This is a genomic window from Acidovorax sp. GW835-FHT14B10, from assembly GCF_058793725.1.
In genome coordinates, this window is sequence record NZ_JBXAGC010000003.1 from 1 (window position 1) to 53513 (window position 53513).

General features: G+C 63.6%; 60 protein-coding genes and 3 pseudogenes (1 of these 63 running past the window's edge). 32 read left to right on the top strand and 31 right to left on the bottom strand.

The features are described 5' to 3' along the window. Positions 1 to 139: 139 nt before the first annotated feature. The 3 genes from AC1Q5S_RS03350 to AC1Q5S_RS03360 all read left to right on the top strand — a co-directional run bounded on the left by AC1Q5S_RS03350 (position 140) and on the right by AC1Q5S_RS03360 (position 1282). Complete coding sequence (locus AC1Q5S_RS03350; protein WP_492238338.1) at positions 140 to 439, top strand: hypothetical protein; 300 nt, start codon at positions 140 to 142, stop codon at positions 437 to 439. A 79-nt stretch (positions 440 to 518) separates the two neighbouring features. Next, the gene (locus AC1Q5S_RS03355) at positions 519 to 863 is read left to right on the top strand and encodes a hypothetical protein (RefSeq protein ID WP_303836186.1); all 345 of its coding nucleotides are present in this window, start codon (positions 519 to 521) and stop codon (positions 861 to 863) included. An 11-nt stretch (positions 864 to 874) separates the two neighbouring features. Then, on the top strand, positions 875 to 1282 hold the full coding sequence (locus AC1Q5S_RS03360; RefSeq protein ID WP_303836187.1) for a hypothetical protein: 408 nt from the start codon (positions 875 to 877) through the stop codon (positions 1280 to 1282). A gap of 30 nt (positions 1283 to 1312) precedes the next feature. On the opposite strand, the gene AC1Q5S_RS03365 is transcribed toward AC1Q5S_RS03360, so the two are convergent. The 3 genes from AC1Q5S_RS03365 to AC1Q5S_RS03375 form a co-directional block, all read right to left on the bottom strand. Continuing rightward, positions 1313 to 1732, bottom strand: a complete 420-nt coding sequence (locus tag AC1Q5S_RS03365; RefSeq protein WP_422204373.1) for a YciI family protein — start codon at positions 1730 to 1732, stop codon at positions 1313 to 1315. Between the two features lie 27 nt (positions 1733 to 1759). Next, positions 1760 to 2185 (bottom strand): VOC family protein, encoded by a 426-nt coding sequence (locus AC1Q5S_RS03370; protein ID WP_303836191.1) that lies wholly within the window; start codon positions 2183 to 2185, stop codon positions 1760 to 1762. 83 nt (positions 2186 to 2268) lie between these two features. Next, complete coding sequence (locus AC1Q5S_RS03375; RefSeq protein WP_492238339.1) at positions 2269 to 2520, bottom strand: tyrosine-protein phosphatase; 252 nt, start codon at positions 2518 to 2520, stop codon at positions 2269 to 2271. A 215-nt stretch (positions 2521 to 2735) separates the two neighbouring features. Between AC1Q5S_RS03375 and AC1Q5S_RS03380 the strand changes: the two genes are divergently transcribed. Together AC1Q5S_RS03380 and AC1Q5S_RS03385 are read left to right on the top strand one after the other, a co-directional pair. Further along, positions 2736 to 3866 carry a Fic family protein gene (locus AC1Q5S_RS03380; protein ID WP_303836193.1) on the top strand — a complete coding sequence of 377 codons (1131 nt, stop codon included), beginning with the start codon at positions 2736 to 2738 and terminating at the stop codon, positions 3864 to 3866. A gap of 167 nt (positions 3867 to 4033) precedes the next feature. After that, complete coding sequence (locus AC1Q5S_RS03385) at positions 4034 to 4090, top strand: hypothetical protein (protein WP_492238403.1); 57 nt, start codon at positions 4034 to 4036, stop codon at positions 4088 to 4090. A gap of 137 nt (positions 4091 to 4227) precedes the next feature. Here the strand turns inward: AC1Q5S_RS03385 and AC1Q5S_RS03390 are convergent. The 5 genes and pseudogenes from AC1Q5S_RS03390 to AC1Q5S_RS03410 all read right to left on the bottom strand — a co-directional run. Then, positions 4228 to 4431 (bottom strand): annotated as a pseudogene (locus AC1Q5S_RS03390) (nuclease-related domain-containing protein); the annotation flags it as partial. 235 nt (positions 4432 to 4666) lie between these two features. Further along, positions 4667 to 5443 (bottom strand): tyrosine-protein phosphatase, encoded by a 777-nt coding sequence (locus tag AC1Q5S_RS03395; protein ID WP_422204378.1) that lies wholly within the window; start codon positions 5441 to 5443, stop codon positions 4667 to 4669. 164 nt (positions 5444 to 5607) lie between these two features. After that, on the bottom strand, positions 5608 to 5946 hold the full coding sequence (locus tag AC1Q5S_RS03400; RefSeq protein WP_492238340.1) for a DUF4124 domain-containing protein: 339 nt from the start codon (positions 5944 to 5946) through the stop codon (positions 5608 to 5610). Positions 5947 to 5973: 27 nt separating this feature from the next. Further along, positions 5974 to 6207, bottom strand: a complete 234-nt coding sequence (locus tag AC1Q5S_RS03405; protein WP_303836199.1) for a hypothetical protein — start codon at positions 6205 to 6207, stop codon at positions 5974 to 5976. Then, a complete protein-coding gene (locus AC1Q5S_RS03410) occupies positions 6204 to 9113 on the bottom strand; it encodes a DNA topoisomerase III (protein ID WP_422203101.1) in 2910 nt (969 codons plus the stop codon). The genes AC1Q5S_RS03405 and AC1Q5S_RS03410 overlap by 4 nt, the downstream gene beginning before the upstream one ends. Positions 9114 to 9244: 131 nt before the next feature. Between AC1Q5S_RS03410 and AC1Q5S_RS03415 the strand changes: the two genes are divergently transcribed. Genes AC1Q5S_RS03415 through AC1Q5S_RS03425 form a run of 3 tightly spaced genes read left to right on the top strand, consistent with a single transcriptional unit; the run spans position 9245 to position 11391 of the window. Then, positions 9245 to 9847: an SET domain-containing protein gene (locus AC1Q5S_RS03415; RefSeq protein ID WP_422203099.1), complete on the top strand. Its 603-nt coding sequence runs from the start codon at positions 9245 to 9247 to the stop codon at positions 9845 to 9847. Next, entirely contained in the window at positions 9847 to 10710 is an 864-nt protein-coding gene (locus tag AC1Q5S_RS03420; RefSeq protein ID WP_303836204.1) for a biotin--[acetyl-CoA-carboxylase] ligase, read from the top strand. Before AC1Q5S_RS03415 ends, AC1Q5S_RS03420 begins: the two co-directional genes overlap by 1 nt. Before the next feature lie 12 nt (positions 10711 to 10722). Continuing rightward, positions 10723 to 11391: an SPOR domain-containing protein gene (locus AC1Q5S_RS03425; RefSeq protein ID WP_303836206.1), complete on the top strand. Its 669-nt coding sequence runs from the start codon at positions 10723 to 10725 to the stop codon at positions 11389 to 11391. A 92-nt stretch (positions 11392 to 11483) separates the two neighbouring features. Here AC1Q5S_RS03425 and AC1Q5S_RS03430 read toward each other — a convergent pair whose 3' ends face one another. The 4 genes from AC1Q5S_RS03430 to AC1Q5S_RS03445 form a co-directional block, all read right to left on the bottom strand. Continuing rightward, positions 11484 to 12944 carry a sensor histidine kinase gene (locus tag AC1Q5S_RS03430; protein WP_303836207.1) on the bottom strand — a complete coding sequence of 487 codons (1461 nt, stop codon included), beginning with the start codon at positions 12942 to 12944 and terminating at the stop codon, positions 11484 to 11486. Between the two features lie 212 nt (positions 12945 to 13156). After that, positions 13157 to 13831: a response regulator gene (locus tag AC1Q5S_RS03435; RefSeq protein ID WP_303836209.1), complete on the bottom strand. Its 675-nt coding sequence runs from the start codon at positions 13829 to 13831 to the stop codon at positions 13157 to 13159. A 137-nt stretch (positions 13832 to 13968) separates the two neighbouring features. After that, on the bottom strand, positions 13969 to 14898 hold the full coding sequence (locus AC1Q5S_RS03440; RefSeq protein WP_422203096.1) for an N-formylglutamate amidohydrolase: 930 nt from the start codon (positions 14896 to 14898) through the stop codon (positions 13969 to 13971). A gap of 116 nt (positions 14899 to 15014) precedes the next feature. Next, positions 15015 to 15980 carry a tripartite tricarboxylate transporter substrate binding protein BugE gene (locus AC1Q5S_RS03445; RefSeq protein WP_422203094.1) on the bottom strand — a complete coding sequence of 322 codons (966 nt, stop codon included), beginning with the start codon at positions 15978 to 15980 and terminating at the stop codon, positions 15015 to 15017. A 110-nt stretch (positions 15981 to 16090) separates the two neighbouring features. Between AC1Q5S_RS03445 and AC1Q5S_RS03450 the strand changes: the two genes are divergently transcribed. Beyond that, the gene (locus AC1Q5S_RS03450; protein WP_303836215.1) at positions 16091 to 17086 is read left to right on the top strand and encodes a LysR substrate-binding domain-containing protein; all 996 of its coding nucleotides are present in this window, start codon (positions 16091 to 16093) and stop codon (positions 17084 to 17086) included. 101 nt (positions 17087 to 17187) lie between these two features. Here the strand turns inward: AC1Q5S_RS03450 and AC1Q5S_RS03455 are convergent, their stop codons facing one another. Beyond that, positions 17188 to 17904, bottom strand: a complete 717-nt coding sequence (locus AC1Q5S_RS03455) for a Crp/Fnr family transcriptional regulator (RefSeq protein ID WP_303836217.1) — start codon at positions 17902 to 17904, stop codon at positions 17188 to 17190. Positions 17905 to 18126: 222 nt separating this feature from the next. Here AC1Q5S_RS03455 and AC1Q5S_RS03460 point away from each other — a divergent pair, with 222 nt between their 5' ends. From AC1Q5S_RS03460 to AC1Q5S_RS03470, 3 genes are all read left to right on the top strand, one after another. Beyond that, positions 18127 to 19791 carry an adenylate/guanylate cyclase domain-containing protein gene (locus tag AC1Q5S_RS03460; protein ID WP_422203091.1) on the top strand — a complete coding sequence of 555 codons (1665 nt, stop codon included), beginning with the start codon at positions 18127 to 18129 and terminating at the stop codon, positions 19789 to 19791. A 139-nt stretch (positions 19792 to 19930) separates the two neighbouring features. Next, positions 19931 to 20296, top strand: a complete 366-nt coding sequence (locus tag AC1Q5S_RS03465; protein WP_492238341.1) for a DUF4148 domain-containing protein — start codon at positions 19931 to 19933, stop codon at positions 20294 to 20296. 214 nt (positions 20297 to 20510) lie between these two features. Beyond that, positions 20511 to 20810, top strand: a complete 300-nt coding sequence (locus AC1Q5S_RS03470) for a hypothetical protein (RefSeq protein WP_492238342.1) — start codon at positions 20511 to 20513, stop codon at positions 20808 to 20810. On the opposite strand, the gene AC1Q5S_RS03475 is transcribed toward AC1Q5S_RS03470, so the two are convergent. Further along, a complete protein-coding gene (locus tag AC1Q5S_RS03475; protein ID WP_303836223.1) occupies positions 20798 to 21292 on the bottom strand; it encodes a MarR family winged helix-turn-helix transcriptional regulator in 495 nt (164 codons plus the stop codon). The genes AC1Q5S_RS03470 and AC1Q5S_RS03475 overlap by 13 nt on opposite strands. Before the next feature lie 140 nt (positions 21293 to 21432). On the opposite strand from AC1Q5S_RS03475, the gene recA reads away from it, so the two are divergent. Next, positions 21433 to 22530, top strand: coding sequence for a recombinase RecA (gene recA / locus AC1Q5S_RS03480; protein ID WP_303836225.1), 1098 nt, complete (start codon positions 21433 to 21435; stop codon positions 22528 to 22530). A gap of 106 nt (positions 22531 to 22636) precedes the next feature. Further along, the gene (gene recX, locus AC1Q5S_RS03485; protein WP_303836227.1) at positions 22637 to 23098 is read left to right on the top strand and encodes a recombination regulator RecX; all 462 of its coding nucleotides are present in this window, start codon (positions 22637 to 22639) and stop codon (positions 23096 to 23098) included. A 153-nt stretch (positions 23099 to 23251) separates the two neighbouring features. Here the strand turns inward: recX and argC are convergent, their stop codons facing one another. Further along, entirely contained in the window at positions 23252 to 24184 is a 933-nt protein-coding gene (argC, locus tag AC1Q5S_RS03490; RefSeq protein WP_303836228.1) for an N-acetyl-gamma-glutamyl-phosphate reductase, read from the bottom strand. Positions 24185 to 24354: 170 nt separating this feature from the next. Here argC and sucC point away from each other — a divergent pair, with 170 nt between their 5' ends. The 12 genes from sucC (at position 24355) to AC1Q5S_RS03550 (ending at position 36971) form a co-directional block, all read left to right on the top strand. Next, entirely contained in the window at positions 24355 to 25518 is a 1164-nt protein-coding gene (gene sucC, locus AC1Q5S_RS03495; protein ID WP_303836230.1) for an ADP-forming succinate--CoA ligase subunit beta, read from the top strand. Between the two features lie 66 nt (positions 25519 to 25584). Beyond that, positions 25585 to 26481 (top strand): succinate--CoA ligase subunit alpha, encoded by an 897-nt coding sequence (gene sucD / locus AC1Q5S_RS03500; protein ID WP_303836233.1) that lies wholly within the window; start codon positions 25585 to 25587, stop codon positions 26479 to 26481. A 126-nt stretch (positions 26482 to 26607) separates the two neighbouring features. Beyond that, positions 26608 to 27294 (top strand): TerC family protein, encoded by a 687-nt coding sequence (locus AC1Q5S_RS03505; RefSeq protein WP_303838388.1) that lies wholly within the window; start codon positions 26608 to 26610, stop codon positions 27292 to 27294. A gap of 410 nt (positions 27295 to 27704) precedes the next feature. Further along, positions 27705 to 28493 carry a Stp1/IreP family PP2C-type Ser/Thr phosphatase gene (locus AC1Q5S_RS03510; RefSeq protein ID WP_492238343.1) on the top strand — a complete coding sequence of 263 codons (789 nt, stop codon included), beginning with the start codon at positions 27705 to 27707 and terminating at the stop codon, positions 28491 to 28493. Positions 28494 to 28536: 43 nt separating this feature from the next. Next, positions 28537 to 29193: an FHA domain-containing protein gene (locus AC1Q5S_RS03515; RefSeq protein WP_492238344.1), complete on the top strand. Its 657-nt coding sequence runs from the start codon at positions 28537 to 28539 to the stop codon at positions 29191 to 29193. Positions 29194 to 29293: 100 nt separating this feature from the next. Beyond that, positions 29294 to 30085: an MBL fold metallo-hydrolase gene (locus tag AC1Q5S_RS03520; RefSeq protein ID WP_492238345.1), complete on the top strand. Its 792-nt coding sequence runs from the start codon at positions 29294 to 29296 to the stop codon at positions 30083 to 30085. A gap of 464 nt (positions 30086 to 30549) precedes the next feature. After that, positions 30550 to 31032: a pilin gene (locus AC1Q5S_RS03525; protein ID WP_492238346.1), complete on the top strand. Its 483-nt coding sequence runs from the start codon at positions 30550 to 30552 to the stop codon at positions 31030 to 31032. 87 nt (positions 31033 to 31119) lie between these two features. Beyond that, the gene (locus tag AC1Q5S_RS03530; RefSeq protein WP_492238347.1) at positions 31120 to 32301 is read left to right on the top strand and encodes a glycosyltransferase family 2 protein; all 1182 of its coding nucleotides are present in this window, start codon (positions 31120 to 31122) and stop codon (positions 32299 to 32301) included. Beyond that, on the top strand, positions 32298 to 33122 hold the full coding sequence (locus tag AC1Q5S_RS03535; RefSeq protein ID WP_492238348.1) for a hypothetical protein: 825 nt from the start codon (positions 32298 to 32300) through the stop codon (positions 33120 to 33122). Before AC1Q5S_RS03530 ends, AC1Q5S_RS03535 begins: the two co-directional genes overlap by 4 nt. Then, a complete protein-coding gene (locus AC1Q5S_RS03540) occupies positions 33119 to 34303 on the top strand; it encodes a hypothetical protein (RefSeq protein WP_492238349.1) in 1185 nt (394 codons plus the stop codon). The genes AC1Q5S_RS03535 and AC1Q5S_RS03540 overlap by 4 nt, the downstream gene beginning before the upstream one ends. 106 nt (positions 34304 to 34409) lie before the next feature. Next, positions 34410 to 35894, top strand: a complete 1485-nt coding sequence (locus tag AC1Q5S_RS03545) for a flippase (RefSeq protein WP_492238350.1) — start codon at positions 34410 to 34412, stop codon at positions 35892 to 35894. A 3-nt stretch (positions 35895 to 35897) separates the two neighbouring features. Continuing rightward, a complete protein-coding gene (locus tag AC1Q5S_RS03550) occupies positions 35898 to 36971 on the top strand; it encodes a class I SAM-dependent methyltransferase (protein WP_492238351.1) in 1074 nt (357 codons plus the stop codon). 161 nt (positions 36972 to 37132) lie between these two features. On the opposite strand, the gene AC1Q5S_RS03555 is transcribed toward AC1Q5S_RS03550, so the two are convergent. The 3 genes and pseudogenes from AC1Q5S_RS03555 to AC1Q5S_RS03565 form a co-directional block, all read right to left on the bottom strand. Beyond that, entirely contained in the window at positions 37133 to 38035 is a 903-nt protein-coding gene (locus AC1Q5S_RS03555) for a glycosyltransferase family 2 protein (RefSeq protein WP_492238352.1), read from the bottom strand. Between the two features lie 113 nt (positions 38036 to 38148). Then, positions 38149 to 38785, bottom strand: a pseudogene (locus AC1Q5S_RS03560) (IS3 family transposase); the annotation flags it as partial. A gap of 220 nt (positions 38786 to 39005) precedes the next feature. Further along, positions 39006 to 39275: pseudogene (locus AC1Q5S_RS03565) on the bottom strand (cyclic pyranopterin monophosphate synthase MoaC); the annotation flags it as partial. 156 nt (positions 39276 to 39431) lie between these two features. On the opposite strand from AC1Q5S_RS03565, the gene AC1Q5S_RS03570 reads away from it, so the two are divergent. Both AC1Q5S_RS03570 and AC1Q5S_RS03575 read left to right on the top strand, forming a co-directional pair. Then, complete coding sequence (locus AC1Q5S_RS03570) at positions 39432 to 39674, top strand: CopG family ribbon-helix-helix protein (protein WP_422203813.1); 243 nt, start codon at positions 39432 to 39434, stop codon at positions 39672 to 39674. Continuing rightward, the gene (locus AC1Q5S_RS03575; protein WP_422203811.1) at positions 39664 to 39948 is read left to right on the top strand and encodes a type II toxin-antitoxin system RelE/ParE family toxin; all 285 of its coding nucleotides are present in this window, start codon (positions 39664 to 39666) and stop codon (positions 39946 to 39948) included. Before AC1Q5S_RS03570 ends, AC1Q5S_RS03575 begins: the two co-directional genes overlap by 11 nt. A gap of 552 nt (positions 39949 to 40500) precedes the next feature. Here the strand turns inward: AC1Q5S_RS03575 and moaC are convergent. Further along, entirely contained in the window at positions 40501 to 40992 is a 492-nt protein-coding gene (moaC, locus tag AC1Q5S_RS03580) for a cyclic pyranopterin monophosphate synthase MoaC (RefSeq protein ID WP_492238353.1), read from the bottom strand. A 95-nt stretch (positions 40993 to 41087) separates the two neighbouring features. Between moaC and AC1Q5S_RS03585 the strand changes: the two genes are divergently transcribed. Next, entirely contained in the window at positions 41088 to 42635 is a 1548-nt protein-coding gene (locus AC1Q5S_RS03585) for a M48 family metalloprotease (RefSeq protein WP_492238404.1), read from the top strand. Here AC1Q5S_RS03585 and AC1Q5S_RS03590 read toward each other — a convergent pair. The 3 genes from AC1Q5S_RS03590 to AC1Q5S_RS03600 form a co-directional block, all read right to left on the bottom strand. Beyond that, positions 42603 to 42956, bottom strand: a complete 354-nt coding sequence (locus AC1Q5S_RS03590; RefSeq protein ID WP_303833684.1) for a phage holin family protein — start codon at positions 42954 to 42956, stop codon at positions 42603 to 42605. The genes AC1Q5S_RS03585 and AC1Q5S_RS03590 overlap by 33 nt on opposite strands. Before the next feature lie 53 nt (positions 42957 to 43009). Continuing rightward, positions 43010 to 43450, bottom strand: a complete 441-nt coding sequence (locus AC1Q5S_RS03595; RefSeq protein ID WP_422203805.1) for a hypothetical protein — start codon at positions 43448 to 43450, stop codon at positions 43010 to 43012. 98 nt (positions 43451 to 43548) lie between these two features. Continuing rightward, on the bottom strand, positions 43549 to 44277 hold the full coding sequence (locus tag AC1Q5S_RS03600; protein ID WP_303833682.1) for a TerC family protein: 729 nt from the start codon (positions 44275 to 44277) through the stop codon (positions 43549 to 43551). Positions 44278 to 44790: 513 nt separating this feature from the next. Between AC1Q5S_RS03600 and AC1Q5S_RS03605 the strand changes: the two genes are divergently transcribed. Further along, entirely contained in the window at positions 44791 to 45219 is a 429-nt protein-coding gene (locus tag AC1Q5S_RS03605; protein ID WP_422203802.1) for a DUF3717 domain-containing protein, read from the top strand. 44 nt (positions 45220 to 45263) lie between these two features. Beyond that, on the top strand, positions 45264 to 45569 hold the full coding sequence (locus AC1Q5S_RS03610) for a putative signal transducing protein (RefSeq protein WP_422203800.1): 306 nt from the start codon (positions 45264 to 45266) through the stop codon (positions 45567 to 45569). A gap of 166 nt (positions 45570 to 45735) precedes the next feature. Here AC1Q5S_RS03610 and AC1Q5S_RS03615 read toward each other — a convergent pair whose 3' ends face one another. Then, entirely contained in the window at positions 45736 to 46296 is a 561-nt protein-coding gene (locus AC1Q5S_RS03615; RefSeq protein WP_303833679.1) for a YaeQ family protein, read from the bottom strand. A 78-nt stretch (positions 46297 to 46374) separates the two neighbouring features. Further along, positions 46375 to 47754 (bottom strand): adenylosuccinate lyase, encoded by a 1380-nt coding sequence (gene purB / locus AC1Q5S_RS03620; protein ID WP_303833678.1) that lies wholly within the window; start codon positions 47752 to 47754, stop codon positions 46375 to 46377. A 102-nt stretch (positions 47755 to 47856) separates the two neighbouring features. Between purB and AC1Q5S_RS03625 the strand changes: the two genes are divergently transcribed. Continuing rightward, on the top strand, positions 47857 to 48471 hold the full coding sequence (locus tag AC1Q5S_RS03625) for a glutathione S-transferase N-terminal domain-containing protein (RefSeq protein WP_303833677.1): 615 nt from the start codon (positions 47857 to 47859) through the stop codon (positions 48469 to 48471). Between the two features lie 78 nt (positions 48472 to 48549). Here AC1Q5S_RS03625 and AC1Q5S_RS03630 read toward each other — a convergent pair whose 3' ends face one another. The 7 genes in view from AC1Q5S_RS03630 to AC1Q5S_RS03660 are tightly spaced (at most 50 nt apart) and all read right to left on the bottom strand, a layout consistent with a single transcriptional unit that may run on beyond the window. Beyond that, complete coding sequence (locus tag AC1Q5S_RS03630; RefSeq protein WP_422203797.1) at positions 48550 to 49005, bottom strand: nuclear transport factor 2 family protein; 456 nt, start codon at positions 49003 to 49005, stop codon at positions 48550 to 48552. Between the two features lie 6 nt (positions 49006 to 49011). Continuing rightward, positions 49012 to 49794 carry an SDR family NAD(P)-dependent oxidoreductase gene (locus AC1Q5S_RS03635; RefSeq protein WP_422203795.1) on the bottom strand — a complete coding sequence of 261 codons (783 nt, stop codon included), beginning with the start codon at positions 49792 to 49794 and terminating at the stop codon, positions 49012 to 49014. Further along, positions 49791 to 50333 (bottom strand): DUF3833 domain-containing protein, encoded by a 543-nt coding sequence (locus AC1Q5S_RS03640; protein ID WP_422203793.1) that lies wholly within the window; start codon positions 50331 to 50333, stop codon positions 49791 to 49793. The genes AC1Q5S_RS03635 and AC1Q5S_RS03640 overlap by 4 nt, the downstream gene beginning before the upstream one ends. A 20-nt stretch (positions 50334 to 50353) precedes the next feature. Continuing rightward, positions 50354 to 51634: an MFS transporter gene (locus tag AC1Q5S_RS03645; RefSeq protein ID WP_303833672.1), complete on the bottom strand. Its 1281-nt coding sequence runs from the start codon at positions 51632 to 51634 to the stop codon at positions 50354 to 50356. Beyond that, positions 51631 to 52164: a chalcone isomerase family protein gene (locus AC1Q5S_RS03650; protein WP_422203791.1), complete on the bottom strand. Its 534-nt coding sequence runs from the start codon at positions 52162 to 52164 to the stop codon at positions 51631 to 51633. Before AC1Q5S_RS03650 ends, AC1Q5S_RS03645 begins: the two co-directional genes overlap by 4 nt. 50 nt (positions 52165 to 52214) lie before the next feature. Then, positions 52215 to 53450, bottom strand: coding sequence for a class I SAM-dependent methyltransferase (locus AC1Q5S_RS03655; RefSeq protein WP_422203789.1), 1236 nt, complete (start codon positions 53448 to 53450; stop codon positions 52215 to 52217). 26 nt (positions 53451 to 53476) lie between these two features. Next, a protein-coding gene (locus tag AC1Q5S_RS03660) for a DUF1365 domain-containing protein (RefSeq protein ID WP_303833669.1) crosses the window boundary here: on the bottom strand, positions 53477 to 53513 show its end. It continues 743 nt past the right edge of the window; the window shows 37 of its 780 coding nt (coding positions 744-780); the start codon falls outside the window, past its right edge; its stop codon occupies positions 53477 to 53479.

Below are 53513 nucleotides of genomic sequence, written 5' to 3' on the forward strand. Positions count from 1 at the left end.
CCTTGGCCATCTGTCTGTCCTGCGCCGAGTGAAGGTCGGCTCAGGTTTGGAGTTTACTTAATTTACGGATAAATCCTAAGTTGATTGCGCCATTGTGGTGGAACGGGTGACTGGCTGAGCTCGCGAGGTTGGAAACTAAGTGGGTGTCCATTGGTTCTGCGAAGCCACCCAGCGCGGCACGCTGGACGTACCACCGTGGCTCGACTGGGTTCTGGCCTTCCTGCTGCGCGCCGTGCTGGGGCGTGTCAGCGAGGTCTGTAGGGAGTTTTTGAGTGAAATGGGCCTCAAGCGCTTTGTGTATCAGCGCTGCGTGCTCCGAAATCAGGATTGCTCGATCTCTGGCTGTTGTGAGATTCCGCGCCATGGCGGCATTCTTCGAATGGTTACTCCTTGGCCCGTGTTTTGCGCTTGCAATGGCTTGCTGTATAGAGTGAAGTGATTCCTGCCTGCAAGTGCAGGAATCCAGTGATGAGGGAGGGCGTTCGCTTCGGCATTCGGTTTAACCCCAGGAGGTCGCCATGCGTTATTCATCTCTTTCTCCTATCCTCGGCGCCGCGCTGCTGGCCTGTGCACAGTTGGGTCTGGCCCAGGAGGGATCCATCACCATCACCCAACCCATGGAAGGGGCCAAGCTCGATGGGATGGCCCAGAACAAGGTCGTCTATCAGGTCATGCCCGGGCCTCGGGGAGACCATGTCCATCTTTACGTGGACGCGAAGGAGGCCGCCATCCTGCGCCAGCTCAAGGGCGAGTACACGCTGAAGAACCTGGCCTCTGGCCCGCATGACATCTGTATCAAGGTCGTGGACAAGGGCCATACGCCGATTGGCGTTGAGCAGTGCGTCAAGGTGTCGGTCAATTAGCCGATAAGCCCATGGACTGGCAGAACCTGGCCTATGCGGTCATTCAGGTGGCGCACAACTTTGGCGCTGTCGCCGTGGTCGGCGGTGCCATGGGGGCATTGTGGCTGGGGCCGCAAGGCACGCGCAGACCCCTGGCCTGGACCGTGCTGGCGGGATGGGCCGCGCAAGCAGGCAGCGGCGGCGCGTTCGGTGCCGTGAGCTGGCTTTATTACGGACAGTTCCCGGACATTCACGGCATTGCCGTGGCCGCGTTGCTGGTCAAGATGGCCTGTGCCGCCTCAGGTTTTGTGCTCGTTGCCTTGTATCTTTATCGGGGCACACGCTGGATCGCGCCTGTGCAGCAAACGGTGTGGCGCGCCCTGGCGCTGCTGGCCGTGACGGCACTGACGGCGGCCGCGTTTCTGCGCTGGTTTTCCTGAACGCTGAACCGGCCGCAAAAAAAGCCGCAATCAGGGCTTCGGCGACAGGGTCTGCATCTCGGTAAAGCCTGCCGCCGCTTTTTGGATGTCGGGCGGAAAGTCTTCCAGCTCCTGCACGCGGCGCACTTCGATCACTTCGTTGGCGGCGGCGGGGCAGCGCCGGGCCCAGGCGATGGCTTCGTCTTGCGAGGCCACGTCGATCATCCAGAAGCCACCCAATGTTTCACGCGTTTCGGCAAAGGGGCCTTGGCGCACCTGCGGCTGGCCGCCGGCAAACGACACGCGCGCGCCGGTGGCGGGCGGGTGCAGGCCTTCGGTCGAGAGCAGCACACCGGCTTTTTGCAGCTCGATGTTGTAGGCCATCATGGCGGCGACCTGCTCGGTGAGGGGCACGACGCCCGGTTGGGCAGACTCGTAGCCGCCCGGAATCATCAGCATCATGAAGCGCATGGAAGGTTCCTGCGATGGTGGCGGGGCTCAGGGTTCTTCGGGCAGCGGCACGACGACCATCCACGGTACGCCGAAGCGGTCGGCCAGCATGCCGAATGACGAGGCAAAGAAGGTGGGGCCCAGCGGCATTTGCACCTGGCCGCCGTCGGACAGGGCTTTGAACAGGCGCTCGGCCTCGGCATCGGTGGGCGGGGCGAGCGAGAGGGCAAAGCCCTTGAAGGCGCCCTCGCCCGGCGCAACGCCGTCAGAGGCCATGATTTGCGCCGTGCCGATCTGCAGGTTGGAGTGCATGATTTTGTCGCCGGGCGGGGGCGTGCAACCCGGGGCCGATGCGGACGGGGGCGCGTCCTTGAAGCGCATCAGTGCGGTGACCCGGGCGCCCAGCGCGGTGCAGTAGAAGTTGAGCGCCTCTTCGCAGCGGCCGTCAAAAAACAGGTAGGGCTGGACTTGCATGGTGCGTCTCCTGCGGTGGGGTGTGCTGGTATACACCTTTTGGCGGCGGCTGTCCTGCCCGGTGGGGAGCGGGTCACCGTTGTTTACAGCGCTTGCAGATAGCGCTGTACCAGTTCCTTTTGCGCAGCAGCATCCACCCCCAGCACGTCCACCAGGTACGCCTGTACGCCACCAAAGTCGTTGTCCACCATGTGCAGGGCGGCATTCAGAAACTCTTCCTGCACGCGCCACAGCACGGCCAGCACTTCGGGCGCCACCACTGTGGCTGCAAGCGCTTCTTGCTCACCCGCAATGGCACCGGCCGCTAGTTGTGGGCGTGTTTCCTCTGTGGCCACCAAAGCTCGAGCATCGTGGGCACCGTGATGGAGCACCCCCATCTGCGGCGGTGGTTTCTGGCCATGCACCTGCCAAATCTGCCTCAAGCGCAATAAGAATAAGCGCAAGCAGCTATCAAAAGCGCAGCAATACTGGCCCTCGGCATCCGCGTTTGAGCCGTATTGCGGCGGCATTCACCGCACAGAAAGCGGCGAATAGTCTGCATAATCGCCGCATGCGCCACCACCGCCCCACCCGCACGCCCCGCTACATCTGGCAGTTGCCCGATTGGCCGCACCTTGTTTTTGACGCTGCCGCCCTGGCCGCGCCATTAGCGCAGGTGCACCGCGCACAGGGCATGCTGGCCGGGCGCATGGGAGAGCTGGGCCTGCCGCAGCGCGACCAGGCCACCCTGCAGGTGCTGACGCAAGAAGTCATCACCACCAGCGCCATCGAAGGCGAGCGGCTGGACCTGGAAGCCGTGCGCTCCTCCGTGGCCCGCAAGCTGGGCCTCGATATTGGAGCCCTGGCCCCCAGCGACCGGCATGTGGACGGCGTGGTGGACGTGGTGCTGGACGCCACCCGCAACTTTGGCCAGCCCCTGACCCCCGAGCGCCTGTTTGGCTGGCATGCGGCACTGTTCCCCACCGGCTACAGCGGGCGCATGCGCATCACCGTGGCCGCGTGGCGCACCGATGCCAGCGGCCCCATGCAAGTGGTGTCTGGCCCCGTGAGCAGAGAGAAAGTGCACTTTGAAGCCCCGCCCGCCGCCACCCTGCCCGCGCAAACCCAGGCTTTTTTTGACTGGTTTGAAGCCGCCACGGTGGGCGACGCCATCATCAAAGCAGGCCTGGCCCACCTGTGGCTGGTCACCCTGCACCCTTTTGACGATGGCAACGGCCGCCTGAGCCGTGCCGTGGGCGACATGGCGCTGGCCAGGGCCGAAGGAACGCATCAACGCTTCTACAGTTTCAGCGCCCAGATACAACGCGAGCGCAAAGACTATTACGACCAGCTAGAGGCCACCCAAAAAGGCCCGCTGGATGTCACCCCGTGGCTGCACTGGTTTCTGGGCTGCCTGCTGCGCGCCGTGCAGGGCGCAGACGCCACACTGGCAGGCGTGCTGGACAAGGCCCAGTTCTGGCAACGCTGGGCAGGCACGCCCATGAACGCGCGGCAAACCCTGGTGCTGAACCGCGTGCTGGACGGCATGGAAGGCAAGCTGACCAATGCCAAGTGGGCGGCGATGGGCAAATGCTCTGCGGACACGGCGCTGCGGGACATCAATGACCTGTTGGAGCGCGGCGTGCTGCGCAGGCTGGAGGGCGGGGGGCGTAGTACGGGGTACGAGTTGTGTGCAGAATAGGCCACCATTCTTTGTGGAATAAGCGCAAACAGCTATCAATACATGAGCAACACGGCACACCACACCTTTGAAACGCCAGAGCAACTCCACGCGTGGCTGCATGCCAACCACGCCAGCGAGACTGAAGTGTGGGTGCGCATCTTAAAAAGGCCACCGGCCAGCCCAGCGTGACATGGGACGACTGCGTGGTGGCCGCCATCGCCTGGGGCTGGATAGACAGTTAACCGCGTAAGTCATTGATCCATATAGTGCCGCATCCAAAACGCTCTACTACAAAAGGGTCAATTGGGTGTTCAGGCTTGGTTTTTTGATCGTCAGCGCGGCAAGAATCTCGGCCTGCTCTTGGCTGATCGAGGAGAGTCCTGCAATCCTTGGTCTCCAGCACCAGCAAGCCCCTGCGGGCGTGCAGCACCACAAAGTCGGGGTGGGTTTGCTTGGGGCTGATGGGCACGTTGTGCCACAACAAGTAGTCGGCATCGAGCTTTTGCTCTAGCCGCTCGGCCAGGCGACGCTCGCCCGTGGAATCAAATGCGGACGAGCCTATCGCCGGTATCAATGTCGCCATGCCACCTGTTGCCTCCCCTTGCCAGCTTCTTTGTGATCATCTGTAAACAATGTAGAGGCTGTGGCGGTATGAAGCAACCGTCAAACTTCAAGGATGCGAAAAAGCCTGTTTGGAACGCCGATGCTGTGGTGCTTGGGGGGCAAACCCAAGCCGCATCAGCCATAAGCGCTTGTGCAATAAAGGCGATGCGCTATGCAATTGATTGCATACAAAACGACCATCCGCTGGGACACTGTCACACCGCCTGCAGATACCGCCCCGCCAGCTCCTTCTGCGCAGTGGCATCCACCCCCAGCACGTCCACCAGATAAGCCTGCACGCCGCCGAAGTCGTTGTCCACCATGTGCAGGGCGGCATTCAGAAACTCTTCCTGCACGCGCCACAGCACGCGCAGCACTTCCTCCGGCGCGTGGCTGCCCATGCCGGGCGGGCGCTGGTAAAGCGCGTTGGTGAGCAGGTAGTCGTGCATGACCACATCGCGCGGCACGCCCAGGGCCAGCAGGATGAGGGCGGCGGCAAAGCCGGTGCGGTCTTTGCCCGCGGTGCAATGGAAGACGGTGGGCGTGTCGCTGGCCAGCAGCAGGTTGAACAATGCGGCAAAACGCGGCGCGTTGTCATGCACAAAGCCCCGGTAGGTGTCCTGCATCAGGCCCACGGCGTCTTGGGCGGTGAGCTGGCGGCCAGTGCGCTGCAGCTCCAGTGCGCGCTGCACCACGGTGGGTTCGATGTGCAGCGGGTGGTAGGCCACGCCGGGCAGTGCATAGGCATAGGCGGCGCTTTCGGCCTGGCCCCGAAAGTCCACCGCACGGGCCACGCCCAGGTCGGCCAGCAGGGCCTGGTCTTCGGGCGTCAGGCCCGCCAGGTGGTCGGAGCGGAAGATGCGCCGCCATTTCACGGCCCGCCCGCCATGGCCCACGTAGCCTCCCAGGTCGCGGAAGTTGGTGGCGCCAGCCAGGGGCAGAGAGCGGCTGGGGGCTGGAGCGGTGCTGGTGGACGACGGGATGGATGGCATGGCAGAAGAGCGGCGTGACAAAGCGAGGAAGATCGCCGCAGCTTAGCCCAGGCGTGTGTCAGGCCGTGTCACGCGCGTGCGGGGCCGGGTGTGGCGCGAAGGCGGTGGGCGCGGGCAGACTGCGCGAGACGGTGCCTGCGATCGGCGCGGCGCCCGAGAGCCCGTCAGCGCGGCAAGGACGTGACGGCGCCATCCACCGGCAGCTCCTGGCTGCCGCGTGGGCAGGGTTGGTCGGTGTAAGTGGTGCGGCCGTCTTTCACGCACTTGCGCGGCTCTGGCGCGGCGGGCTCGGAGGCACCGCTGCGCGCGGGCTGCGCCTGGGCGGGCCGCTTGCCGGGCGGCAAGGTGTCGGGGCCGGGGCGGGTGATCTTTTTCCAGGCCTGCTCGGACCAGGGCCCCGCGTGGGGCAGCCAGGCATCGCGCGTCCACCACGCGGCAGCCGCCGCCGCCATCAGCACCACCGCGACAGCGGTGAAGACGGTACGTTCGGTGCGGCTGCGCATGCTGCGAGAGTGCCCGCAAAGGGCGCGTCAGCGCGTGCGCTCGCGTGTCACGCTCACGTCGATGTCGCCAAACACGGTCACGCCGCTGGCACCCCGGGGCTGCTGCTGGCTGGCCGGGTCGCTGGAGCGCGCAGAGCCTGCGGTGCTGCTGCACCCGACCAGCGCCCCGGCAACCGCCAAGGCCACCAGCGCGGTGCGCCAGAAGCCCTGCGCGACCGATGCGGACGACGGGGTGGCTTCCGTGCCGGGCGGTTGCATCATTCGCCGCCCAGGTGGTTGCCCAGAATGCCCGCCAGCTCGAACATGCCTGCGCTGTCCTTGCCGAACACGGCGCGCAGCTTGTCGTCGGCGACGATGGTGCGCTTGTCCTTGGGGTCCTGCAGGTTGTGGGCCTTGATGTATTCCCACATCTTCTTCACGGCCTCGGGCCGGGCCACGGGTTCGTTGCCAATGACGGCAGCCAGGGCGGCGCTGGGGGCCTTGCCTGCGGCGGCCTTGCGCGGTGCTTTGGCGGCGGTGGTTTTGGCTGCGGCCTTCTTGGTCGGGGCTTTTTTGGCAGTAGCGCTGGTCTTGCCTGCCTTGGCAGCTACTGTTTTTGCAGCAGCGCCTGGGCGTGGCGGGAACTTGCTGGGCGCAAACTCGAAGTTGACCTTGCCCGCCTCCTTGTCCCACGCCAGGTGGGCCTTGAAGGCACGGCGGGTGCGCATGCTGACGAACTTGTCGAGCAAGTCCGTCTTGCCGGTCTCCAGCAGCTTGGTCATCTGCTCGCGTTCCACGGGCTGCTGCAGGATGATCTTGCCGCTCTTGAAGGTGCAGCTGGGCGTGGGCTGGGCAGCGGTAGGCACGGCCTTGCTGCACACGTAGTTGCTGCCGTGCTCGTGCACTTCGGATCCGCAGATGGGGCAAGGGCCGAGGGCGGCGTCTTCAAACTCTACGATCTCACCGGACTCTTCGCCCTTCTTGTCGTCGCCAAAGTCGAATTCGAGCTTGTAGTTGTGCGCCTCGTCGTCGTACTTGATGACGATCTCGGACGTGAAGGGCCAGCCGGCCTTGGAGCGGAAACCCTCCAGCGGACCGATCTTCCTGTCGCGCAGCAGGGCGTTGGCCTCGGCGGTTTCAAAGGTGCGGCCGGCGGGCGACTTGCCGAAGCTGAACCCGCAAGGCTCTGCGCCCGGCTTGCCCACGCAGGCAAAGCGGCGGTAGTTCTCCTTGACCACACCGCCGCAGTTGGGGCAGGGCGATTCGAGCGTGGCGTAGTCACCGGGGATGGTGTCGCGGTCGTATTCCTTGGCCTTCTTGACCATGCGCTCGGTCATGGCGGCGATCTCGGCCATGAAGGCTTCACGGCTGAGCTGGCCCTTTTCCATCTGCGAGAGCTTGTACTCCCACTCACCGGTCAGGTCGGCGCGGCAGAGTTCTTCCACCTCCAGCCCGCGCAGCAGTGTCATGAGCTGGAAGGCCTTGGCCGTGGGGATGATCTCGCGGCCTTCGCGCAGCATGTATTTTTCGGTCAGCAGCCCTTCGATGATGGCCGCGCGCGTGGCCGGCGTGCCCAGGCCTTTTTCCTGCATGGCGCTGCGCAGTTCTTCGTCGTCGATCTGCTTGCCGGCACTTTCCATGGCGCCCAGCAGCGTGGCTTCGGAGTAGCGTGCGGGTGGCTTGGTCTTGAGGCCCTTGGGGTCGGCGGCCAAGGTGTTGACCATTTCGCCGGGCTTCACCGGCACCAGGTTCTGGCCCTTGTCGCCATCCTTGCCGCCTTCGACTTCGTCAGCCGCTTCCTTGCCATAAATGGCCAGCCAGCCCGGCTTGACCAGCACCTTGCCTTCGGTCTTGAAGCTATGGGGCGCCACTGTGGAAATGCGGGTGGTGACGGTGTATTCGGCGCTGGGGAAGAACACCGCCATGAAGCGGCGCACCACCAGGTCGTACAGCTTCTGCTCGGCTTCGCTCAGACCGCTCGGTGCCTGCAGCGTGGGGATGATGGCAAAGTGATCGCTCACCTTGCTGTTGTCGAAGATGCGCCTGGACGGGCGCACGTAGTTGTTGTTCAGCGCCGTGAGCGCGTGGGGTGCGAGATGCCGCATGCCGCTGTCGGCCAGCATCTCGAAGGTCTGCTTGGCCACCGGCAGGTAGTCCTCGGGCAGCGCGCGCGAGTCGGTACGCGGGTAGGTCAGGGCCTTGTGGCGCTCGTACAGGCTTTGCGCCAGGGCCAGCGTGGTCTTGGCACTGAAGCCGAACTTGCCGTTGGCCTCGCGCTGCAGGCTGGTCAGGTCGAACAGCAGGGGCGATGCCTGGGTGGTGGGCTTGCTCTCTTCGGTGACCGTGGCCTGCTTGCCGCGCACGGCGTTGGCGATGGATTGGGCTTCGGCGGCGGACCACACGCGGTCGGCGCGGGCTTCCACATCCTCGCCCTTCTTCCACTTCGGGTCGAACCACTTGGCAGGGTACTCGCCCGCCTCGGCGCCGAAGGTGGCGTGGATTTCCCAGTAGTCTCGGCTCACGAACTTGCGGATCTTTTCTTCGCGCTCCACCACCAGCGACAGCGTGGGTGTCTGGACCCGGCCCACGGTGGTCAGGAAGAAACCACCATCGCGCGAGTTGAACGCCGTCATGGCGCGGGTGCCGTTGATGCCGACCAGCCAGTCGGCCTCGGAGCGGCTGCGCGCGGCGCTGGCCAGGCCGGCCATCTGCTGCTCGGTGCGCAGGGCCTCGAAGCCGTCGCGAATGGCCTGGGGCGTCATGCTCTGCAGCCACAGGCGCTTCACGGGCTTGCCCAGCGGTTTGCTGCCGCCCGCGTACTGCTCGATCAAACGGAAGATCAGCTCCCCTTCGCGGCCCGCGTCACAGGCGTTGATGAGTTCGGTCACGTCCTTGCGCTTGGCCTGCTTGACCACCGCGTTCAGGCGGCTCTTGGTCTTGTCCACGGGCTTGAGGTCAAAGTACGGCGGAATCACGGGCAGGTGCGCAAAGCTCCACTTGCCGCGCTTCACGTCGAACTCCTCGGGCGCCTGGATCTCCACCAGGTGGCCCACGGCGCTGGTGACTACATAGCGGTCGTTCTCGAAGTGGTCTTCATGCTTGTCGAACTTGCCGGCCACGGGCGTAAGGGCGCGCACGATGTCCTGCGCGACGGAGGGTTTTTCTGCAATTACCAGGGTCTTGGTCATTTGGGGGCTCTCGCCTGTCATTTGGCTTGCCCGGGTTGCGGGCGCTTCTACAATTCGGCTCTCACGCGCATGCACACGCATACACGCGCACGCACACCTGTGTGCACCCTCAAGTTAACAGAGTTTTTGCCATGCCCCGCTCCGCATCGCCTGCCGTCCCCCCCATTGCCCCGGGCCGCCGCATCCAGACCCGGCGCTCGGGTGTGCACGGCAAGGGCGTGTTTGCCGTGCAGGACATTGCCGAGGGCGAGGTGCTGGTGGAGTACACCGGCGAAGTGATCGGCTGGCAGGAGGCGCAGGACCGCCACCCGCACGACCCCCTGCAACCCAACCACACGTTCTACTTCCATGTGGATGAAGACCATGTGATCGACGCCAAGTTCTGCGGCAACTCCTCGCGCTGGATCAACCACAGCTGCAACCCCAACTGCTACGCCGACGAGCGCGACGGCCGCATTTTCATCACGGCGCTGCGCAATATCAAGGCCGGCGAAGAGCTGAACTACGACTACGGCCTGATCATCGAAGAGCGCTATACGAAGAAGCTCAAGGCCGAATACCCGTGCTGGTGCGGCAGCAAGAACTGCCGGGGCACGCTGCTGGCGCCCAAGCGCGGCTGGGCGCCGCCGGTGCCGCTGCCGCCGTCCCCCCCCCCAAAGGCAGCGCCTCCAAAGACCCAAGCCGCCCAGCAAGCCAAGGCGGCCCCCAAACCCCGCCGCAGCCCCCCGCAGTGATGCAGCAGCAACCCATGCGCTGGCCCGCCGAGGCCATCTGGGAGGCAGTGGCGCCCCTGCTGCCCGGTTTCACGGTCGAGGTCCTGCCCAGCATCGACTCCACCAACACCGAGTTGATGCGCCGCGCGCGCGCCGGCCAGTGCGAGCCCACCCTGCTGGTGGCCGAGCAACAGACGGCAGGGCGCGGGCGGCTGGGGCGGGTGTGGCAAAGCGACGTGGGGGCTTCCCTCATGATGTCCCTGGGGCTCCCGCTGGCACCGGCCGACTGGTCGGGCCTGTCGCTGGCCGTGGGGGTGAGCGTGGCCGAAAGCCTGCAGCCCCTGCCGCCCCCCCTGGGGGTGGAGCAACCGGCACGCGTGGGCCTCAAGTGGCCCAACGACCTGTGGCTGGGGGGTGGCAGTGGTACGGCGGGCGACCGCAAGCTCGGCGGCATCCTGGTGGAGACGGCAAGTTTCGTCGTACCCCAGGCGGCTGCAGCAGCCCGCCCCGCCAGCGCCCGCTATGTGGTGGTGGGCATCGGCATCAACGTGCTGCCGCGCAGCCCCGAGGGCCTGAGCATGGCGCCCGGCAGCCTGCAGGATGTGGAGCCGGGGCTGGATGCACCCACCGCGCTGCTGCGCATCGTGCCCCCACTGGTGGCCATGCTGCAGTCGTTCGAAGGCTATGGCTTCGCGCCCATGCAGGCCCGGTTTGCCACCCGCGACGTGCTGCAGGGCCGCGCAGTGACGCTCAGCGACGGGCAGGCCGGAATGGCCCATGGTGTGGCCGAAGATGGCGCGCTGCTGGTGCACACTGCGCAGGGCATGCAGGCCATCACCAGCTCTGAAATCAGCGTGCGGCCCGCTGCCGCGCGCCCCGCCTGAAAGATCTGCCCCATGCTGCGCCTCGCCGTCATCGCCCTGCTGCTGGCCAATGCCGGCTATTACGCCTGGTCGCAGGGCTGGCTGCGCACCTGGGGACTGGCGCCGGTCGAACAGTCCGAGCCCCACCGCCTGGCGCAGCAGATCCGCCCCGAGACGTTGCGCATACTGCCGGCCCGCGACACCGCCCCGGTGGCGGCCCCCGTGGCCAGCGAGGCCCCTGCCGAGGCCGCCACGGTGTGCCTGCAGGCCGGTGTGCTGAACACGCGCCAGGCCGACGCCGTGCGCAGCGCCGCCGCCGGCCTGCCGCAAGACAGCTGGAGTCTCGAAGCCACCACCATTGCCGGGCGCTGGATGGTGTACATGGGCCGCTTTGCCGACGACGAGGCGCTGGAAAAGAAGCGCGCCGAGCTGCGCGCCCGCAAGCTGCCCTTTGACCGCCCCGGCAACCCTGCCCTGGAGCCGGGCCTGTCGCTGGGCCGCTTTGGCACCGAAGAAGCCGCCCAGCGGGCGCTGGCCACACTCAACGGCCAGGGCGTGCGCACCGCCAAAGTGGTGGTGGAACGGGCCGAGGCCCAGGGCTTCACGCTGCGCCTGCCCGCCCTGGACAGCGCCACGCGCGCACAGGCCGAAACGCAGCTGCGCCAGGCCCTGGGCGACAAGGCCCTGCGCGCCTGCCCCTGAGGAAATTGGAAGAAAAACGGCTGCAGCGCTCGATAGCAAAGCGCTGCATGCTTCCATTTCAACAGCAAACCACCGCCTGTACCCGGGCAGGCTCAACCCTGCGGAGCATCGGCGTCTGGCGAGCGCGCGGCAAAGCGCACCGTGAACCGCGCGCCCGGCGGTTGCTGGCCCGGGTGGGCATTTTCCAGCAGCACCTCGGCCGCATGCTGGCGCGCGATCTCCAGCACGATGGGCAGGCCCAGGCCCGAGCCGTCGGCCTCGCTGCCCAGCGCCCGGTAAAAGGGCTGGAAGACCAGCTCGCGCTCGGACTCGGGCACGCCAGGGCCCGAGTCTTCCACCTGCAGCAGCAGCACATGGCCAAAGGTGTCGGCCAGCACGCGGGCAGTGACCACGCCGGGCTTGTCGGGGGTGGAGGGGGTGTAGTTGATGGCGTTGTCCACCAGGTTGCGCACCAGCTCCTTGAGCAAGGTGGGGTTGCCGTCCACCCAGACGCCGGGGGCGCCCGGCTGGGCGCCGTCGTAGCCCAGGTCGATCTGCTTGTCGAGCGCGCGCGGCACCGAGTCGCGCACCACCTCGATGGTCAGGCGGGCCAGGTCACAGGGCACGCGGGCAATGCCCGCGCCGCTGCCCTCGGCGCGCGCCAGCGCCAGCAGCTGGTTGACGGTGTGCGTGGCGCGGATGCTGGAGCGGCCAATCTGCTGCAGCGAGCGCTTGAGCTCTTCGGTGCTGGTGCCCTCGCGCTGGGCCAGGTCGGCCTGCATGCGCAACCCCGCCAGCGGTGTCTTGAGCTGGTGGGCCGCGTCGGCCAGAAAGCGCTTTTGCGTGGCCAGCGAGTCGCCCAGGCGCGTGAGCAGGTCGTTGACGGAGGACACCAACGGCGCCACCTCCAGCGGCACGGTGCGGTCGTCCAGCGGCGAGAGGTCGTCGGGGCTGCGCTCACGGATGCGCTGCTCCAGCTGGTTCAGCGGCTGGATGCCACGCGCCAGCGCCAGCCACACCAGCAGCACCGCCAGCGGCAGGATGACGAACTGCGGCAGCATCACGCCCTTGATGATTTCGGTGGCCAGCACGCTGCGCTTTTCGCGCGTTTCGGCCACCTGCACCAGGGCCAGCGGCGCATCGGGCAGCGGCAGGCGCACCCAGATGTAGGCCACGCGGATCTCCACGCCGCGCAATTCGGCGTCGCGCAGGCGCACGTCGCCCGGTGCCGGGCGGTCGTCGTCATCGGGTTGCGGCAGGTCGCGTTCGCCCGAGAGCAATTTGCGCCCGGGGCCCATCACCTGGTAGTAGACGATGTCGGAGTCGTCGGCGCGCAGGATCTCGCTGGCCGGCTGGGGCAGGTTGAACTGCACCTTGCTGTGCTGCACCGTCACCAGCTGCGCCAGCGCATGGACGTTGTATTCCAGGGCGCGGTCAAACGGCTTGTTGGCCAGGCCCTGCGCCACCAGCCAGGTCAGCGCCAGGCTCACGGGCCACAGCAGCAGCAGCGGCGTGAGCATCCAGTCGAGGATTTCGCCGAACAGGGAGCGCTGCTCGCGCTGGAAGATTTTCAAGGTTTCAAGCCTTTTTGGCCTCTAGCGCTTATCCAATAAGCGCCAGAAGCTATTATTTTTGCCTCAAACTTGGACACCGCACTCACCCACAGCCGATGCAACTGGCACGGCCCAGGCCAGTGCACCCGTGGAACTGGCTTTGCCAGGCCACCGGGTACGTCCCCCTCCCGAAAGAGAGGGGGAAGGCGCGAAGCGACTCAGGGGGTGCATCCTCAACCGGGAATCTTTTCCAGGCAGTAACCCAGCCCGCGCACCGTGGCAATGCGGATCGGGCCTTTCTCGATCTTCTTGCGCAGGCGGTGGATGTAGACCTCGATGGCGTTGTTGCTCACCTCTTCGCCCCACTCGCACAGACGCTCCACCAGTTGCTCCTTGCTCACCAGGCGGCCGGCACGCTGCAGCAGCACTTCGAGCAGGCCCAGCTCGCGCGCCGACAGCTCGACCATCTTGCCGTCGATGGTGGCCACGCGGCCGGCCTGGTCGTACACCAGGGGCCCGTGCTTGATGGCGCTGCTGGTGCCGCCCATGCCCCGGCGCGTGAGGGCGCGCACGCGGGCTTCGAGCTCTTGCAGGCTGAACGGCTTGGCCATGTAGTCGTCGGCGCCGTAGTCCAGTCCCTTCACGCGCTCGTCCACGCTGTCGGCGGCGGTGAGGATGAGCACCGGCAGGGCCGAACCCCGGCTGCGCAGCTTTTTGAGCACCTCCAGCCCATGCATCTTGGGCAGACCCAGATCCAGGATGAGCAGGTCGAACTCGTTGTTGGTCATGAGCGCGGCATCGGCCTCGCCGCCGCTGGCCACATGGTCCACCACGGCGCCCGATCCGCGCAGCGTGCGCAGCAGGCCATCGGCCAGCACCTGGTCGTCTTCGGCAATGAGGATGCGCATGCGGGGTCTCCTGGTGGGGGGGCAGCGGTCTGGCGCCGCGCCTGTGCCACGATTTTAGGCGGCGCAGCCCCGCCAATGCTGCGCCCTTTGCCGGGAGAACGCGGCGGTGGCGCGCCGCCCCCGGCCACCGCTGCCTTTCAGAGCGGATCGGTGGCCAGCAGCTTGTGCACCAGGGCCTGCAGGTCGGCCTGCAGGCGCGCCATGCCTTCGGGGTGCGGCGCCAGCGTGTGCTCGTCCATGTAGAGCTTGCGGTTGATCTCGACCTGGATGCTGTGGCGGTGCTGCGCCGGGTTGCCGTAGCGGCGCACCAGCTCCACGCCCTTGTAGGGGTGGTTGTAGTCCACGCTGTAGCCGCAGCCGCGCAGGTGCTCGCAGATCAGGGCCGACAGCGCCGGGCTGGCCGTGCTGCCGTCGCGGTCGCCCACCACGAAGTCGGCATGCACGAGGCCGGGGAATTCCGTGGCAAAACGCCCGGCCACTGCGGGCATGGAGTGGCAGTTGAGGTGGATGCTGTAGCCGTGGCGCGCATGGGCGGCATCGATGGCCTGCGCCACGGCGGCATGGTAGGGGCGCCAGCAGCGGTCGATGCGTGCGCGCACCTCGGCCACGGACAGCAGGCGCTGGTAGATGGGCTCGCCGTCGTCGGTGAACTTCCAGACCAGGCCCTTGCCCAGGCGCACCTTGCTGAGCACCTGGGGGTCGGTGGAGAGGGCGTCGGTCCATTCACCATCGAGCAGCGTGGTGTCGAGCTCGGTGGTGTCGCGGTTGGCATCGAGGTAGATGCGGGGGAAATGGGCCTCGACCCAGGCCACGCCGAGCGCGGGGGCAAAGGCGTAGATCTTCTCGACGTGGGTGTCTTCCGCACGGCGCAGCGTGGCCAGGTCGAGTGCGGCGCCAAAGTCGGCGGGGTACTGGGTGCCGCTGTGCGGGGAGTCGAGCACCAGCGGCGTGGTGCCGGGCTGGTGCGAAACCATGCGCGCGGGCGGCGTTGCGCCACCGGGCGAACCCGTGGCACCGGGCTGGGCTTGCTGGAAGCGGTGGTTGATCAGTTTCAAGGCTGCATGCATAGGCAGAGTGTGCTTAAGGGGGGGCGGCCGGCCTCGCCGCCCGGACCCGACAGACCCCATGGTTATTCCTGTGCCTGTCCGGCTGTGGCCGTCGGGCCCGCAGGCCCGTGCTGCGATCAGTCGAGGCTGACCTTGGCGAATGCCGCCACGCTCTTCATCTTGTCGATTTCGCGGGCGATCTGGGCCGTGAAGGCCTTGGGCGTCGTGCCCGAGGGGTACAGGCCCTGTGCGGCCAGCCGCTCACGCACGGCGGGCTCCTGAAGGGCCTGGGTCACGGCCTGCTGGATGCGATCCACCGCCGCCGGCGGCGTGCCGGCCGGCGCTACCAGGCCAAACCACGACGGATCGTTGTTGGCGGCATGGCCCAGTTCGCCGTAGGTAGGCACATCGGGCAGCACATCCAGCCGCTGGGGCCACGAAACGGCCAGCGCCTTGACCTTGCCGGCCTTGACGTGCGGCAGCGACGAAGCCACCTGGTCAAAGTACACCGCCACCTGGCCCGCCAGCACGTCGTTGATGGCCGGGCCCGCGCCACGGTAGGGGATGTGCACCATCGAGGTGCCCGTGCTGCTCTTGAACAGCTCGCCCCACATGTGGCCGATGGTGCCGTTGCCCGGCGTGGCATACGACACCTTGCCAGGGTTGGCCTTGAGGTATTTCACCAGGTCGGCAAAGTCCTTGACGGGCAGCGCCTTGGGGTTGACCACGATGACACCCGGGGCCTTGACGATCTCGGTCACGCCGACGAAATCCCTGGTGGGGTGGTAGGGCAGCTTGCTGTACACGGCGGGGTTCACGCCATGGGTGGACAGCGTGGCCACGCCGATGGTGAGGCCGTCTGCCGGGGCGCGGGCCACTTCCGCCATGCCGATGGAACCGCCCGCACCACCGCGGTTTTCCAGCACCACGGGCTGCTTGAGGATGCGGGCCATGGCGTCCTGCAGCGTGCGTGCCGTGATGTCGGTGGCGCCCCCGGGCGGGAAGGGAACGATCATGCGCAATGGCTTGCCCTCCTGGGCAAAAGACATTCCAGGCGCTAAAGATACGGCTGCCAATGTGGCCAGCAGGTGACGGCGTTGCATAGCTTTTTTCTCCTTTGAGATGCACCGAGGTTAACGAAAGGGACACCATTGACCAAGCAATGGATATGCCTGATAACATTCCAATCTGGAATGTTTTAAGTACCCCTACCATGTCGCTGCGCCGCCTCGCGCCCCCGCTGCACCTGCTGCGCGCGTTCTCCACCGTGGCGCGGTTCGGCGGCGTCTCGCGCGCCGCCGAGGCGCTGCACCTCACGCAGAGCGCCGTCAGCAAGCAGGTCAAGGACCTGGAGACTTGGGTGGGCGTGCCGCTGTTCGAGCGCACCCGCAAGCGCCTGGCCCTCACCCCTGCCGGCGAACGCTACGAGAAGGCCGTGCAGGCCGTGCTGCTGCAACTCGAAGCCGCCACGCTGGAGCTCATCACCAGCGACGACGGCGGCGGCGCGCTGCACCTGTCCAGCCTGCCCACCTTTGGCGCCAAGTGGCTCATTCCACGGCTGCCGCAGTTCCAGCAGCTACACCCGCAGGTCACGCTGCACTTCGTGCCGTATGTGCACAGCTACGACTTCACCCGGCCCGAGCTGGACTGCGCCATCCTGTTCGGCGACGGCCACTGGCCCGGCGCCCATGCGCACTACATCACGGGCCATGATGTGGCGCTCATCGCCCCACGCACCAAGGTGGCCGACTGGCCCCTCCACACGCCGCGCGATGTGGCCAGGCAGACCTTGCTGCGCCATGTGACCGTGCCCGAGGCCTGGCTGCGCTGGAGCGAAACCCACAACGTGGTGGGCCTGATCGACCCGCTGGGCGGACCGCAGTTCGACCAGTTCCAGACCATGATCCGCGCCGTGATGGCTGGCATGGGCCTGGCCCTGGTGCCGCGCTGTCTGGTGCAGGACGAAATCACCGCTGGCCTGGTGCGCGAGCCGCTGGCCGACGCCCCGCTGCGCGGCGGCTACCAGAGCGACGTGGGCTATTGGTTTTGTTACCCCGAAGGGCGCACGCAGCTGCACGCGCTGCGGTGTTTTCGGCAATGGCTGCTGCAAGGCGCCGGGCAGGCAGCGCTGCCTGCAGACGGCAGTGGCGCGGCGGACCCGGCCGCCGTTGTGGCCCCTGGCAATCATTTGGGAAAAAATGGCCCATAGCGCTTATCCATAAAGCGCTAAAAGCTATCAATAGAAAAGCAAACTGTGTCTGATGGTGCTTCGGATGGAGGTGGTGCACCGGCGTACCACGCTGCTGCCGCTCAGTCGCCGCGCACCTGCGCCACCAGGTTGGCCAGCCCGGCAACATCGGCCACCACCAGCACATGCGGGCCCTCTTTGCGCAACAGGCCGCGTTTGGTCAGGGCGCTGATCTCGCGGGTGACTTGCTCGCGATTGGTGCTGATCTTGCTGGCCAGCACGGCGTGGGCCGGGGCGGGGTCGATGCGGGCGGTGTTGTCGCCTTGCCCCCCGCCCGCACGGGCCAGGCGCAGCAGCTCGGCGTGCAGGCGGGTTTGCACGCCCAGGGTGCTCAGGTCAATCACGCGCTCGGTCAGGCGCCGCACCAGGGTTGTGAGGTTCCTCATCATGCGCATGGCGACGATGGGCTCGCGCTCCAGCATCGCAATGAAGGCGGGGCCCGACAGGCTGGCCAGCACGCTGGGTTCCAGTGCCTCCACGTCGGCCGAGCGGGGCTGCCCGTCGATGGCCGACAGGTCGCCAAAATGCTCGCCCGCCTCGCAGTCCCGAAACGTGACCTCGCGCCCGCTGGCTGCGTAGGTGGTGATGCGCACGCGCCCGGCGCACAAAAAGTACACCTCGCCGCCCGGCGATGCGCGGGTGAACAGGGGCGTGCGGGCCTCTATCGTGCGCCAGTCGCACTCGGCGGCAATGCGGTCCAGGCAGGCCTCGCCCAGGCCTTCAAAAAGGGCTATGCGGCGCAGGGCCAGGGTGGAGCGGGGGGATTGCGGTGCGTTCATGGAACCAAAGGGATGGGCGCAGCCTCCCAGGCAGTCGCCGTCGGGATTCTGGGAAGTGGGCGGATTATGCTCACAAGCTTCAAAATCCAGCACTGTGCTGACCTTCTGCGGTGGCGGTCGTGTCGTCGGTGGTGCTGTCTGTGTGTCCCTTCCTGGTGGGGGCTCGCCCCCTCATTGCATCTTGGTGTCCTGTATTTTGATTTTCTCCATCGCCTCCCTTCCATGTCCTTTGCCCTGATCCGCTCGCGCCTGCCTGCCCTTCGCCAAGTGCGCTGGGGCAGTGGCCTGGTGCTGTGGTGCTACGTGGCCCTGCACCTGGGCAACCACGCCACGGGGCTGGTGTCGCTGCAGGTGGCCGATGCGCTGCTGGATGGGATCAGCAGCGGGTGGCATTCGGTGCCTGGCACGGTGCTGCTGTATGGCGCGCTGCTCACGCACCTGGCGCTGGCAGGCGTGGCCCTGTGGCAGCGGCGCAGCCTACGCATGCCGTGGGTGGAGGGTGTGCGGCTGGCACTGGGCCTGTGCCTGCCGCTGCTGCTGGCCGGGCACTTTGTGGCCACGCGCTGGGCGTTTGAATCCATGGGCGCATCGCTCCCCTACGGGCGCATGGTGAACGGCCTGGCCCGGCCCGAAAACCTGGCGGTGCAGTCGCTGTTGCTCATCACTGCGTGGTGGCATGGCTGCCTGGGACTGCACATGGCAATGCGGGGTCGGCCGGGGTGGCGGCGTTGGCAGCCGGTGTTGCTCACGGGGGCCGTGCTGCTGCCCGTGCTGGCGGCGCTGGGCTTGTTGTCGATGGCGCGCGAGATTGCGTGGGAGGTGAGTGCGCTGCCCCCGCCGCCCTCGGGCCGCACCGCGCAGGCGGTGGCTGTGTCGGCTGGGTTGGAGGATGCCTTGCGCTGGGGCTGGGTGGCCGCCGTGGCCGCCCTATTGGCATTGCGCTGGGCGTGGCGCACCTTGCGCCGCTGCCGTGGGGGCGGGCCCATCACCCTGCACTACCCCGACCGGGCCGTGCAGGTGCCGCGCGGCTTTACGGTGCTGGAGGCCAGCCGCAGCCACGGCATTGCCCACCTGGCGCTGTGCGGCGGGCGGGCGCGCTGCTCTACCTGCCGCGTGCGGGTGGATGGGCCTGCTGCCCATGTGCCCGAGCCTGGCCGCGATGAGCGCATTACGCTGGCCCGCGTACAGGCCCCTGCGGGCGTGCGCCTGGCTTGCCAGCTGCGGCCTGCGGGCGATGTGCGGGTCACGCCGCTGTTCCAGCCCGGTCAGGCCGCGCTGCCGGGGCGCCTGGGGCAAGAACTGCAGGTGGCCATCTTGTTTGTGGACCTGCGCCGCTGGTCGGGCATGGCCGAGCGGCAGTGGCCGTTTGACCTGGCCTGGATGCTGGACCAGTACTTCGCCCGCGTGGGCGCGGCCGTGCAAGACAGTGGCGGCATGGCCAACCAGTTCATTGGCGACAGCGTGATGGCCATCTTTGGGCTGGAGACCGATTTGCCCACCGCCTGTCGCCAGGCCGTGCAGGCCGCTGCGTTGATCGAGCAGCGCATGGACGCCTGGAGCGAGACCTTTCGCACCCAGTTTGGCCAGTCGCTGGACTTTGGCATGGGCCTGCACGCAGGCCGTGTGGCGCTCGGGCAAGTGGGCTACGCAGACACGACCACCTTCAGCGCCGTGGGCGAGGTGGTGAACACCGCCAGCCGCCTGCAAGACCACTCCAAAGTGGTGGGTGCGCGGCTGGTGCTGTCGCAAGAGGCTGCCCGCCTGGCCGGTGTGGCAGACGCCTTGGGCACACCTGAAGAGGTGCAGGTGCGCGGGCGCTCGCAGCCGTTGCAGGTGCTGCATGTGAAGCGGCCGTCGCAGCTGTGGGGGCCGGCTTCGGGGGGGTGAGCACAGCGGCCTGGGCGGGGCGGCGACCTCGCAAAACCTGTGCGTTTACGCACATACGCCAAGGCGCCAAAAACGGAAACTTCTTCCCATGCAGAACGCAATCACGCACTGCAGGAATCACTCCAAAGGAAGAACTGCCATGACCAACGCCAAGACTACCGCCAAGACCCTGATCGCCATCGCCACTGTGGCTGCTGCCGCCTTTGCCGGTGCTGCTTCTGCCGCCACACCGATCAACGAACAATGGGGTGGCGATGAGCCCGTCGCCCAAGGCCCCGGACTGAGCCGCGCTGAAGTGCAAGCCGACCTGAATCTGTGGAACCGCGCTGGCCTGGGCCAAGCCAACTCAGGCGACCGCACCCCCGACGCCGATCCCGCCTACGAAGCCCGCCTGGCCGAGTACCGCCGCCTGCGCAGCGGCCCCGAGTTTGTGGCCGAAGTGCGCCGCCTCGGTGGCGATGTGAGCCGCCTTGCGGCCCAACAAGCTCAGCGCAACACCCACTGAACATGACCGGGGGCCACAGAGTGGCTTGACCGGGGGCTTCTTTGAAAGGGGCCCTCGCTGTCCGTTCATCCCATGCGCACTGCACAGCTGTTGCAGGGCGCATTTTGGTTTTTGAGAAGGTTGTTGGCGCGATGGTTTCACCACCCCCAGCGGCTGTAGCGGACCAGCGTTTGGGGTCGGGTGTCCTGGGCCCCTGGCGGTGGACGGCACCCATGTGATTGACCTCAAAGGCGACAGCCCCGGGGGCATCGAGCAGACGATCGACCCGGTGGCAGGCCGCACGTACCGCGTGAGTTTTTCGGCGTCCAGGCACTTGCTGATGGGCTCGGACGCAGACCTGACGGTGTCTGCGTTGTCCTCCGGGGGCAGTGCCGCACTGGCCACGCTGAACGCGAATGTGCCTGTTTCCGTTAGCACCAACCCCGCCTCGACCACCTTGTGGGCCGCCTACAGCCTTGTGCTCACTGCGACAGGACCAGCTTCGACATTGCGATGGGTGTCCTATTGCGCGTAAGCCTCCAAACCCAGGCACACCACGGTGGCCACGTCATCGCCCACCTCGGCGCGAAATTCGGCTTCAGCCTGCGTCACTGCATCGCGAAACCCCTGCAGCCAGGTCAGCCCGGTGGGCGTAAAGCACACCCGGCGTGCCCGCGCGTCGTGCGGGTCACTCTCGCGGCTCACCAATCCCCAGGCTTCACACTGGTCCACCAGCTGCGCCATCGACTGCTTGGTCATGCCTGCGCGCTGGGCCAGGTCGGTCAGGCGGTCACCCCCCAGCGCCAGGTGGCGCGTGAGGTGGATGTGCGCGGCCCCTACCTGGTCGCGGGCGGCCAGGTTCGACAGGGCCAGGGGCACCTCCACGTTGCGCGCCATGAGTTGCAGCACCCGGGCATCAAAGCGGCGCAGCGCGCTGCCCATGAGGCGGCCCAGGTGGGTTTGCCGCCAACGGTCGTCCAGCGTCGCGGGGGGCGTGACGGGTGAAAAATCAGCCATGCCACATTGTCAGGCAAACTGACTAAAAATTGCTTTATGCCGACCGCATTGCTCACATAAACTACTGTTCAAGCATCCAGCCTGTGATTAACCGCAGAGCGATGCACGCATCCAACCTGTTGTTTTTCAAGGAGTTTCCCATGGACGTCGCAGTCAAAGGCACCAATCCCGCATTGCCCGTGAACACCGAAAAGGCCAAGGCCCTGGCCGCCGCGCTCGCCCAGATCGAGAAGCAATTTGGCAAGGGCACCATCATGCGCCTGGGCGAGGGCGAGGTGATCGAGGACATCCAGGTGGTCTCCACCGGCTCTCTGGGCCTGGACATTGCCCTGGGCGTGGGCGGCCTGCCGCGCGGCCGCGTGGTCGAGATCTACGGCCCGGAATCATCGGGCAAGACCACGCTCACGCTGCAGGTCATTGCCGAGATGCAAAAGCAGGGCGGCACCTGCGCCTTCGTCGACGCCGAGCACGCCCTCGATGTGCAATACGCCCAGAAGCTGGGTGTGCAGCTGTCCGACCTGCTGATCAGCCAGCCCGACACCGGCGAGCAGGCGCTCGAAATCGTGGACAGCCTGGTGCGCTCGGGCGCCGTGGACCTGATCGTGGTGGACTCGGTCGCCGCCCTCACCCCCAAGGCCGAAATCGAAGGCGAAATGGGCGACAGCCTGCCCGGCCTGCAGGCCCGCCTGATGAGCCAGGCGCTGCGCAAGCTGACCTCCACCATCAAGAAGACCAACTGCATGGTCATCTTCATCAACCAGATCCGCATGAAGATCGGCGTGATGTTCGGCTCGCCCGAAACCACCACCGGCGGCAATGCGCTCAAGTTCTACGCTTCGGTGCGCCTGGATATCCGCCGCACCGGCACCATCAAGAAGGGCGACGACGCCATCGGCAACGAAACCAAGGTGAAGGTGGTCAAGAACAAGGTGAGCCCGCCCTTCAAGACGGCCGAGTTCGACATCCTGTTCGGCGAAGGCATCAGCCGCGAAGGCGAGATCATCGACATGGGCGTGAACGCCAAGATCGTCGAGAAAGCCGGCGCCTGGTATGCCTACAACGGCGAAAAGATCGGCCAGGGCCGCGACAACGCCCGCGAGTTCCTGCGCGAGAACCCCGACCTGGCCCGCGAGATCGAGAACAAGGTGCGCGAGAGCCTGGGCATCGCCCTGCTGCCTGCCGCCCTGCAAGCCGCACCCGCCGGCAAGCCCGCCAAGGGTGAGAAGGAAGACAAGTAAGCAAGGCAAGCAGCGGGCGCCTGCTGCACCCTTGTTAGATGTGAATCAGGCCGCTGGCGCTTGTCCGATAAGCGCCAGCAGCCATCCATAGCAGAGCATCACCACCATGGGCTTTGGCACCCTTTCCCTCAAGGGCCGCGCACTGCGGCTGCTGGCCCAGCGCGAGCATTCGCGCGCCGAGCTGGCGACCAAGCTGGCGCGCCATGTGCAAGAGGGCGATGACCTGAACGCCGTACTCGACGAGTTGCAGGCCAAGGATTTCATCAACGCCACGCGCGTGGCCGAATCGCTGGTGCACCGCCGCGCCGCGCGGCTGGGCACGCAGCGCCTGGTACAGGAACTGCGCGGCAAGGGGCTCGACGATGATCTGGTGCGCGCCACGGCCGAACGCCTGCGCGCCACCGAACAGGAGCGCGCCCAGGCCGTCTGGCGCCAGCGCTTTGGCCGCGTGGCCACCGATGCGCAGGAGCGGGCGCGGCAGATGCGCTTTCTGGCCGCGCGCGGTTTTGCGGGAGATGTGGTGCGCCGCGTGGTGCAGGGCGGCAGCCCGGACCAAGAAGCGGAGTGAAAGCGCGGGAGGGGTTGCGGCAATCCTCCGTGGCCGGCTTCACTGCAGAATTGAAACCAGAAAAGCCGAAAGCGCCTTGCCGATAAGCGCCGCCAGCTCTTCAATAATGAGCAAATCCGTCACCGAATCTGCTCATCCGCGGGGCCTGCCCGCTCACAGACCCAGCATCAACTGCAGGTTTTGCACCGCCGCACCGCTGGCGCCCTTGCCCAGGTTGTCGAGGCGGGCCACCAGCACCGCGTGGCGGTAGGTTTCGTTGGCGAACACGCGCAGCTCCAACTGGTTGGTGTCGTTGAGTGCGGTGGGCTCCAGCTTGCCGTCTTCGGTGGGCGGCAGCACGCTCACCCATTGCGCGGGCGTATTGCTTTGCGCGTAGTGCGCTGCCAGGGCATCGTGCAGATCGGCCGCCTTGGGCTGGCCCGGCAGCAGATCCAGGTGCAGGGGCAGTTGCACCAGCATGCCCTGGCGGAAGTTGCCAACAGCGGGCACAAAGATGGGCCGGCGCGTGAGCCCGGTGTATTTCAGAATCTCCGGCAGGTGCTTGTGCGACAGGCCCAGCGCATACAGCTCGAACGGCGCCGCCTGACCTTGCTCATACGCTTCGATCATGGTGCGGCCGCCGCCCGAATAGCCGCTGACCGAGGGCAGCGCGAGCGGGAAATCGTTGGGCACCAGGCCTGCATCGACCAATGGCCGCAGCAGCGCAATGGCACCGGTGGCATAGCAGCCGGGGTTGGAGACGCGCAGCGCCTCGCGCACGGCCTGCGCCTGGCCCGCGGCCAGCTCGGGGAAACCAAACACCCAACCGGGCGCGGTGCGGTGCGCGGTGCTGGCGTCGATCACCTTGACCTGGCGGCCGGTGGTCTTTTCGATGCCATCGACCATGGCCACGGTTTCGCGTGCGGCATCGTCGTGCAGGCACAGCACCACCAGATCGACACCCGCAATCAGGTCGCGCTTGGCCGCGGGATCCTTGCGCAATGCGGGGGCAATGCTCACCAGCTCGACCTGCGGCATGGCCTGCAGGCGCTCGCGGATCTGCAGGCCCGTGGTGCCGGCTTCGCCATCGATAAAGATTCTGGACATCGGAAAGCTCCTGCAAGGGGGTGATTGCGCGCTGGCCCACCCCTGTAAGCTTGGCACAAGGGATGGTGCATTGCAGCATGATACAGTCGCCGGCTGCCATGTCCCCGCCCGCGGCCAGACAATAGTCCATGGTAAACGGGTAAATACCACCCTTCCCTGAGAGAGACCTCATGAAGATTCACGAATACCAAGGCAAGGAAATCTTGCGCAATTTTGGTGTGCCCGTTCCGCGTGGCATTCCCGCATTCACGGTGCAAGAAGCCGTTGAAGCAGCCCAAAAACTCGGCGGCCCCGTGTGGGTGGTCAAGGCCCAGATCCACGCCGGTGGCCGTGGCAAGGGTGGCGGCGTGAAGGTTGCCAAGACCATCGACGACGTCAAGCGCCTCGCTGGCGACATCCTGGGCATGCAGCTCAAGACGCACCAGACTGGCCCCGAAGGCCAGAAGGTCCGCCGCCTGTACATCGAAGACGGCGCCGACATCAAGAACGAACTGTATGTGTCGCTGGTGACCGACCGCGCCACGCAGAAGGTGGCCCTGATCGCTTCGAGCGAAGGCGGCATGGACATCGAGGAAGTGGCCCACTCCACGCCCGAGAAGATCATCACCGAGATGATCGATCCACTGGTCGGCATCACCGCCGCACAAAGCAAGAAGGTGGCCGCAGCCATCGGCCTGACCGGTGCCTCCATCGACCAGGCCGTGGACATCTTCGCCAAGATCTACAAGTGCTACATGGACACCGACGCGTCGCTGGTGGAAATCAACCCGCTGAACTGCGACTCCAAGGGCAACCTGATGGCCCTGGACGCCAAGTTCAACTTTGACGCCAACGCCCTGTTCCGCCACCCCGAAATCGTGGCCTTCCGCGATCTGGACGAAGAAGATCCGGCCGAAGTAGAAGCCTCCAAGTTCGACCTGGCCTACATCAGCCTCGATGGCAACATCGGCTGCCTGGTGAACGGCGCCGGCCTGGCCATGGCCACCATGGACACCATCAAGCTGTTCGGCGGCGAGCCGGCCAACTTCCTGGACGTGGGCGGCGGCGCCACCCCCGAGAAGGTCACCGAAGCCTTCAAGATCATGCTCAAGAACCCCAAGGTCGAAGGCATCCTGGTCAACATCTTCGGCGGCATCATGAAGTGCGACACCATCGCCACCGGCGTGATCACCGCCTGCAAGGCCGTGAACCTGAACGTGCCACTCGTCGTGCGCATGAAGGGCACGAACGAAGAGCTGGGCAAGAAGATGCTGGCCGAAAGCGGTCTGCCCATCATTGCCGCTGACACCATGGCCGAAGCTGCGACAAAGATCGTTGCGGCAGTGTCCAAATAATTTTGCGGGACAGACCGCAGGCCGCACAGCGGACAAGCTCTGTCCCCAACTGAATAGGTAACTTTCATGTCGATCTACATCAACAAAGACACCAAGGTCATCACCCAGGGCATCACGGGCAAGACCGGCCAGTTCCACACCGAAAAGTGCCAGGAATACGCGAACGGCAAGAACGCCTTCGTGGCGGGCGTGAACCCCAAGAAGGCCGGCGAATCGATCTTCAACATCCCGATCTACGCCTCCGTCAAGGAAGCCGCCCAGCAGACCGGCGCCACCGTGTCGGTGATCTACGTGCCACCCGCAGGCGCTGCCGATGCCATCTGGGAAGCTGTCGAAGCCGACCTGGACATGGCCATCTGCATTACCGAAGGCATTCCGGTCAAGGACATGCTGATGGTGCGCAACAAGATGAAGGCCAAGGAAGCCGCTGGCGGCAAGAAGACCCTGCTGCTGGGCCCCAACTGCCCCGGCCTGATCACGCCCGACGAGATCAAGATCGGCATCATGCCCGGCCACATCCACCGCAAGGGCCGCATCGGCGTGGTGTCCCGTTCGGGCACGCTGACGTACGAAGCCGTGGCCATGCTGACCGAAGTGGGCCTGGGCCAGTCGAGCGCCGTGGGCATTGGTGGCGACCCCATCAATGGCTTGAAGCACATCGACGTGATGCAGGCTTTCAACGACGATCCGGACACCGATGCCGTCATCATGATCGGCGAGATCGGCGGTCCCGATGAAGCCGAAGCCGCCCAGTGGTGCAAGGCCAACATGAAGAAGCCCATCGTGGGCTTCATCGCCGGCGTGACCGCGCCTCCCGGCAAGCGCATGGGCCATGCCGGCGCGCTGATCTCTGGCGGCGCCGACACGGCCGATGCCAAGCTGGCCATCATGGAAGAATCGGGTTTCATCATCACCCGCAACCCGTCGGAACTGGGCAAGCTGCTCAAGGCCCAGCTGAAGTAATTCGTAAGCAGAATTACGGACGACCCGGGCGCCCCCCGCCCGATACACTGGCTCCTCCAAAAAAACAGAAGCGCCCGAAACCAAGGTTTCGGGCGCTTCTTGCATTCATAACAATGGAGTGAAGTCATGGATTTTTTGCACAATGCCGATTTCTGGATCGGTCTCATCAAGATCGTCTGGATCAACATCATCCTGTCCGGTGACAACGCGGTTGTCATTGCACTGGCAGCGCGCTCCCTGCCTCCGCACCAACAGCGCAAGGCGGTTTTCTGGGGCTCCGGCGCGGCCGTGGTGCTGCGCATCGTGCTGACGGTGGTGGCTGCCAAGCTGCTGGAGCTGTCGTTCCTGCAGATCGTGGGCGGCTGCCTGCTGCTGTGGATCGGCCTGCAACTGCTCAGCGACGACGGCGACGAGGAGGGCGAATCCAAGTCCTACGGCAACCTCATGGCCGCCGTACGCACCATCCTGATTGCCGACCTGGTGATGAGCCTGGACAACGTGATCGCCGTGGCCGCCGCTGCCCATGGCAACCTGGTGCTGCTGGTGCTGGGCCTGGCTATCAGCATTCCGCTGGTGATCTTTGGCAGCACGCTGATGATCAAGCTGATGGAGCGCTTTCCGGTCATCGTGGTCCTGGGTGCGGCCCTGATCGGCTGGGTGGGCGGCGAAACCATTGTCAGCGATGCCTCATTGCACGACTTTGCACTGGCACACCCGGCCCTGCACTACGTGGCCGCCGCGCTGGGCGCCACGCTCGTGGTGGGCATCGGGAAGTTCTGGCCGCGTGCCCGGCGTGCCGCATCTCCGCAGTAACCAAGACGGCATGGAGTGTGACAAAAATGACACCCCCATGACACCCTGCTCCCCGCCCCGGCGGAAAAAAAGGACGGCATGGAGCGCCGCCCCCTGCCAACAAGGTCCAATTGCCCCTTGGCGATGCCCAGGCCGACACGGGCGCAGAAATTGCTTTTAGCTCCGTGCACCACCGCACGACCGAGAGCCGTTTTTGACCATGCAAAGCCATCGCCATCCATGTACCCAGGCATGGTCCCTGCTCTTGCCACCATGGCACTGCCAGACGAAACACTCGTCTATGATGCGGGGCGCGATGCAAATGGGCCAGACATGGCGGCTTTCCAGACACCGGTGATGGAACTTGCCCCTGTCCGGAATTCGGTGCTCCCACCGGATTCGGCTGCCTGACGACGCACGCGGCAACCTCCATGACCTATGAATTTTTTGCCCGCACCGACTGCGGACGGGTGCGCAACAACAACGAAGATGCAGTGGCCTTCGACCGCGATGCGCGCCTCGCAATTCTGGCGGACGGCATGGGCGGCTACAACGCGGGTGAAGTGGCCAGCGCCATGGCCACCACGTTCATTCGCACCGAAATGGCGCGCTGGCTGGCTCAGGCCGGCAAGAATGCACCGGTTGCCGATGTACGAAGGGCGCTTGAAATCTGCGTCGAGAACGCCAACCATGCCGTGTTGGGCGCCTCCCTTTCCAACCCCCTGTATGCCGGCATGGGCACCACGCTGGTCGTGGGCATTTTTCGGGATACCCGGCTCATCCTGGGGCACATCGGCGACTCGCGCTGTTACCGCCTGCGCGGCGGCGTGTTGCAGCAAATCACGCGCGACCACTCGTGGCTGCAGGAACAGGTGGACGCCGGCTTTCTCACGCCCCAGCAGGCCGCCGCATCCGGCAGCCGCAACCTCGTCACGCGAGCGCTGGGCGTAGAGCCCCATGTGCAGATGGAAGTGAACGAGTTCCAGGTGGCCCCGGACGATTTGTTCCTCATGTGCTCGGACGGCCTGACCGACATGGTTTCCGATGCCGATCTGGCAGAAATGGTGCGCACCCCCCTGCCACTCGCAGAAAAAGCCACGCTGCTCATTGACACCGCCAATGCCTATGGAGGGCGCGACAACATCAGCGTGCTGCTTGCACACATGGCGGCGGGCGGCAAGAAACGCGGCTTCATGTCCCGATTGATCCGGGCCGCATGATGCCGCTCGACCCCACAACAACCCAACACCGCAGGAGTGGATCATGCCCAGAATGATCGTTTCGATCGACAGCGTCGTCATCAAGGAAGTCGAATTGACCAAGGAGCAGACCACGCTGGGTCGGCGCCCGTACAACGACATCGTGATCGACAACCTGGCCGTCAGCGGCGAGCACGCCGTCATCCACATGACCGATGGCGGTGTGGAAATCGAAGACCTGGGCAGCACCAACGGCACCTATGTCAATGCCAAGGCCGTCAAGCGCCAGGAACTGCGCAACGGTGACGTCATTGAAGTCGGCAAATACAGGATCCGCTTGCTTCAGGAGGTCGAGGGCGAAAATTTCGAAAAAACCATGCTCTTCAAGCCAGGCATGGCACCCGCGCTGGGTGCCGTTCCCCGCCCCGCAGTTGCGCCCACCCCGGCGGCGGCCACGCAGCCCTCGGCGGTCATTCGCGTGATGTCGGGCGCGGCTGCCGGGCGCGAGGTGGTCCTGCAGAAAGTGGTCACCACCATCGGCAAACCTGGCGTGGCCGTGGCCTCCATTACCAAGCGCCACCAGGGCCATGTGCTGGCGCATGTCGAAGGCCCCGACATGCCCCTGGTCAACGGTACCGCCATCGGCGCCAACCCCCTGTCCCTCAAGCATGGCGACCGGATCACACTCGCAGGCACCGAGATGCAGTTCGAGCTGGCGTGAGGCTTCGGGCGTGTGGCTGGCTTTCCAGCTCTGCGCCCATATTTGCGTGGAACGCAGACTGGGCGGCTCAGCCCATTGCAACCCAGAGTAAGGCGGTGGCATGAAGGTTCGCGTGTTGGGCTGCTCGGGCGCCATTGCCCAAGGTTGTCGTACCACCTCGTTTTTGATCGACGGGCGCATTCTCATTGATGCGGGCACCGGCGTGGGCGACCTCACCCTGGAAGAAATGCGTCAGATCGACCATGTACTGCTCACGCATGCGCACCTCGACCATGTGGCCGCCCTGCCCCTGATGCTGGACGCCGTGTCGTCCCTGCGCAGCACGCCGGTGCGGGTGCACGCCCTGTCCGCCACCATCGCCGCACTGCAGGCCCACATTTTCAACAACACCATCTGGCCCGATTTCAGCCGCATACCCAACGCAGCCAATCCTTTTCTTGCGTACCAGGCGCTGCACACCGGACAGATGCTGCAGATCGCCGGCCTCGATATCGAGGTACTGCCCGCCATCCACACCGTTCCCGCCGTGGGCTACGCCGTGCGCGGCCGCACCGGCTGGTGGGCGTTCAGCGGCGACACCGGCCCCAACCCGGCCTTCTGGCAGCGCATCAACCAGCTGCCCGTGGCCATGCTGGTCATAGAAACCGCGTTCAGCAACACCGAAAGCGCCCTGGCGCAGCGCAGTCTGCACCTGGCACCCCACACCCTGGCGCAAGAACTGGCGCAACTGCAGCCCGGCAAACCGTGCCCCATCTACATCACGCACACCAAGCCGTCGGAAACGCGATTGATCGTCGAAGAGCTCCGCCACTTCGACGCCATCACGCAGCCCGGCGGCCAGGCCCCGCATGACATTGCGTGGCTACAGGCGGGGCAGGAGTTTGAGGTGTAAGCGGCACCGATTTTGATGACTGCTAGCGCCTGCTGCATAAGGGCTTGAGGCCTATTTGTGTACAGATAAGCGTTTACTCCCCCAGCATTGCACAAAGGGCCGGCGCCCATGCGGGCAACGTCGGGCCATGGGTGCAGATTGGGTGGGCCCCTCGCTAAAAAAGAACTAGCCCCGGCGCTTGGGTTCTCCAGCGCAAGCGAGACATTTTTGGCAAAGGCCCAAGCGACGACTTAATGTGTAAGACAAAGACGCACTTTGCGACACATTCGATGCGACAAAATTGTCACAATCACTCCGCTCAAGCGGGGGTGGCTGGGCAAACCTTGGAGAATGCACTCGCAACGTGCCAAACTGTGACACGTCTTGTTGCAACCAACGTCTGGCACGAAAGCTGCTCCTAAAACCGTGAACCTGGAGAATTCTTCTGCAGGTTTTTCATTGCGTTTGACCTCCAAGGAGTTTTTATGAAGCGTTCCATGCATATGGCACAAAAGGGTTTTACCCTGATCGAATTGATGATCGTGGTTGCGATCATCGGTATCTTGGCTGCTGTGGCTCTGCCTGCTTACCAGGACTACACCAAGCGCGCCAAGCTGTCTGAAGTGGTTTTGGCCGCTTCCGCCTGCCGCACAACCATTTCCGAGGTATACCAGACTGGTTCACTAACGACTGTGGCGGGAAATTCTTGGGGTTGTGAATCCACGTCTGCGACTTCCAAGTACGTAGCGTCTATCGAGACAAACGGGGTAGGAAAAATCACCGTGAAAGCGCAGGGTTTCGGTGATGCTAATATTGATGGGAAGACTCTTGATTTGACACCCACCGACGCTACAGGCGCGGCCATCACTACCTATACGCAAGGCACAGTGGTTGGTGGTTGGAAGTGTGGCCCAGGTGCCACCAATCCAATTCTGGCCAAGTTCCTGCCGGGCTCCTGCCGCGGTTAATACTGCATAGACTGAAAAACGAGCGGCTTAGGCCGCTCGTTTTTCTTTGACTTTCCTTTTTTCAAAGCTTTACTGCACGCCCTTGAAATGACCGAGTCACTGCTTGAATTGACGGTGCTAATGCCTTGCCTGAATGAGGCAAAAACTGTGGCTGCCTGCGTCAAGGCTGCCCATGCTTATATGGAAGAAAGCGGCATTCAGGGAGAAGTGCTGGTGGCCGATAATGGCTCGATCGACGGTTCAGTTGACATCGCTGAAACGGCAGGTGCCCGGGTAGTTCGCGTGCCTACCAGAGGTTACGGCGCCGCCTTGATGGTTGGTATCGAAGCTGCGCGTGGCCGTTACGTCATCATGGGCGACGCGGATTGCAGCTACGATTTCTCCCGTTTGGACGGCTATATTGAGCGGCTGCGTGCAGGCGCCGATCTCGTTATGGGCAACCGATTTCAAGGTGGCATTGAACCTGGCGCCATGCCGGCACTGCACCGCTACCTTGGCAACCCTGTACTGAGCTTCATCGGCCGTTTGTTTTTCCGTACAAAAATAGGTGACTTTCATTGCGGCCTGCGCGGCTTTTCGCGTGAGTCCATTTTGCGTTTGGGTCTGGTTACCCCGGGCATGGAGTTCGCCAGTGAGATGATCGCCAAGGCAGCGCTGGCGGGCTTGCGCATTGAAGAAGTGCCCACCACCTTGCGCCCCGATGGGCGCGACCGCCCCCCCCACCTGCGCACCTGGCGCGATGGCTGGCGTCATCTGCGGTTCTTGCTGTTGTTTTGCCCACGCTGGCTTTTTTTGTACCCTGGCCTGACATTGCTGGCATGTGGTGCGTTCGGTTTCGTGCTGTTGCAACACGGTCCGTTGAACCTGAAATTGATAGGCCTTGATATCCATTCGCTCTTGTACATGGCCGCAGCCACCGTGCTCGGAGCCCAGATGGTGCAACTCGCGGTACTGACCAAATGGATGGGAATTTTGTCTGGCGTTGTGCCACCTCAGCGCTGGTTGCAACGACTTGACCCCTACCTCAAGCTGGAAACCGGCCTGATTTTAGGCTTGCTCTTGGTCTTTGTCGGTTTGGCATGGTCGGTTTCACTGGTGCTGGACTGGCGGTCTCAGGGATTTGGCGTCATGGACCCCGGAGCGACGATGCGAAGTGCGATTCCGGCGGTCACGCTCATGATTCTGGGGGCGCAGGTTGCCACCTCAACCTTGTTTGCCGGGGCTCTGCATTCCTGTTGGTTATCGCCTAACCGCCAGGTAAGCCAATGACGTTCACCGAGCGCGAGATGCCTTCCCGTCTGTTGCGTTGGGAATTGCCCTTCGTAGGAGTTTTGGCATGGATGGCTTTCATATCCATACCGCTATTTTTGGGTGAAATCGGTATCAGCTGGGATGCCTTGAATCACCATATTTATTTAGGCTGGACGGCCGGGCACCCTCGATTTGACCTTGATTTTCTGGCGGCTTCCTACCAGTCCTACCAGTTTCCTTACTTGTATTGGCCGGTCTACAAGCTGTCGGCAAGTGGGTTGTCGGGGGCGTGGTCTGGCGTGGTGCTGGCCACTTTGAGCTGGCTGGCTGTACCACCAGTATGGATGATCGCCCGCACATGCATGCCGGGGTATCAGTGGTTCGACGCCTTTATGCGTATGCTGGCGGTGGTGTTGGCCTTCATGTCGGTATTGGTGTTGTCACTGTTTGACTCCACTTCCAACGACTTGCTGGCCGCCATTCCATTTGTGTGGGCCTTCGCTTGGGCCTTGGAGACGCTGGACAGTGACCGGTCACGAAAACTTTCAGCTCGTAACGCGGTGCTTTTTTCGGGTCTTTTCGCTGGAATATCTGTGGCTTGCAAGTTGAGTAATGGCCCTCTGGCAATCCTTCTGCCTGGGCTCTGGATGCTTTCAGCGCCCACTTTCAAGACGAAGGTATTGAATACAGTTCTGGGTGGCGTCGCGACGGTAGCCGGATTTTTGCTTGCATATGGCTATTGGGGTTGGCAGCTTTGGATTCATTTTGGCAACCCGGTCTACCCGTTTTATGACCCCTGGTTTGCCCCTTTGCGTGTCTTGCTGGGCTGGCAACCATGATCCGTTTTTTGCCTGACACATGGCGTGATGCCATCTTGCGCCCAATCGCGATGGCAGCCCCCGATGCGGGTGTTTATGTCGAGATCATGGCCCCGGACATACGATTTGCCGTCATCGCCACACTGATTTTGATCTGGATCGCCCTTGCCTGGCGTGTAAAGTGGCGTCTTTCCCCGGTGATGGTAATGACGGCATTTTTATCGGCTGCTTTTGTTATGTGGTTGGCGACAACGGGCAATGGTCGCTACTTCATCCCCATGCTGCTGGCGGCAGGACCCTTGTGTATCGCACTTATATATCGACTGCCGGCAACGCGTGGATTCAGGGTGGTGATTGCAGTCGGTGTGGTTGGACTCCAAGCCCTGGTTGTTTACCAAAACAACCCATGGCACTGGTGGGGACTTGCTCCTTGGAATAGCTCCCCATTCTTTCACATTACGCTTGACGAAGCGGCCTTGTCGAAGCCATCAACTTATGTCACGGTAACGTCAATTTCATATTCCTTGATTGCTCCAAAGTTCCCGGCGACCTCGCGCTGGATCAATATTTCCAGCGGGCCAGATGCTGAGAAAACTGCAGAAGGTCGAAAAGTGCAGGCAATGCTTGCTGCTTCCAATTCCTTGACGCTGTTGATTCCCTCAATGCCTGACTATATGACGTCCAACGGCCATCCTAATGAGGCGATCAAAAAGATAATCAATGACATGCTCGGGGTACAGCGTCTTTGGTTAAAAGAGCCAGATGATTGCCGGCTGCTGCCTTCCAGGGGACTAGCCAGCCAAGCATTTCGAAACCTTGACTCAATCAGGACTGAGACGCTCGGAAAATTTGGATTTTGGGCTTGCCCTCTTCAATATCCCGTCACGCCTCCTGGATTCGCAATCAATGCCGGCAGCTTAAAAGCCAATAGAATATTTGAAGCTATCGAAAAAGCATGTCCACGCTTCTTTCAACCTGGAGAGGCATTAACTTCAAAAATTGATGGCGGGTTCATGAGGGGCTACAGCTCGGCAGACATGAAGCTTTATGTACTTGACGATGGATCGGTTCTTTACAAATATTGGAAAGCGCTTAACCCAGTGTTGATCGGGAATGCCGATGCGGTACTGGCCGAAGGGTTCACAATGGACTGCAACACCATTCGCGGTCGATCAGGATTGCCTTGGGAACGAGATATATAGATTAATCATTGCACCTGCTAGCGGGAGGTTTTTTCATGCATAAAAGGTTAAAAGAATAGCGTGATACGGCGTTAGTATTTATATGTGAAATATCCCGAAAATATCCGTGATAACACGTAAAAATTTCCTATTCAATGCCGCGGGAATAGTACTTCCTCTTGTTATGGCATTGATCTCAATTCCATTATTGATTAGCAATATTGGGTTACCAAGATTTGGTGTGCTTTCTCTAATGCTCGCGGCTATTGGCTATGTCAGCTTGCTTGACATGGGGCTTGGATCCGCAGTGACCTATAAGCTTTCTTCATTAATCCCAGAAAAAGGATCTTGCGAATCCGCACTCTTAATCATTAAATCTTCACTGACTGCCGTTTTGGCCATTGGAGCAATTTTCTCGGTTATTATTTTTTATGCTGCTGAATTAGTGGCAAATAAAATGAGTGGACCCTTATTTTATCTCACTGAGGAGATAGTCTGGAGCTTGAGAGTTTTTGCATTTTCTATTCCTGCCATCTTTGCCACATCACTGTTAACTGGAGTTCTTTCTGCATACGGAAGGTTTGATGAAATTAATAAAGTTAAAATTCCTGTGGGTATTTTTTCTTATCTTGGACCGGCCGTTGTAAGTATATGGATGCCAAATCTAACATCCGCAATAGTTATTCTATTAGTTGTGCGGGTGAGTGCTGCCTTGGTCCACACATATCAATGCAGCCGCCTTCTTCCAACGTTGTTCAGTGCATTCCCTGTGTTTTCTCTCTCTGTGCTGAGGCCGCTTTTCCATTTTGGCGGTTGGTTGACACTATCCAACATTATCGGCCCCGTCATGGTATATATGGATCGTTTTTATATTGGTGCGATTAGATCTGTTGAAGATGTTGCACGCTATGTAACACCCTATGAAGTTGCAACAAAACTATCACTTATACCTGCCGCAGTACTCCCTGTACTTTTTCCCGTGTTTGTATCGAACTGGGCAAAACCGAAAGAAAACAGTGGCCACCTCACGGTGGTGGTAGCCACATGGGCCGCAATTGGCTGTGCGTTTCCGGCAGCCCTGCTTGCTATTTTTGCACCGCAACTTTTACAGATGTGGCTTGGTAGCACTTTTCCAAGTGAGAGTGCAATAGTTTTGCAGATACTTGCGGGGGGAGTTTTTGCCAACTGTGTCGCGTTAGTGTTTTTTGTTCAGGTTCAATCATTTGGACGGACTGACATTATCGCAAAAATCCACTTGAGCGAATTATTCTGCTATTTATTCATTTTGTGGTTTTTGACCCAGCGGTTTGGGATTATTGGTGCAGCCCTCGCGTGGACCATCCGTGTGCTAATCGACGGGGGCCTGTTCTGCTGGGTGGCTTGTGCGCGACTAACCGAAAGTCAACGAAGAATCTGCTGGGTGATTTACACTGGATCAGTGGCATTTGCCATTGCCTTGGGAGCGCTCAGCCTCCTTGATTCTTGGATGCAACGAACGATAGTTCTGGTTTTTCCGATGGTGCTGGCATGGTTTTACAGGGCCAACTTCGTTCTTTTATTAGCTGGCAAGTCTCTTGAGCAGATTTTGATCACGGATGAGCAAACGAGTTGAAAAATGAATACTGAAAGCGAGACGGCCGTTGGCACTTTATTGGAATGGCCGATTGACGGCTTGCAAGTGCTCGGGTGTTGCCCGCTATGCCAAGATACCAAGCGGACGCTGCTGCATGAAGGTCTTGAGGACAGGTTATTTCATTGCGCACCGGGAAAATGGACGATGTTCGGATGTGGGGGGTGTGGCCTTGCATATCTCGACCCTCGACCAAACCGAGCAACCATAGGAATTGCCTACAAAAGTTATTTCACCCATCACGATAGGGTAGACGATGATCCTGCCAACCGTGGGGCTGGACTATTGCGGAGGCTAAAGCAATTGGTAACGCGACAATACATCCGAATGAAATTTGGAAATCAGCAGCAAAGGTTGTTTTGGATGTTCGGATGTCTTCTGTATCTGCGTCCTAGGCAGCGAGCGGCATTTGATGGCGCAATGCGCCATTTACCGAGACCTGAATTTGGTCAGAAGCTGCTAGACATTGGTTGCGGAAACGGACGATTCATGGCTTGGGCGCGAGTCGCCGGATGGGTATGTACGGGAACAGAGATTGACCCTAGTGCCGCTAATCGGGCGCGCGCACGTGGATTTAGGGTCCATACTGGCGAATTGGAGGAGCTTGTAGCGACCGGAGAACTTTTTCACGCCATCACAATAAGCCATGTTATCGAGCATGTGCACGATCCGCGTGCGTTGCTATTGGCGGCCAGACAACTTCTAGCCCCGGGCGGTGTTCTTTGGATTGAAACTCCCAATATAAAATCGCATGGATATAAGAGGTTTGGCTCTGCTTGGCGAGGCGTAGAGCCGCCACGCCATTTGCAACTGTTCAACCATGACCTGCTGAATAAACTTCTTTTACAAGCTGGTTTTTGTGATGTCAGGCATGCCCCGTGGCAGCCTGATTGGGAAGTGACATTTCCCGAGAGTCTTCGGCTTGCGACACTCCAAGGACAGATGGTCGGGCAACGACATAAATTTTCTTTGAAGGAAGAGGTGGTCGGCCGACAACGGCCAGAACAAAGGGAATTTATTACATTTCTTGCGAGTCCCTCAGTGGTATTGTCAAACTGATTGCTGCAATGATGGCTCGGTATCGGGTTCTTGTGGTTGTGCTGACCTACGAATCCAATGCTGATCCCATTAATTTTCTGCAAGTGCACTATGCTCACCGATATCGAATAGTTTCTGCTGCACCGCTTCGGTTCAAATTTTTTAGCAGGGTTCGGCCCGACTTACTTTGGCAGCAGTCCGCGTCCGCTTAGAAGATCTAGTGCAAGGATGCCTCGAAACAAAATATCGCTGAGCAATGTTTGTCGAACACGTTTTGGCGTACAGAGCAAGCGGGCGATGGCTTTCGAATCATGAGGATTGAACATCCTGTCCAGCAATATTTTGTGGTCAAGCGGAAGGTGCGGGCCATGTATGGCGCGAAGGTTTTCGATCTGGTTGAACATGATATGCACCCAGTTGCGTTTACGTAAGAATCGCAGGATAGCCAAATAGCGTGCCATACCGGCGCCCATACCTATAGCGTTGCCACCATGCTGACGGTAGAGGATGGTCGGTTCTGGGTCAAAAATAACCTGACCAAAGGCAGCTACTACCAAGTAAAGCCACCAGTCATGAAAGTAGATTTTCTCAGCATTGCCGTACCTCTTGGCCAGCTGCAAGGCTGCAGGATTTAGTGCCGCAGTGCATCCGGTCACGATGTTCTCTGTGAGGGCATTCTGGAATGAGGGGGGTCTCGGCCATGCAGGCGAAAGACCGAGTGGCTTTAAATCCAAATCGACCAGTTGAAGACGGGAGCAGTACAGAGTGGGGACAGCATCCTTGCCATTGATTGCATGCCACGCGCGTTGGATTTTGTTCGGTAGCCAGACATCATCCTGGTCAGCCAACATGATCATTTCTGCGTCAGTAGGGGCCACTTCGAGCAGTTTTAAAAAACTTTGGACAAATCCAATGTTGCTCCCACATACTAGTGAAATTCGAGGATCGTGGTGTATTTTTATACGGAGCACGGTCTGATCTGTCGATCCATCATCACGAATCATAAGTTGACCGTCTTCCGGTAGCTGTGACAGGATCGAAATAATCTGCTCTTCAATGAACCGTTCGCCTTGGTAGGTGGACATGAGAACAACAACGCGCATAGATTTCCTTAAAAATAATTGGGCGTATCCGAATTTTTGTGTAAACGGGTCGGACTTCAGTTGACAGAGATGCGGGCTGAATCGCCCCGGCTTATCTAGACACTTTTGAGCCGTTGGGAATGTCGCTGTTCGAACTCTACAGGTGATAGTCCTGCCGCCGATGAATGACGGCGCTGTGAGTTGTAGAACATTTCGATGTAATTGAAGATATCCGCTCGCGCATCGTCGCGAGTTGTATATACCCGCCTGCGGATGCGTTCGCGCTTGAGCAACTGGAAGAAGCTCTCGGCCACAGCGTTGTCGTGGCAGTTGCCACGCCGGCTCATGCTGCTGACCAGATTATGGTCGCGCAGGAAGGTCTGCCACTCGTGGCCAGTGAACTGGCAGCCTTGATCGGAATGAACCATGACAGGCGCATGCGGCTGGCGGCTGGCGGCTGGCGGCTGGCGGCTGGCGGCGCCACAGTGCCATCAGCAGTGCATCGAGGACCAGGCTCGTGTCAATGCGGCTGCCCATGGACCAGCCCACTACTTGGCGTGAGAACAGATCGACCACAACCGCCAGGTACAGCCAGCCTTCGTGAGTTCGGATGTAGGTGATGTCGGTGACCCAGGACTGATTGGGCTCAGCCACCTTGAACTGGCGCTGCAGGTGGTTTGGCGCGACCACTGCAGGCTTGCCACCTCGCATCCCAGGTCTGCGGCCGTAACCCGTCTGCGAACGCAGGCCTTCACGCGTCTTGATTTCGATAGGAAAGCCGTGGCGGCGCACACGCACCTGCCAACTGCTTCCGTGCTTTCTGATGGATGCCATCGTTTCTCCCGAGTGGAGCAAACGAGGAGCAAGAAGTGATTTTTTGCAAGAAGGGAGTTTGCGAACGCCCGAGGTCAGTACCAAAACCCTGACTGGGTATCCATTACGAATTTCAGAAAATCATATACAAATCAATGGCTTACTCAACAGCCACAAAACTCCCCGACTTCCCCCCGTGCTTTTCCACCACGCGCACGTCGTGGATGGACATGCCCCGGTCCACGGCCTTGCACATGTCATAGATGGTGAGCAGGGCGATCTGCACGGCGGTGAGGGCTTCCATCTCTACGCCGGTGGGGCCTACGGTTTCCACGGTGGCCGCGCAAAATATGCCCGTAGCGTCCGGTTGGCGTGTGCTGGCCGCTTCAAATTCAAGATCAACGCGGGTGAGCGCGAGCGGATGGCACAGTACACAATTAGGGTCAGATTCCAATTTTCTACTGTTTCGATGAATTCCAAGCGGTGAACTGCCACAACCGACAAGCCGTCAAAGCAGCGGCATGTGCTTATTCGTGCTTTGATGTGTACACTGTATGCTACTCAGATGCCCCCAAGGATAATATCCATGTCCACCACGATGACCATCCGACTGGAACCCGACATTAAAGGACGTCTCGATGTTCTGGCCGACGCCACGCATCGCAGTAAATCCTGGCTGGCGGCTGAAGCGATCCGTGAATACGTCGAGCTCAACGAGTGGCAGATTCACGAAATTCGCGCGGCACTGATTGAGGCCGACGCAGGCGCATTCGCCAGCGATGCTGAGGTTCAAGCGTTGACGGAGAAGTGGGTGCCGCGTGCAGGTTAAGTGGCTTGCTGTGGCGCTGCGCAACCTGGACCATGAAGCCGAATTCATTGCCGCCGACGACCCGCAGGCGGCGCGCCAGGTGGTGAGCCGGGTGCTCGACGCCGTGGCGGTACTTGCATTGCAACCGGGTATCGGCCGGCCAGGCCGAGTACCGGGCACGCGTGAACTGGTGGTGAGCAAAACCCGCTATCTGGTACCTTACCGCGTGCGTGGCGAGGTGGTGGAAGTGCTGCGCGTGTTCCACACGTCACGTCGGCCGCCCAAACGCTGGTAGGAATTACTGATCCGGCCTTTTGACGTATCAACTTCCGTTCAGACTGCGCCCTTGGACCACGCTCAGGACAGGCTTGTCGAAGCCCTTCGACAAGATCAGGGCGAACGGTTCAAACTTCGCCGGGCCGAATCAATAATTGGGGCCGCAATAATTGGGGTCGGATTCCAATCAATTACCGGCTGGTGCCGTAGGCAATGCGCCCGACTGGGGCACGACAGTGCCCACGCGCGCATCCTCATACAGCCGCTCCATCGGGACGCTCAGCCCCACGCTGGCAAACTCCACAGCGTCTCCCGCTTCGGACGGATACACTCTGCCTCAGCTTTGCTGGAAAACGTCTTGATTTCGATAGGAAAGCCGTGGCGGCGCACACGCACCTGCCAACTTTTTCCGTGCTTTCTGATGGATGCCATCGTTTCTCCCGAGTGGAGCAAACGAGGAGCAAGAAGTGATTTTTTGCAAGAAAGGAGTTTGCGGACGCCCGAGGTCAGTCCCAAAACCCTGACTGGGTATCCACTACGAATTTCAGAAAATCATATACAAATCAATGGCTTACGCCCCCGCCACAAAACTCCCCGACTTCCCCCCATGCTTCTCCACCACGCGCACATCGTGGATGGACATGCCCCGGTCCACGGCCTTGCACATGTCATAGATGGTGAGCAGGGCGATCTGCACGGCGGTGAGGGCTTCCATCTCTACGCCGGTGGGGCCTACAGTTTCCACGGTGGCCGCGCAAAATATGCCTATAGCGTCCGGTTGGCGTGTGCTGGCCGCTTCAAATTCAAGAGCAACGCGGGTGAGCGCGAGCGGATGGCACAGGGGAATGAGGTCGCTGGTTTTCTTGGCGGCCATGATGCCGGCGATGCGGGCAATGCCGAGCACGTCGCCCTTTTTGGCGTTGCCGGCCTCGATGAGGGCCAGGGTGGTGGGCAGCATTTCGATGCGGCCGCTGGCGATGGCGATGCGGTGCGTGGCGGCCTTGGCGGCCACGTCGACCATGTGGGCCTGGCCCTGGGCGTCGAAATGGGTGAGTGCGGACATGGCGAGGTAACCGAATGAAGTAGGTGGGAAACTTTGCGAGGACGGGGCATCATACGTTCATGTGGAATCGCAAGCGCACCCCCTCGCCCCCCATGATGGCCACGGCCTCCGCTCGGTTGAGAAAATGGCCCAAACTACCTCAAGCGCTTGCCAAAAATGCGCTAACGGCTTCTTTATTGGTAGCATTTTCTGCTTTGATGCCGTTGTCCGCCAAGGCCCAGCCCAGCCTGCCCACGCTGGGCGACGGCAGCGCGCTCACCACGGGTGAAGAGCGCCGCCTGGGCGACCGCATCATCCGCGAGCTGTACCGCGACCCCGACTACATCGATGACCCGGTGCTGGTGGAATATGTGCAGGGGCTGTGGCAGGCGCTGCTGGCGGCGGCTCGCGCGCGCGGCGAGCTCTCGCCCGAGCTCGAGGAGCGCTTTGCCTGGGAGGTGCTGCTGGGACGCGACCGCACCGTCAATGCCTTTGCGCTGCCGGGTGGCTACCTGGGCGTGCATCTGGGGCTGATTGGCGTGGTGGCCACGCGCGACGAGCTGGCCTCGGTGCTGGCGCACGAGTTGAGCCATGTCACGCAACGGCATATCTCGCGCCTGATGGCACAGCAAAGCAAGCAGACGCCCTTGCTGCTGGGGGCGATGGTGCTGGCCGCGCTGGCCGCCAGCAAGAACCCGGGGGCCGCCCAGGCCATGATGGTGGGCGGTCAGGCGGTGGCCATGCAGAATCAGCTCAATTTCTCGCGCGACATGGAGCGCGAGGCCGACCGCATCGGCTACGGGCTGATGGAGCCTTCGGGGTTTGCGCCCCAGGGTTTCGTGAGCATGTTCGACAAGCTGCAGCAAGCCAACCGCCTCAACGACAACGGCTCATGGCCTTATCTGCGCAGCCACCCGCTGACCACCCAGCGCATGGCCGACATGCACTCACGCCTGCCGCCCGGCGGCGCGGCGCCGCCACCGCAGCCTGGCCTGGAGCACGCCCTGGTGGCGGCCCGGGCCCGCGTGCTGTCGAACCCCGGCGTGGATGCGCTGCGGCTATGGATCAGCGAACCGCAAAACAGCGGCTTTGCCAGCCAGCCCGCGCCGCGCCGCGCCGCTGCGCTGTACACCGCAGCGCTGGCCAGCAACCAATTGCGCGATTTTGCAGCCGCGCGCACGGCCCAGGCGCGGCTGGATGAGGTGGTGCGTGGCGATGCTGCCGCCCAGCGGCAATCGCAGCGGCTGGCGGCCGAGATCGCGTTGGCGGCAGGTCTGCCCGAAGCGGCGCTGCAGCGGTTGCCGGCAGAAACGGGCCGGCCCGAGCTGGTGCTGCGCACCCAGGCCCTGCTGCGCCTGGGACGCGCCGCCGAGGTGACGGGCGCCCTGCAGACCTGGGTGACCACCCACCCGCACGATGCCACGGTGTGGCAGTTGCTGGCGAGCACCTGGCAGGCGCAGGGGCAGCCGCTGCGTGCCGTGCGTGCCGAGGCCGAATCGCACGCCGCCCGCTACGACTATGCCGCCGCGGTGGACCGCTTCAAGGCCGGGCAGGATCTGGCGCGCAAAAGCAGCAGCGCTGCCGATTACATCGAGGCGTCCATCATCGACACGCGCCTGCGTGCGATGGAGTCACTTCTGAAGGAACAGGCCGCCGAGCGCTGATTCGATCAGCAGCCCCAGCAGCGAATAGATCAGCGAGCCCAGCAAGGCGGCGCCAAAGCCGGTCACGTGAAAGCCGTCCAGCACACCCGCGGCAGCCCAGAACATGAGGGCATTGATCACGAACAGAAACAGGCCCACGGTGACCAGGGTCACCGGCAGCGTCAGCACCACCAGCACGGGGCGCAACACGGCATTGAACAGGCCGATGACGAAGGCGGCAATCAGCGCCGACGCAAAGCTTTGCACTTGCACGCCGCTGTAGAGGTAGGCCACCAGCAGCAGCGCCGCAGCGCTGAGCAGCCATTTGAGGAGGAGTTTCATGCGCGCAGGATAGCACCGCGCCTGCCTTGGCAGACGGCCCTGCGCGCGCTGGATTACGCCAGGTCCAGCGCCAGCAGGGCGCCCAATCCGGTCAGCAGGCTGGGCAAGGTGCCAGGGAACGACAGGCGCGCAGGAACGGGTTCGGCGGCGGCATCGTGCCTGGGCCGGCGGGCATCGACCACGCGGGCGGCGCCCAGCTCGGCCTGCAGTTGCGCGACCAGCTCCGGCAAGGGGCCTTTGGCCAGCACGGTGGTCACGCTGCTGCCACCCGACGGCAGCCAAGGCAGCAGTTGCGCAAACAGCTTCTCGGCCCATTTGTCGCGCCAGTTCTCGCGGGTGCGATGGCTCACCCATTTGCTGATGCGGTGCGTCATGCGCGGTGCGCAGGCCACCAGCACCCAATGCGTCTCGGCAGCGATCTCCGTTGCCAGCAAGGGCGCCAGGATCTGCTGCGCCTGGGCGGCGTCGTCCACGTACACAATGACTTTGTCCATACCACCTCCGAAAAAAGCGGGCCATGACAAAGGGGGCATGCAGCCCCCTTTGCGTCAGCCGGTTGCCAGCGCGCACGCTGGCACGTGCAAAGGCACCCTCAGCCCTCGGCAGGCGCAGCGGTGGCGCGGCGCGCCAGGATCACCTTGCCAGCCGCCAGCACCAGCAGCGCGCCGGCCACGCTGGCTGCATAGCGGATGGTGTCGGTTTGCGCGATCTTCAGCATCCACTGCCACTTGTCGGGGTTCGCAAAGACCGGGTCGGTCACCAGCATGCCGCCCGCGATCCAGCCCAGCAGCATGCCGCCGAGCGTGATGATGAAGGGGAAGCGCTCCATGAGCTTGATGACCAGCTGGCTGCCCCAGACGATGATGGGGATCGAGATCAACAGGCCCAGCACCACCAGCAGGAACTGGTGCTCACCCGCGTTCTGCGCGGCGCCGGCAATGGCGATCACGTTGTCCACGCTCATCACCAGGTCGGCCACGATGATGGTCTTGATGGCGGCCAGCAGCTTGTCGCTGGTCTGGATGTCGCCATGGCCGTCTTCATCGGGGGCCAGCAGCTTGACGCCAATCCACACCAGCAGCAGCGCACCCACGAACTTGAGGAACGGCAGCGCCAGCAGCGTCATGGCAAACGCGATCAGGATCACGCGCAGCACGATGGCACCCGCCGTGCCCCAGATGATGCCCTTGGTGCGCTGGGCGGGTGGCAGTTTGCGGCAGGCCAGCGCAATGACCACTGCGTTGTCGCCACCCAGCAGGATGTCGATGATGATGATCTGGCCGAGTGCGAGCCAGAATTCGGGCGATGCCAGAAAGTCCATAAATTCCTCAATATCAATGGGTGAAAGGACGACCTGGCTGCCACTGTAGCGCCGAGCCGTTCCCGGGAATAGAGGGTCTGCAACGGGCGGATCAGGGGCCTGCCGCAGGGGGCAGAGCGTGCGAGGGGACGGCCTTGATCAGCCCACAGCGGGCCCATCAAAGGTCTTGCTCGGTTCAGCACTCTGGCGTGCGCTGAACCCGGACCGCCGGAAGCGATGCTTCGTATTGACGACGGTTCCGATGCCATGCGTCCGGTGGCCAACAGGTGGCGCGGCCGAAGCACATGTCGGGAGCTACTCCCCTTCGAAGCGGCGATTGGAACACATGCCGCGCCGGGCGTGCAAGAATCCGCCCCGGCACCACGGACATTCGGTCCAGAAAAAATGGCCTGCAGCACTTTGCAGATAAGCGCTTACAGCTATGGAAACAGGAGCTTTTCGCCCTGACCAGCCACCGCGCGGCTATGATCCACGCCCGGTTGCCCTCCCGTCCCTGCTGCAACAACCGCCACCATGGCCGCCATCCACATCACCGACATCGAAGCCGCCATCAACCACTGGCGGGCGCGCGCGCCCGCCAGCGCCGGCGCTGCGCTGGCGCCAGAGATCAGCGCGCTCGGCGAGGTGTATGCGCGCATGGTGTTCCGCCACCAGGACGAGGCCGACGAACACAGCCTGTCGGCCGCAGCGCGGGCCGCCTGGCTGGCCTGGTACGACACCACGCCCGACACGCCGTGCATTGCCATCTGCTCCACCAGCCAGGGCGACGACTGGTGCAAGGGCTGCGGGCGCAGCTTTGACGAGGTGCAGTTCTGGCCGGCCATGGGCCCCGCCGAAAAGCGCGCCGTGTGGCGCCGCATCACACTGGAGCACACCGCCTGGCGCTTCAACCGCTACGCCGAACGCGCGGCCGAGGGGGCCGGCGGCACCGCGCCGCCCTGACCGCGCCCCTGTACGCCCCGGCCGCAAAGCGCTATGGTGGGGCCATGCTGCGTCTCACCCAGGCCCCGAACATCGCCATTGCCACGCTGTGGGCCGACCTGCTGTGCGAGGCGGGCATGGCGGCATCGGTGCAGCGGCAATACCTGGGGGCCGCGGCCGGGCACCTGCCACCCGACCAGTGCCTGCCCGAGATCTGGCTCGACTACGACGAACACGCCACCCGCGCCCGGGCCTTGCTGCAGGAGCTGCAGGACTTGCCACAGCGCCACTGGCGCTGCCGCTGCGGCGAGACGGTGGAAGGCGGTTTCGAACAGTGCTGGCAGTGCGGCGCGCTGATGCCGCGGGGATAAGGAGCCCCCCTGAGCGGCTTTGCCGCTTCCCCCCGCTCTCGCAGCGCTGCGCGCTGCGGGCAGGGGGACGCAGCCCTCGCTGCGGGGCGGCCCTTGCTCGGCTGCCCTGGCCTGGGCCGCGCCAGTTTCGTGGATGGATGGCTGCGCTAAGGACCGTGCTGTGGAGTCATTTCCAGCGCACCGGCTCCACATGCACGCTTCCCTGCGTGCTGCTGAGGGTGATGGCGCCTTCCTGCACCGTGGCCTGCAGCTGCATGCTGCGCTCGGCCAGCTGCGCCAGCGCCTGCGAGGCCTCGGTGGGAATGCGCCACACCTGCAATTTTTCGAGCCGCGAGAGCTTGGATTCGATGCCCCTCCACCAGACTTCGGCGGCGTGGTTGAAGCAGTACACGATCACCGAATCGGCCTTGCTGCAGGCCTTGGTGAGCGGCTTGTCCTCGGGCTGGCCCACCTCGATCCACACACGCTTGCGGCCGGTGAAGTCGGTCAGCGAGGCATCGGGGTCGTCCGGGTCGGACAGGCCCGCGCCAAAGGCCAGGGTGGCGTCGCCGTTGCACAGGTCATTGAGCTGGTGCGCCTGAATGGCCAGCGCCGCCAGCCGCACCATCATGCGCTCGTCGGTCTCGCTGGGGTGGCGGGCCAGCGTGAGCGCGTGGTCGGCGTAGTAGCCGTGGTCGATGTCGGCGATCGCAAGGTTCGCCTTGAAGATGGTGGATTTGATGGCCATGCAGCCTCACTATGAAATAGATAGCTGCTGGCGCTTGACACACAAACGCCAGAGGCCAAAACGGCTAAAAACCAGTGGTCAGACGCGCCGCGCCAGTTCGGTGGCCTTGCCGGTGTAGCTGCCGGGCGTCATGGCCAGCAGGCGGTCCTTGTCGGCCTGCGGAATCTCCAGCCCGTTGATCAGCGCGTGCAGCGCCTCGGCCGTCACGGTCTTGCCACGGGTCACTTCCTTGAGCTTTTCGTAGGCACCCTGCACGCCATAGCGGCGCATCACGGTCTGGATGGGCTCGGCCAGCACTTCCCAGGCGGCGTCCAGGTCTTCGGCCAGGGCTTCCTCGTTCAGCTCCAGCTTGTTCAGGCCCGTGAGCAGCGAGGCGTAAGCCAGCGCGGCATAGCCCAGGGCCACGCCCATGTTGCGCAGCACGGTGCTGTCGGTCAGGTCGCGCTGCCAGCGGCTGATGGGCAGTTTTTCGGACAGGTGGCGCAGCAGCGCGTTGGCCAGGCCCAGGTTGCCTTCGGCGTTCTCGAAGTCGATGGGGTTGACCTTGTGCGGCATGGTGCTGGAGCCGATCTCGCCGGCCTTCAGGCGCTGCTTGAAGTAGCCCAGGCTCACATAGCCCCAGATGTCGCGCGAGAGGTCCACCAAAATGGTGTTGGCGCGCGCCACGGCGTCGAACAGCTCGGCCATGTAATCGTGCGGCTCGATCTGGATGGAATAGGGCTGGAAGGTGAGGCCCAGGCCCAGTGGCTCGGGGGTTTCGATGACCTTCTTGCTGAAGGCTTCCCAGTCGAAATCGGGCCAGGCCGACAGGTGGGCGTTGTAGTTGCCCACGGCGCCGTTCATCTTGCCCAGGATCTTGATGGCCGCAATGCGTTCGCTGGCGGCCTGCAGGCGCATGAGCACGTTGGCCATTTCCTTGCCCACCGTGGTGGGGCTGGCTGTCTGGCCGTGGGTGCGGCTGAGCATGGGCACGTCGGCAAAGGCGTGGGCCATCTCGCGCAGCTTGAGGATGATGCGGTCCAGGCCCGGCAGCACCACCTGGTCGCGGCCCGCGCGCAGTTGCAGCGCGTGGCTGGTGTTGTTGATGTCTTCGCTGGTGCAGGCGAAATGCACGAATTCCGAGGCTTTTTCCAGCTCGGGACGGGCTTCGAACTTGGATTTGATCCAGTACTCGACGGCCTTCACGTCGTGGTTGGTGGTTTTCTCGATCTCCTTGATGGCGGCCGAGTCGGCCTCGGAGAAATTCTTGACCAGGCCCAGCAGGTAGGCGCGGGCGCCGGTGGTCAGCGGCTTGAATTCGGCGAATCCGGCATCGGACAACGCGATGAACCAGGCCACTTCCACCTGCACACGGCGTTGCATGTAGCCGTGTTCACTCATGATGGGCCGCAGGGCGGCAAGTTTGCTGGCATAACGGCCGTCAAGCGGCGACAGGGCGGTAATGGTGGACAGGCTCATGGCGCGAGATTGTAGGCGTGCGCACCCGGTCGGCGCCCCGCGGGCCGCTGCCGATAGAATCGCCAGCGTATGGAACAGACAACCCCGCGCAATGGAAGAAACATGAAACTGATCGGTTCCAACGCCAGTCCTTACGTCCGCAAGGTACGCATCGTGATGGCAGAAAAAAAGCTCGACTACCAGTTCGTGCAGGAAAACGTCTGGGCCGATGACACCGCCATTGCCCAATCCAACCCGCTGGGCAAGGTGCCCTGCCTGGTGATGGAGGGCGGCGAGGCGGTGTTCGACTCGCGCGTGATCGTGGAATACCTCGATACGCTCTCGCCCGTGGGCAAGCTCATCCCCGCGCAGGGACGCGAGCGCGCCGAGGTCAAGACCTGGGAGGCGCTGGCCGACGGCCTGGTCGATGCGGCCATCCTCGCGCGGCTGGAGGCCACCTGGGCGGGCCGCCAGGACGGTGAACGCAGCCAGGCCTGGATCGACCGCCAGCTGCACAAGGTGAACGACTGCCTCAAGTCCATGAGCCAGGGCCTGGGCGACAAGCCGTTTTGCAGCGGCATCCACCTGAGCCTGTCGGACATCGCCGTGGGCTGCGCCCTGGGCTGGCTGGCGTTTCGCTTCCCCCAGATCGACTGGCGCAGCGAGTACCCCAACCTGGGCAAGCTGCTCGACAAGCTGATGCTGCGCCCGAGCTTTGCCGACACCAGGCCGCTCTGACCGCCCGCGCGGGCCTGGGCGCCACACCGCGAATGCCGGCGCCAGCCGCCATTTGCGTTGGTGGCCCGACGCAAAGCGTTACCGGGCGGCGCGCCGCCGCAGCCAGCGCATCAGTGCGCCCACCGCAGGCAGTTTTTCGTACAGCTCTTCGGCGGCGTCCCAGTAGTCGCGGTGCAGCGCCACCTGGCCCTGATTGTTCAGCACCAGGTGCGAGGCGCCGCGCACGGTCTGGGGCACGCCCCGGTGGAAGTTCTTGAATGCGAACCGGAAATCCCAGGTCAGAAAACACTGCGACCCCTGCACCACGCGGCCGGTGACCACGAAACGGGGCTCCTCCAGCGCCTCGAACATGTGGGCAAAGATGGCTTGAATAGCGGGCACGCCCTGCACTTCGTTGAACGGGTCCTTGAAGCGCGCATCGGGCGCGTACAACTGGCCGATGGCGGCGATATCGGTCGGCGTGAGGTGTTCAAAGAAGGCCACCACGCGGGTGACGGCCTGCTCGGTGGACGCGGTGATTTCTGGTGGCTGCATGAAAACTCAAAGACCGGTGAACTGGCGGACTGCCGGAAAGTACCACCGGTACGGCAGCACGCGCAGCAGTTTCATCACCCGCGTGAAGCGCTTGGGAAAGTGGATGTCGAAATGCCCGCGCTCCCAGCCCTGCACGATGGCCGCCGCCGCCGCCTCGGGCGAGATCAGCGCGGGCATGGTGAAGTCGTTGCCCGCCGTGAGCGGTGTGGCCACGAAGCCGGGGTTGATCACGCTCACGCCCATGCCCAGGTCATGCAGATCCAGGTACAGCGCCTCGGCCAGGTGGATGAGCGCGGCCTTGGTGGGCCCATAAGCCAGGCTCTTGGGCAGGCCCCGGAACCCTGCCACGCTGCTGATCAGGCTCACATGGCCCGGGCGCCCGGCCTGCGCCGCCGCCAGCATGGCGGGCAGCACGGCGGCCAGCACATGCAGCACGCCGTTGTAGTTGATCTGCGCGTGGCGCAGCATCACGGCCAGGTCGAAATCGGTGGCGCGCATGTCGCGGTAATAGCCCGCGCAGTAGCACACCAGGTCGGGCGCGCCGCCGGCCAGCACCTGGGCGGCGGCGGCCTGCACCTGTTCCGGCTCTGCCGTGTCTACGGCCAGGGCCGCGCTGCCGGGGTGCTGGACGACAAACGCATCGAGCGCCTCGCCGTTGCGCGCCGACACGATGACCCGCGCCCCCCGCGCATGCAGCGCCGCCGCCGTGGCCCGGCCAATGCCGCTGCTGGCGCCGATCAGCCAGGCACGGCGGCCATGCCAGTCGCGCAGGGGGGGGTTGAGGCTCATGGCAGCCGCTTGGTGAAGGACAGCGTGATCTCGCCCAGGCGCACGCCCAGCTTGCGCATGGTGGCGCGGTTGAGCATCACCCGGTCGTCGATGAGGTACATCCAGTCGTCCAGATCCACGTGGTAGACCTTGCCGTCCACCGGCAGGGCCAGCGTGTAGTTCCAGCGAAAGGCGTTGCCGCGCGTCTGGCCGTTGGCCGTGCCCACCACATCGTCGGCGGTGCCGGTATAGCGGCCGTCGGCATGTTGGGTCAGGCGCCAGATGCGGCGCTGGGTGGTGCCGTCCGAATAGGTGAAGGCTTCATCGAGCACGCCCTCATTGCCTTTCCAGGCGCAGTCCATGACCACGGTGAAGCGTTTGACGATCTGGCCGCTGCGGTCCTGGAAGATGCCGTAGGCGTCGATCTTGCCGTTGAAATACCGGGCCAGGTCCAGCACCGGTTTTTCGCCGGCGTAGACGTCCAGGTTCTGGCTGGCGCAGCCGGACAGGACCCCGGGCGCCGCCACTGCGGCGGAGAGGAGGAGGCGTCGTTGCATCATGGACTTCACCTGGGGTCGGATCAGGTTCGGGGGGGTCGCAGGACCAGGGCAACCAGCGCGCCCGCCGCCAGCAGCTTGAGCACGCAAGGCAGCACGGCATAGGCCAGGCCCAGGGTTTGCAGGCCGTCGTCGCTGCGCGTGCCGGGGGTGTAGCCCAGCCAGCCCAGCAGCGGCAGCGCCAGGCCTGCGGCCAGCGCGAGGTTGAGCTTGGTGGCAAAGTTCCACCAGCCAAAATACGCACCCTCGTGCTGGCCGCTGTCGCCCTCGGCCGCGATCACGCCGGCCAGCAAGGCGCTGGGCAAGGCCAGATCGGTGCCCAACGCCACGCCCGAGAGCGCGCAGACCCCGAGGAACGGCATCCCATCGCCTGCGCCCAGAAAGGCAGTCCAGACAAAAACGGCGATCGCCAGCAGCATGCCCGCCAGCCAGGTGCGCGCCAGGCCAAACCGCGCCACGGCGCGCAGCCACAGCGGGATCGACAGCGCGGCACAGACGAAATAGGTGCCCAGGAACATCGGCTCTTGCGCGGGCGGCGCCTGGAGGCGGTCCTGGATGAAAAACAGCACCAGCGTGGCCGGGATGGCGCTGGCAATGCCGTTGAGCATGAACACGGCCAGCAGGCGGCGGAACGCGGGGCGCCCCCAGGGCCGCCAGAGGCTAGCGCGTTGTGGCGGGCGGTACACCCCTGCCACGGCACCGGCGTGGCCTGTGGGACGCGGGGCCCGCGTCCAGGCCCACCAGCCCAGCAGCAGGCCGATGGCAAACACACTCAGCATGACCGGCAGCCCCAGCAGCGCCGGCAGCACCGAAGCCAGCACCACGCCCACCAGCGCGGCGCCCTCGCGCCAGGCCACGATGCGGCCGCGCTGCAGCTCGTCGCCACCCAGGCGCGCGCCCCAGGACTGGTGCGCAATGCCCAGCTGGCTGTAGGCGGTGCAGGTGATGAGCAGCGCGATGAGCGCCCAGGCGACGAGCGCATCGGCGCCGCGCACCACCGGGAAAAACAGGCTGGTCAGCCCCAGCGCCAGCACCATGGCCGACACCGCGCCCACGCCCAGCACGGCGCGCACCGAGCAGCCGAACAGGTGGTCGGAGAGGCGGCCCAGCAGCGGGTCGGACAGCGCATCGAACAAGCGCGCCGCCAGCAACACCGCGCCCAGCGTGGCCAGCGGCATGCCGAACTCGCGCGCATAGTGGTTGGGCAGCAGCACATACAGCGGCAGCGCCACAAATGCCAGCGGCAGGCCCAGCAGCCCATAGGCCAGGCCTTGGCCGGCGCGGATGGGCGTGGGAGCGGTCATTGCGGGCCTTGGCCTGGGGTGCGGGTGGCAGCGATCAGCTCTTGCCGCAACCCCGGCTCGGAGGTCTGGGGCGAGAGCCAGATGCCGAAGAACAGGCGCGAGAAGTCGGCGTCGGGCACTTCGCCCACCACGCGCCCGCCCATCTTGAACACGGCGCCTGCGCCGGGCTGGTACAGGCCCAGCAGGCGGTCGCCCGCCTTCACGTCCGGCAGCGCGGCGGCCAGCGCCTGCTGCCAGCGCGTGGCCTGCTGCGGCGTGAAGCGGCCCACGCGGCGCATCTCCTCGATGGAGCGCTTGGCGATGGCCTCGGCCGAAAAGTCGCGGTGGTAGCTCAGCTCCAGCGCCAGGGGGTGGGCGGCGTAGTGGTCGGCATCAAAACCGGGCTGCACCCACAGCCGCGCGCGGTAGATCTCAACGCCCAGAAACCGCAGCACGCCCTGCCCCGCCAGGCGGGCACCCGACAACGGGGCCGCAGCGGCCGCGCTGGCCTCCGCCACCTGCGCCAGCGCGGTGTGAGGGCCCAAAGCCATCAATGCGCCAGCGAATATTGCAGCAGTAGCTATATTTTTCATAGCCTTGCTCAGTCCTTGGCCAACGTGTACTGCACCAGATCGATGTTGCCCATCGCAAACGCCGCCTCGCAGTAGGCCAGGTAGAACTCCCAGATGTGCAGGAAGCGCTGGTCAAACCCCAGCTGCAGGATCTGCGTGCGCTGCGCCAGAAAGCGCTCGCGCCAGCGCTTGAGGGTTTCGGCGTAGTCCTGGCCAAACGCAAATTCGTCCACCACCCGCAGGCCTGCGGCCTCGGCCTCGCGGCGGAACTCGCGCGGACAGGGCAGGCACCCGCCCGGGAAGATGTACTGCTGGATGAAGTCCGTGGAGCTGATGTAGCGCGCAAACAGGCTGTCGTCGATGACGATGCTCTGGATGCAGGCCTTGCCGCCGGGCTTGAGCAGGCGGTTCACCGCCTGGAAGTAGGTGGGCCAGAATTCGCGGCCCACGGCCTCGACCATCTCGATGGAACAGATGGCGTCGTAGGGGCCGTCCTGGATGTCGCGGTAGTCCTGCAGGCGCAGGTCCGCCTGGGCTTGCACCCCGTGCGCCGCCATGCGTTCTTGGGCAAACGCCAGTTGCTCGGTGGACAGCGTCACGCCGGTGAGGGACGCGCCAAACTCGGTGGTCGCCATCTCGGCCAGCGCGCCCCAGCCACAGCCGATCTCCAGCACGCGGTCGCCGGCCTGCACGCCCGCCATGCGCAACGCACGGCGCACCTTGGCGCGCTGGGCGGTGCGCAGGTCGCCGCCTGCGTCGCCCTCGAACCAGGCCGACGAATAGTTCATCGTGTCGTCCAGCCACAACTCGTAGAACGCGTTGCCCAGGTCGTAGTGGGCGTGGATGTTCTTCTGGCTGTTGGCGCGCGTGTTGCGGTTGAGCAGGTGCTTGATGCGGTACAGCAGCCGCCCGGCCCAGGTGCCGTAGATCACGCCTTCCACCTGCTGGCGGTTGGCAACGAAGAGCTTGAGCAGGTCGGTGAGGTGCGGCGTGGTCCAGTCGCCCGCGATGTAGCTTTCGGCAAAACCGATGTCGCCCGACCTGAGCGCGGCGCTGCACACGTTCCAGTTCTTGAACGTGATGGCGGCCGACGGACCGTTGCCATGCCCGAAGTGCTGCAGCGTACCGTCGGGCAGCTGCACCGTGAGGTGGCCATGCTGCAGCCGCTGCAGGAGCCTGAGGGCCGTGCGCGCCGCAGCGGGCGTGCCGGCAGGCAGCGTCTGTGCGGATCGTGGGGCGGTGCGGGGCGCGGTGGTGGAGTTCATGGCGGCGGTCTCATCGTGCAGGGAGGTCAACGGGTCACGGTGGAGGCAGGCGCCTCGGGCTTG

Excerpts from the sequence above, each read along its gene's own strand:
- AC1Q5S_RS03370 (WP_303836191.1), bottom strand. The coding sequence starts at position 2,185 with ATGCAAGTCCAGCCCTACCTGTTTTTTGACGGCCGCTGCGAAGAGGCG.
- recX (WP_303836227.1), top strand. The coding sequence starts at position 22,637 with ATGGGCTTTGGCACCCTTTCCCTCAAGGGCCGCGCACTGCGGCTGCTG.
- AC1Q5S_RS03435 (WP_303836209.1), bottom strand. The coding sequence starts at position 13,831 with ATGCGCATCCTCATTGCCGAAGACGACCAGGTGCTGGCCGATGGCCTG.
- AC1Q5S_RS03410 (WP_422203101.1), bottom strand. The coding sequence starts at position 9,113 with ATGACCAAGACCCTGGTAATTGCAGAAAAACCCTCCGTCGCGCAGGAC.
- AC1Q5S_RS03590 (WP_303833684.1), bottom strand. The coding sequence starts at position 42,956 with ATGAAACTCCTCCTCAAATGGCTGCTCAGCGCTGCGGCGCTGCTGCTG.
- argC (WP_303836228.1), bottom strand. The coding sequence starts at position 24,184 with ATGTCCAGAATCTTTATCGATGGCGAAGCCGGCACCACGGGCCTGCAG.
- AC1Q5S_RS03640 (WP_422203793.1), bottom strand. The coding sequence starts at position 50,333 with ATGATGCAACGACGCCTCCTCCTCTCCGCCGCAGTGGCGGCGCCCGGG.
- AC1Q5S_RS03515 (WP_492238344.1), top strand. The coding sequence starts at position 28,537 with ATGCCCAGAATGATCGTTTCGATCGACAGCGTCGTCATCAAGGAAGTC.
- AC1Q5S_RS03585 (WP_492238404.1), top strand. The coding sequence starts at position 41,088 with ATGGCCACGGCCTCCGCTCGGTTGAGAAAATGGCCCAAACTACCTCAA.
- AC1Q5S_RS03400 (WP_492238340.1), bottom strand. The coding sequence starts at position 5,946 with ATGCGCAGCCGCACCGAACGTACCGTCTTCACCGCTGTCGCGGTGGTG.
- AC1Q5S_RS03630 (WP_422203797.1), bottom strand. The coding sequence starts at position 49,005 with ATGCAGCCACCAGAAATCACCGCGTCCACCGAGCAGGCCGTCACCCGC.
- AC1Q5S_RS03625 (WP_303833677.1), top strand. The coding sequence starts at position 47,857 with ATGAAACTGATCGGTTCCAACGCCAGTCCTTACGTCCGCAAGGTACGC.
- AC1Q5S_RS03365 (WP_422204373.1), bottom strand. The coding sequence starts at position 1,732 with ATGCGCTTCATGATGCTGATGATTCCGGGCGGCTACGAGTCTGCCCAA.
- purB (WP_303833678.1), bottom strand. The coding sequence starts at position 47,754 with ATGAGCCTGTCCACCATTACCGCCCTGTCGCCGCTTGACGGCCGTTAT.
- AC1Q5S_RS03360 (WP_303836187.1), top strand. The coding sequence starts at position 875 with ATGGACTGGCAGAACCTGGCCTATGCGGTCATTCAGGTGGCGCACAAC.
- AC1Q5S_RS03540 (WP_492238349.1), top strand. The coding sequence starts at position 33,119 with ATGATCCGTTTTTTGCCTGACACATGGCGTGATGCCATCTTGCGCCCA.
- AC1Q5S_RS03420 (WP_303836204.1), top strand. The coding sequence starts at position 9,847 with ATGCAGCAGCAACCCATGCGCTGGCCCGCCGAGGCCATCTGGGAGGCA.
- AC1Q5S_RS03380 (WP_303836193.1), top strand. The coding sequence starts at position 2,736 with ATGCGCCACCACCGCCCCACCCGCACGCCCCGCTACATCTGGCAGTTG.
- moaC (WP_492238353.1), bottom strand. The coding sequence starts at position 40,992 with ATGTCCGCACTCACCCATTTCGACGCCCAGGGCCAGGCCCACATGGTC.
- AC1Q5S_RS03520 (WP_492238345.1), top strand. The coding sequence starts at position 29,294 with ATGAAGGTTCGCGTGTTGGGCTGCTCGGGCGCCATTGCCCAAGGTTGT.
- AC1Q5S_RS03610 (WP_422203800.1), top strand. The coding sequence starts at position 45,264 with ATGCTGCGTCTCACCCAGGCCCCGAACATCGCCATTGCCACGCTGTGG.
- AC1Q5S_RS03355 (WP_303836186.1), top strand. The coding sequence starts at position 519 with ATGCGTTATTCATCTCTTTCTCCTATCCTCGGCGCCGCGCTGCTGGCC.
- AC1Q5S_RS03415 (WP_422203099.1), top strand. The coding sequence starts at position 9,245 with ATGCCCCGCTCCGCATCGCCTGCCGTCCCCCCCATTGCCCCGGGCCGC.
- AC1Q5S_RS03465 (WP_492238341.1), top strand. The coding sequence starts at position 19,931 with ATGACCAACGCCAAGACTACCGCCAAGACCCTGATCGCCATCGCCACT.
- AC1Q5S_RS03505 (WP_303838388.1), top strand. The coding sequence starts at position 26,608 with ATGGATTTTTTGCACAATGCCGATTTCTGGATCGGTCTCATCAAGATC.
- recA (WP_303836225.1), top strand. The coding sequence starts at position 21,433 with ATGGACGTCGCAGTCAAAGGCACCAATCCCGCATTGCCCGTGAACACC.
- AC1Q5S_RS03655 (WP_422203789.1), bottom strand. The coding sequence starts at position 53,450 with ATGAACTCCACCACCGCGCCCCGCACCGCCCCACGATCCGCACAGACG.
- sucC (WP_303836230.1), top strand. The coding sequence starts at position 24,355 with ATGAAGATTCACGAATACCAAGGCAAGGAAATCTTGCGCAATTTTGGT.
- AC1Q5S_RS03450 (WP_303836215.1), top strand. The coding sequence starts at position 16,091 with ATGTCGCTGCGCCGCCTCGCGCCCCCGCTGCACCTGCTGCGCGCGTTC.
- sucD (WP_303836233.1), top strand. The coding sequence starts at position 25,585 with ATGTCGATCTACATCAACAAAGACACCAAGGTCATCACCCAGGGCATC.
- AC1Q5S_RS03570 (WP_422203813.1), top strand. The coding sequence starts at position 39,432 with ATGTCCACCACGATGACCATCCGACTGGAACCCGACATTAAAGGACGT.
- AC1Q5S_RS03460 (WP_422203091.1), top strand. The coding sequence starts at position 18,127 with ATGTCCTTTGCCCTGATCCGCTCGCGCCTGCCTGCCCTTCGCCAAGTG.
- AC1Q5S_RS03440 (WP_422203096.1), bottom strand. The coding sequence starts at position 14,898 with ATGCATGCAGCCTTGAAACTGATCAACCACCGCTTCCAGCAAGCCCAG.
- AC1Q5S_RS03455 (WP_303836217.1), bottom strand. The coding sequence starts at position 17,904 with ATGAACGCACCGCAATCCCCCCGCTCCACCCTGGCCCTGCGCCGCATA.
- AC1Q5S_RS03405 (WP_303836199.1), bottom strand. The coding sequence starts at position 6,207 with ATGATGCAACCGCCCGGCACGGAAGCCACCCCGTCGTCCGCATCGGTC.
- AC1Q5S_RS03525 (WP_492238346.1), top strand. The coding sequence starts at position 30,550 with ATGAAGCGTTCCATGCATATGGCACAAAAGGGTTTTACCCTGATCGAA.
- AC1Q5S_RS03550 (WP_492238351.1), top strand. The coding sequence starts at position 35,898 with ATGAATACTGAAAGCGAGACGGCCGTTGGCACTTTATTGGAATGGCCG.
- AC1Q5S_RS03605 (WP_422203802.1), top strand. The coding sequence starts at position 44,791 with ATGGCCGCCATCCACATCACCGACATCGAAGCCGCCATCAACCACTGG.
- AC1Q5S_RS03510 (WP_492238343.1), top strand. The coding sequence starts at position 27,705 with ATGACCTATGAATTTTTTGCCCGCACCGACTGCGGACGGGTGCGCAAC.
- AC1Q5S_RS03475 (WP_303836223.1), bottom strand. The coding sequence starts at position 21,292 with ATGGCTGATTTTTCACCCGTCACGCCCCCCGCGACGCTGGACGACCGT.
- AC1Q5S_RS03650 (WP_422203791.1), bottom strand. The coding sequence starts at position 52,164 with ATGGCTTTGGGCCCTCACACCGCGCTGGCGCAGGTGGCGGAGGCCAGC.
- AC1Q5S_RS03555 (WP_492238352.1), bottom strand. The coding sequence starts at position 38,035 with ATGTCCACCTACCAAGGCGAACGGTTCATTGAAGAGCAGATTATTTCG.
- AC1Q5S_RS03530 (WP_492238347.1), top strand. The coding sequence starts at position 31,120 with ATGACCGAGTCACTGCTTGAATTGACGGTGCTAATGCCTTGCCTGAAT.
- AC1Q5S_RS03425 (WP_303836206.1), top strand. The coding sequence starts at position 10,723 with ATGCTGCGCCTCGCCGTCATCGCCCTGCTGCTGGCCAATGCCGGCTAT.
- AC1Q5S_RS03395 (WP_422204378.1), bottom strand. The coding sequence starts at position 5,443 with ATGCCATCCATCCCGTCGTCCACCAGCACCGCTCCAGCCCCCAGCCGC.
- AC1Q5S_RS03635 (WP_422203795.1), bottom strand. The coding sequence starts at position 49,794 with ATGAGCCTCAACCCCCCCCTGCGCGACTGGCATGGCCGCCGTGCCTGG.
- AC1Q5S_RS03600 (WP_303833682.1), bottom strand. The coding sequence starts at position 44,277 with ATGGACTTTCTGGCATCGCCCGAATTCTGGCTCGCACTCGGCCAGATC.
- AC1Q5S_RS03535 (WP_492238348.1), top strand. The coding sequence starts at position 32,298 with ATGACGTTCACCGAGCGCGAGATGCCTTCCCGTCTGTTGCGTTGGGAA.
- AC1Q5S_RS03595 (WP_422203805.1), bottom strand. The coding sequence starts at position 43,450 with ATGGACAAAGTCATTGTGTACGTGGACGACGCCGCCCAGGCGCAGCAG.
- AC1Q5S_RS03645 (WP_303833672.1), bottom strand. The coding sequence starts at position 51,634 with ATGACCGCTCCCACGCCCATCCGCGCCGGCCAAGGCCTGGCCTATGGG.
- AC1Q5S_RS03445 (WP_422203094.1), bottom strand. The coding sequence starts at position 15,980 with ATGCAACGCCGTCACCTGCTGGCCACATTGGCAGCCGTATCTTTAGCG.
- AC1Q5S_RS03615 (WP_303833679.1), bottom strand. The coding sequence starts at position 46,296 with ATGGCCATCAAATCCACCATCTTCAAGGCGAACCTTGCGATCGCCGAC.